Raw genomic sequence first — 57,671 nt, forward strand, 5'->3', positions numbered from 1 at the left:
CTTCGATCTTGTTATGTGATCAGAGTTATTTTATCATCTGATCCATTTTCAGGGTAACATAGTTTGTTGCTTTCCCTTTTGGAAAGAGGATTTTGTGAAAAAGCTTCAGAGCTGTGCAGGTAAAGCGGATATGTTTGTCGAACGGAGTTGAAATAAATCGATAGACAAAAAGAGCGTATTGTGCTACTCTGAAGGCACGAATTATATACAGTCAATATGGACCAGCAGAATTTCAAGAGGGAAAAACACATCATAATTGGTATTTATTTGAAGATAAAATTGATTCAGCTAAGATGATTAAATAAACAGTATTATAGATGTGCATACAGAAATGGCAGAAGGAATTCTGATCGATCTGTATGATATATCAATATATAAGATAAGTTATAAATATTAATACACAAAGGAGAGCAAGAAATGGGAAAATATTTTGGTACAGATGGTTTCCGTGGAGAAGCGGGTGTTTCGTTAACTGCAGATCATGCTTTCAAGATCGGGCGTTTTCTGGGATGGTATTATAATGAGCTGCGCAGAAGAGCGGGGGAGACGGCTGCGGCCAGGATCGTGATCGGCAAGGATACCCGACGTTCCAGCTATATGTTTGAGTATTCGCTGGTTGGCGGACTGGTGGCGTCCGGAGCGGATGCTTATCTTCTCCACGTGACAACAACGCCGTCTGTGGCTTATGTTGCCCGTACCGATGGTTTTGACTGCGGTATCATGATCTCTGCCAGCCATAATCCTTATTATGATAACGGGATCAAGCTGATCAACGGCCAGGGTGAGAAGATGGAGGAGGAGATCATCGCTCTGGTGGAGGATTATCTGGATGACCGTCTTCAGCTGTTCGGAGAGAAATGGCATGAGATTCCTTTTACAAAGGGCGGTGAGATCGGCAGGACGGTGGATTATTCGGCAGGCCGCAACCGTTACATAGGATATCTGATCTCCCTGGGAGTATATTCCTTTAAGGGAATGCAGATTGGTCTGGACTGTGCCAACGGAAGTGCATGGAATATCGCAAAGGCGGTTTTTGATGCGCTGGGAGCGAAGACTTATGTGATCAATGCTGAGCCGGATGGTACCAATATCAATAACAATGCCGGTTCCACCCATATCGAGGGTCTCCAGAAGCTTGTAGTGGAGAAGGGGCTGGATGTTGGCTTTGCCTACGATGGAGATGCGGACCGCTGTCTCTGTGTGGATGAGAAGGGAAATGTGGTCAGCGGGGATGCGATCCTTTATGTGTACGGTCGTTACATGAAGGAGCGCGGAAAGCTTCTCACCAATACGGTTGTAACTACGGTAATGTCCAATTTTGGCCTTTACAAGGCTTTTGATGCTCTTGATATCGAGTATGCGAAGACAGCAGTAGGGGATAAATATGTTTATGAATATATGATGCAGAATGGCTGCCGTATTGGTGGTGAGCAGTCCGGGCATATTATTTTTTCCAAGTATGCATCTACCGGGGATGGCATCCTTACAAGTCTGAAGATGATGGAAGTTATAATGGCAAGGAAGAAAAAGCTCAGTGAGCTTACTGCTGATCTGGCGATCTATCCCCAGGTTCTTGAGAACGTGCGTGTCCATGACAAGGCAGCAGCGCAGGCAGATGTAGATGTGCAGGCAGCAGTAGAGAGTGTGGCTGAGGCGCTTGGAGACACCGGAAGGATCCTGGTGAGAGAATCCGGTACAGAACCTCTGCTCCGTGTTATGGTAGAGGCAGAGAGTGAGGAGCTTTGCAGAAAATATGTGGACCAGGTGGTTGAGATCGTCCGTAAGAAGGGGCATGTGGCAGAGTGATGTCCTGGATGCAGACCGCAGGTGTCTGAAGAACGGAGCAGTCAGAAGAATATAAAAATGCAATAAGAGGAGAAAAAAATCATGTGTGGAATTGTAGGTTTTACAGGCAGGCATCAGGCAGCACCCATCCTTCTGGACGGGCTTTCCAAACTGGAATATAGAGGATATGATTCCGCCGGCATCGCAGTGCGTGACGGGGAAAAGGATATCGAGATCATTAAGGCGAAGGGCCGTCTGAAGGTCCTTCTGGAGAAAACAAACGCAGGTGAATCTGTTCCGGGTATGTGCGGGATCGGTCATACCCGCTGGGCAACTCACGGAGAACCATCAGAGGTCAATGCCCATCCTCATGTCAGTGATAACGGAAATGTGGCAGCTGTGCATAACGGCATTATCGAGAATTACCAGGAGCTGAAGGAGAAGCTTCTCCGCAGGGGATATTCTTTTTATTCTTCCACAGATACGGAGGTTGCTGTGAAGCTGGTGGATTATTACTACCAGAAATACGGCGGATCTCCGGTTGAGGCAGTGCGTCATGCCATGGTGCGTATCCGTGGTTCCTATGCGCTGGCAATGATGTTCCGTGATTATCCGGAAGAGATCTTTGTAGCGAGAAAAGACAGCCCTATGATCCTGGGTGTGGAGAATGGAGAATCCTATATCGCATCGGATGTTCCTGCGATCCTGAAGTATACAAGAAATGTTTATTATATCGGAAATCTGGAGCTGGCATGTGTAAAACCGGGTGAGATCACTTTTTACAATCTGGATGGCGAGAAGATCGAGAAGGAGCCTAAGATCATTGAGTGGGATGCAGAGGCAGCGGAGAAAGCCGGTTTTGAGCATTTCATGATGAAGGAGATCCATGAGCAGCCGAAAGCAGTCGCAGATACACTGAATTCCGTTATCCGGGAGGACAAGCTGGATCTGACAGAGATCGGTCTGGATGATGAGAGGATCCGCAGCATCAGCCAGGTTTATATCGTGGCCTGCGGCTCTGCTTACCATGTGGGAATGGCTGCACAGTATGTGATCGAGGATCTTGCAGGTCTTCCGGTGCGTGTGGAGCTTGCTTCGGAGTTCCGTTACCGGAAGCCACTTCTGGATCCTGACGGCCTGGCAGTGATCATCAGTCAGTCCGGTGAGACTGCGGACAGTCTGGCTGCGCTTCGGGAATGTAAGGAGAAGGGGATTCGCACGCTGGCTATTGTCAATGTGGTCGGCTCTTCCATTGCAAGAGAGGCGGATCATGTATTCTACACACTTGCAGGACCGGAGATCTCGGTTGCTACCACCAAGGCGTACAGTACACAGCTGATCGCTTCCTATGTGCTGGCATTGCAGATGGCACTGGTCCGCGGAAAGATCTCAGAGGAGCAGTGTGAGTCCTACATTAAGGAACTGAAGACACTTCCGGACAAGATCGGCAGGATCATCGAGGATAAGGAAAGGCTTCAGTGGTTTGCCTCCAAGCAGGCCAATGCAAAGGATATCTTTTTTATCGGAAGAGGGATCGATTATGCCATCAGCCTTGAGGGCAGCCTTAAGATGAAGGAGATCAGCTACATCCATTCTGAGGCATATGCAGCTGGTGAGCTGAAGCATGGCACCATTTCCCTGATCGAGGACGGCACTCTTGTGATCGGTGTCCTGACACAGCCGGAGCTTTATGAGAAAACAGTCAGCAACATGGTGGAGTGCAGGAGCCGTGGGGCGTATCTGATGGGGCTTACTACGTTTGGAAACTATAATATCGAGGATACTGCAGATTTTACGGTTTATATCCCGAAAACAGATCCGCATTTTGCAACTTCTCTGGCAGTGATCCCGCTGCAGCTTCTGGGTTACTATGTCAGTGTAAATAAAGGTCTGGATGTGGATAAGCCGAGAAATCTTGCTAAGAGTGTTACCGTGGAATAAGGATATCTGTTTCATGGAAGGAACATTTTAGAGGCAGTTCCGTGACATCGTGAGAGCATAAAAGAATCATGATATCACGGAACTGTTTTTGCATTTGGCGATTTACGATATTTCTTGCTTTTATCAGTAAAAAAGCGTAAAATGATTAGGATATTTGAATCTGTACAGAGAGTGTCCATATGTAATATTCTCTGTACCATCAAAAATGGAGGATTGCATATGAGAAAAATGGGAAAACATATCCCAGGGCTGATCGTGACGCTTGTGGTTCTGATCACAGCAATCGTATTTGCGGTCATGCTTCTGAATATGAAGGTGATCCCGACGAAGTTCATTGCAGTGATCGGACTGGTAATGCTGGTCCTGATCGTGATCGTCGGAGCGCTTGTATGGAGTACGGATGGTAAGATAAGATTTGTAGTGGGAGTGATCCTGGCAGCAGTTTTTGCAGCAGTATTCATTCTCGGAAGTATGTATGTTTATAAGACACATTCCACACTGGCAGGGATCTCCGGTGTGAACACAGAGGTTACGGAGGTCGGCATTTATGTCCGTGCAGATGATTCTGCAGATTCCATAGAGGCTACAGCAGATTATGTATATGGTGTGCTGACAGATCTTGACAGAGCCAATTCGGATAAGGCTATCCAGGAGGTGGATTCCGAGACAGGCAAGACTGTGCAGGTCCAGGAGTATGCAGGACTTACAGAGCTGGTTGACGGTCTTCTGAACGGACAGACAGGTGCGATCGTGCTGAACAGCGCATATTTAAGCGTTATTGAAGAGATGGATGGATATTCCGATATTTCTTCCAGGATCAAAGAGCTGACCGTGAAGAAGGTGGAGACGACCATTGAGCCCCAGGAGACAGAGGCGAAGGCTGAAGAGAATACCAATGACGGTTCTATATATACCATCTTTATCAGTGGTATCGACAGCCGCAGCGGCCTTGTTGCAAAGAGCCGAAGCGATTCCAATATCATTGCTACGGTAAATACAGCTACCAGACAGGTGCTTCTGGTTTCCACACCTCGTGATTATTTTGTACCGCTTTCTATTTCAGGCGGACAGAGAGATAAGCTGACACATGCAGGTATCTATGGTATCAATGTATGTATGGATACTCTGGGAATGCTTTATAATGAGGATATCAACTATTATTTCCGTATCAACTTTGCGGGATTTGAGCAGCTGATCAATGCGCTTGGCGGAGTTACTGTTTATTCTGACTATGACTTTGATTCCAAGAATGAGACAGGATATCACTTCAATCAGGGAGAGAACTACCTGAACGGTGAGCAGGCTCTGGTATTCAGCCGTGAGCGTTATGCCTTTAAAGAGGGCGATCGTCAGCGTGGCAAGAACCAGATGGCTGTGATCAAGGGTGTGATCAACAAGGCTCTTTCACCGGAGCTTCTGAAGAATTATTCTTCCGTTCTTTCCAGCATCCAGGGATGCTTTGAGACCAATATCTCCTACGAGGAGATCGCCAGACTGCTCCAGCAGCAGCTGAACAACGGCGGTGACTGGAACATCGTAAGCTATAGTGTAAATGGTACCGGTGACACACAGAAGCCGTATTCTATGAGCCAGAAGGCTTACGTTATGATTCCGGATGAGTCTACCGTTCAGAAGGCGGAGGCCATGATGAAGAAGGTTCGTGACGGAGAGACTGTTTCCCAGGAGGAGGCAGACAGTGCAACATCAGCGGCAGTAGCTACGGATAATGATGCACAGGCAGCTGCAGAGGGAAGTACAGCAGAAGCGCAGGGTGAGACTGCAGATGCCACACAGAATGGCACAGCAGATGCCCAGAGTGCAGACGGAACTGTTGCACAGCAGTAAGATAAAATTATTAAATTTTAGCATAAGAACAGCCGGGGAAGCGTAAAGCTTTCCACCGGCTGTTTTTTCATGAGAAACAGAACGAAAAAAATCCACCGGCGATCACCGATGGATTTTTTTTTACAGGATCTCTTTCAGATATCTTTCCAGGGCATCCTGCCATGTTGGAAGTGGCTGGAAGCCGTTTTTTACAAGCTTGGATTTATCCAGGCGGCTGTTGAATGGACGTACAGCCTTGGAAACGCCGTACTCTGCAGTTGTGACAGGAGATACCTCTACTTTTTCGTATTCCTTGTGGCCGAGGGCAGCAGCCTGGCGGAAGATCTCTTTAGTGAAATCATACCAGCTGATGAAGCCGCCTTCGTTGGTTGCGTGATAGTAGCCGTATTTCTCTGTCTCGACCATGTCTACCAGAAGACGGGCAAGGTCGTAGGTGTAAGTCGGAGTTCCAATCTGGTCACTGACTACGGTAAGCTTGTCATGGGTTTTTCCCAGATTTACCATGGTACGGATAAAGTTCTTGCCGTTTTTGCCGAATACCCATGCAATACGTACGATAAAGAATTTATCTACAGTGCCGGATACAGCCAGCTCACCGTCAAGCTTGGTCTGACCGTATACGTTCTGTGGAGCGTAGTCCTTGCAGTCCGGATCCCATGGTGTGGTTCCCTGGCCGTCAAAAACGTAGTCTGTGGAAATATACATCATCTTGATGCCAAGCTCCTTGCAGATGTCCGCAATGTTCTGTGTTCCTACAACATTGACAAGACGTACCTTTTCACGGTTTTCCTCGTCCTCTGCAGCGTCTACGGCTGTCCATGCGGCACAGTGTATCACTGCATCAGGCTTTACCTCACGGATGGTTTTTGCTACCGCTTCTTTATCTGTGATATCAAGCTGCACATAAGGCATGGTGGTAACAGGAGTACCATCAGCGATGCCGCTGTAGGAAGGAGCAATGTCACTTCCTACGCCTTCATGTCCACGGCCGGACAGTTCATTCATTACGTCATGGCCAAGCTGGCCGCCAACACCTGTTACGAAAAATCTCATGCTTTAACCTCCTCGCGGTTTCCATACATTTTTTCGTAGTAGTTCTGATACTCACCGGAGATGATGGTTTCCCACCATTCCTTGTTGTCAAGGTACCATTTGATGGTCTTTTTGATTCCGTCTGCGAATTTTGTTTCAGGAAGCCATCCAAGCTCGTTGTGGATCTTGGTCGGGTCGATAGCGTAGCGCATGTCATGGCCTTTACGGTCTGCTACATGTGTGATCAGGCTTTCCGGTTTGCCAAGCTCCTTGCAGATCAGTTTTACGATATCGATGTTTTTCATCTCATTATGTCCGCCTACATTGTAAACCTCGCCTACACGTCCTTTGTGGATGATCAGGTCGATGGCACGGCAGTGATCCTCAACATAGAGCCAGTCGCGGACATTTTCACCCTTTCCGTAAACCGGGAGTGGTTTGTCGTTCAGAGCGTTGGCGATCATCAGCGGGATCAGCTTTTCCGGGAAGTGATACGGGCCGTAGTTGTTGGAGCAACGGCTGATGGTCACAGGCAGGCCGTAGGTTCTGTGGTATGCGAGAACAAGAAGGTCAGCACCTGCTTTGGAGGAGCTGTACGGGCTGCTTGTATGGATCGGAGTTTCCTCTGTGAAGAAGAGGTCCGGTCTGTCAAGAGGAAGATCTCCGTAAACCTCGTCTGTGGAAACCTGATGATAACGCTGGATTCCGTATTTACGGCAGGCATCCATGAGAACAGCAGTACCCTTGATGTTGGTGTCAAGGAATACCTCCGGGTTTTCGATGGAACGGTCTACGTGGCTCTCAGCTGCGAAGTTTACCACGATGTCCGGATGCTCCTCCTCGAAAAGCTTGTAAACAGCGTCACGGTCTGTGATGCTTTCCTTTACAAAGCGGAAGTTCGGTTTGTCCATGACCGGTGCAAGAGTGGAAAGGTTTCCGGCATAGGTCAGGCAGTCCAGGCATACGATACGGTAATCCGGATGAGCCTCCATCATATGAAAAATAAAGTTGCTTCCGATAAATCCGGCGCCGCCGGTAACGATGATTGTCATAAAAAATCTCCTTTATAATAAATGATTGATCTTATGCGGATTCCGTCGAAACGGAGTCCGCAGGTAAATTCAGTGTCGGAAAATCAGATCGGCTTAGTGAAGCGCGTCCAGATATTTTCCGTCCAGAACATCCTTGAGATACTGGCCATACTGGTTTTTCTTAAGGATTTCGTAAACCTTGAGCACGTCCTCCTTTGTGATCCAGCCGTTTAAGTAAGCAATCTCCTCAAGGCATGCGATCTTGCGGTGCTGATGCTGCTCCATGGTTTTTACGAAGTTGGTTGCCTCTACAAGGCTTTCATGTGTACCGGTATCCAGCCATGTGAAGCCCTGGCCCAGAAGCTCAACGTTCAGCTGTCCCTTCTCAAGGTAGATACGGTTCAGGTCTGTGATCTCAAGCTCGCCTCTTGCGCTTGGCTTCAGATTTTTTGCGTACTCTACAACCTTGTTGTCGTAGAAGTAGAGACCGGTTACACAGTAGTTGCTTTTTGGCTTTTCCGGTTTCTCTTCAATGGAAACCGCTTTTCCGTTCTGGTCGAATTCCACGATGCCGAAACGCTCCGGATCATCTACATAGTATCCGAAAACAGTGGCACCTTTGCCTGTTTCTGCGTTGTCTACAGCAGCTTTCAGGCGCTTTTTGAGGCCATGTCCTGCGAAAATGTTGTCACCAAGGACCATACATACGGTGTCGTTGCCGATGAATTCCTCGCCGATGATAAATGCCTGAGCAAGTCCGTCCGGGCTTGGCTGTACAGCATAGGTAAGGTTGACACCGAACTGATGGCCGTCACCGAGAAGCTCCTCAAATCTCGGGGTATCCTGCGGGGTGGAGATGATCAGGATATCACGGATGCCTGCGTTCATAAGAACAGACATAGGATAGTAGATCATCGGTTTGTCAAAGATCGGCAGAAGCTGTTTGGAGGTCACCATGGTAAGCGGGTAAAGACGTGTTCCGGAGCCTCCGGCTAAAATAATTCCTTTCATATGTTTTCTCCTTTGCGTGATGATGTGCAGCATAAGTCGTGCCTGCACATAACTTTGTTACTGTAACTGTATTATAAAAGGTGACGCAAGGTCACCTTCAAGAGCTTTTTTCATATTTTTTATTTTTGGCTATTTTTCACAAAGAAATACGCCGGCATCCTTGGTAATGCGGAATCCTTTGGCAGTTTTTCTGGCGGTGTAGGCCCGGAATTCCTTGTAACGGTCCAGGATATACTGATTCTGGTTGCCGTGGCAGGAGAGGACGTAGGAGATTAGCGGCTCCGCATCCTGGACCAGAAGGCAGTCTTCATAAGAAAGCCACTGAGCCTTTGGGAAAAAAGGCGCCAGGATACTCTGGCCGTTTTCACGTCCGAACCGTTCATAAAGCCGGTCTGCGGAAAGCACGATCCGTTCATCAAAATCCTGCACCAGCTGGCTGACCTCCTGCATATGAGCCTTTCCGTAAGCACTGCAGAGAAATCTTCCGCCGGGAGCGAGGACACGGCGGACTTCCTTCAGGACGGAGGGAATATCATCGCAGTAAAAAAGCACGTGATTGGCGATCACCAGATCAAAGCTTTCGTCCTTGCAGGGGATTTTTCGGCAGTCAAAGGCCCGGAACGCAAACCGGGTATCCGAGGAACCGATGGCTCGTCTGGCATCGCGGAGCATACCGCTGGAAATATCGGAAAGTGTGATGGAGATATCCTCCGGCAGAAGGGAAAGGTTGTCGGTCCATAACGTTCCGTCCCCGCAGCCCAGCTCCAGAATACGAAGACCAGGTGAAATCTGGCACTGCTCAAAGATCCAGGGAAACCATCCCTGTTTGTTCTGGGAGTACAGGCTGTGGAGGTTGATCCTGGAGGAAATGTTGGTGGCATTCTGATACTGATTCTTGAGGCTTTTTTCCATGCCGGTTAAGTGGATCAGGTTCAGCATCTGGCTCCAGTCAATGGTGTGCTGTTCCTTTATCATCTGTGCGGTATCCTGGATCGCTTTTTCCACCAGCTGCATCTGTTCGATCCGGTCACGGACCAGACGAAGCTGGATATTCAGAGAATTCAGCATGAAATGATAATCGGAATCACCGATGGTCATTTCCCGGATGTCATCCAGGGAAAAGCCCAGGTATTTCAGAAGGAGGATCTGCTGAAGCCTTGCAAAATCCTCGTCTGTATAAAAACGTGCGCCGGATTCGGTGACGAGAGAGGGTTTCAGGATATCCTGTTTATCATAATAGCGGACAGTACGCAGAGTTACGTGTGCCATGCGTGCAAATTCGCCGGAAGAATAGTAGCCGTCTTTTTTCATAAAAAATAGAATCCTTTCTGAGGAAATAACAAACATCCTGTCATAGAGGTCATAAAAGAATTATAATTCAGATCCGGAAGCCGTACAAGAGTAAAACGTATAAGAGTAAACCGTACAGGAGAAAAACAGCATTGACAAAATTCTGCTGGTTTGTTAGTATATCGTTTCGAAAAAAAGGGAACCCCGGAATCATATTTCCGGGATAAGCGTTCGATATAAAAAGGAGTAATTTTTATGCGAAACCGTACTCTGGATATGGTAAAGGCAATCTGTGCTTATGCAGTTGTGCTTCTTCACGTCCATTTTCCGGGAAATGCCGGAATCATAGCCAATGTACTTGCCAGATTTGCAGTACCTGTGTTTTTTATGGTATCCGGATATTTTTGTTTCCGTGGCGATGATACGGAATTTATAAGAACCGGAAAAAAGATCCGGCATGTTCTGAAGCTGATGCTTGTGGCATTTCCGGTCTGCTGTCTGTGGGAGCTGATCCAGAACCACATCGACGGAGCAAGCCAGAAGGAATGGCTGGAAGCCCTGGTTTCGGGGGAACATATCCGCCAGTTTCTTCTATATAATAACAGCTCTCAGGTGAAATGGCATCTGTGGTTTCTCCCGGCACTGCTCTATTGTTATCTTCTTTTTGCCCTGGCAGCAAGATTCCGGATTTGTAAGCAGGTATATGTTCTGATACCGGTGCTTCTTCTGATCCATTTCGGAATGGAGGAATTTTCGACCTTCCTGTTCCCGGAAAAGTATTTCCGTGTTATGCAGTTTCGAAACTATCTGTTTACCGGATTTCCGTTTTTTATGTTGGGACATCTGATACACAGACATCAGGAAAAGCTGGAAGCCTGGTTTGCCGGAAAAAAAGTGCTTCTTTTGTATGGCATGGCAGCTGGCGGCGGGATCGCAAGTCTGCTGGAATACCGGTATTTTGGCAAACTGGAATTGTTTCTGGGTTCAGTATTTATGGCTGTTGGCCTTTTTCTCATTGCAATCATGGGAAAGAATCGGAAAGTGCCCGAGCTTCCGGCAGCCATCGGTCAGAAATATGCATTTTTTATTTATCTGTTCCATCTCTGTGTGGCGGATATCCTGAAGGATGTGGCTGTGGCAGCTGGAATTGAGAAAAATCTTTTATATCTGTGGATGAGACCGGTGATGGTCTGTGTTCTTGTGACTGCTGTGGCGGTAATGTATGGATATGGAATGAAGATCTGCCGGAAATAGAAGAGTTTATGGTATTTTCATATTTATGCGCTGTGATTTTGTACCAAAATATGCTAAAATATCCTTTATTGATAAGTCACAGCACCCACCCGGAGGATGCGGGGAAAGCGACTGGAATATCCCGCTTCAGGGTAAAAAATACTGAGACATGAAAGAAAAAGGAGATTTTTATGGATTTACAAAACAGAGCGGAGGCCGGCAGTGACGGACACGATGAGAGTGTACTGAATCCGGAGATGCCCAACGAAACTGATCTGACGAAGAAGGAACGCCGCCGGATCGAAAGAGAGAAACTGAAGGGAATGGGAACAGGGAAGAAGATTCAGTATATCTGGATGTATTATAAGATACATATGCTGTGCGTGCTTCTTGCCATTGGCGGAGTCTGCCTGGGAGTGAATATTTACCGGCACGCACAGATGAAGACGGTGCTTTCCATTGCGGTGGTGAATGCAGGGAATTACGACTCTGAGAAGGTGGAAGAGGATGTTCTGAAGACACTGGGAACAGAGGATAAATATGCAGAAGTCAGTGTGGCGCAGAATCTGATGACGGACGAGACAGGAGAGGATTTTGATTACTATGCCAGGATCGCATATGTGACGGAAATCCAGAGTGCTACCGTTGATATCCTGATCATGCCGAAGGAGCTCTATGAACATGAGAAAGACAGCGGAATGTATGCAGATCTCAGGGAAACGTTTGGAGATGAGGTGTTTGAGTCTCTGGGCGCTGTGGATGATCAGCATCTGGAGCTTGACGGCAGCAGTAGTGTTGCTCAGGAATTTGGACTGAGATATGATCCGGTGTGCATCTGCCTTCCGGGTAATGTGAAGAATAAGGATAATGCGTTGAAATGGATCCAGTCTGTTCTGAAATGATGGATCCATATGCTTAGCTGAGTACAGAGATAAATAAGGCCTCCGGTTCGTAACATAGGAACCGGAGGCCTTATTATATATGAATATTACAGTGTATCGTTACGTTTGATGTAGCCAGGCTCATCCGCAGGACGGATGATCTCCTTGGCATGCGTGATCTTGGCATGCTTGTCTACCACCAGATTTTCGATATGGACATTCTCACCGATGGTGCAGTCTGCAAGAACTACACAGTTCTTGATAACAGCGCCCTTTTTGATGGTACAGCCACGTCCGACAATAGAATTCTCTACCGTTCCCTCGATCATGGAACCATTGGAGATAACGGAGTTGGAAACATTGGCTGTGTCAAAATAATGAGTCGGGCAGGAGTTGTTGGTGCGTGTATAGATTGGCCAGTTATCATGGAAAAGATCCGTTGCAGTTTTGTAGTCAATCAGATCCATATTTGCATCGTGATAGCTCTTGAAATCAGTGATCGATGCAAAATATCCGCGATGGGATACACCACGTACATCCAGCTCACCGTCTCTGCAGCCGGCATTGATCACGTCTGCAAGGGTATAAAGAGAGGAGATCTCTTTTGCCTTATGGATGAGGCTGATGAAAAGCTCCTTGCTCATTACGTAGGTATCCATGAAAATGTTGCGGTTCTTTGCATTGCCGTGGTTGTGCTCAATGGAGAGAACACCCTTCTGACGGTTCAGGTTCAGGATGTGGCAGTTCAGATAGTTCTCCTTGGCATTATCAACGGAATGATAAAGCATGGTCACATCTGCACCGGATTCGATATGGGCATCGATCAGCTTGGAATAGTCGGTGGTGTAGATCATGTAATTCGGAGCGATAACAACATACGGATAATGAACTGCTTCGATGCACTCCAGATTGGAGTAGTAGTTGTCGATATCGGTGTTATAGATATCGTTGACTCCGGAATGCTCTGAAAAGAGGAGTTGGAGATTACCGCTCTTGGAGTTGATGTTGTAGTGACGTCCGGTTCCGAGATGTTCTACAAGAGAACGGGGTTTGTTCTTTACATAGACCTGAATGTACTCAATTCCGCTGTTGGTCATATTTGAGATTGGGAAGTCGATGACACGATATCTTCCGAGAAATGAAAAGGCGCCGATCGCACGGTAGTCCTGAAGCCCCTCCACATGGATATTTCTTTCTGAGGAATTCACGATTCCAAATGCTTTAAACATATTACTCAGCCCCCTTTACACGTTTTGATACAAGTTCGATGTGCTCACTGTCCTTGGAACCGACACGAGCATTGGCACCGATCACGACTCCGTCTGCAACGAGAGCACGCTGGACAACGGCACCTGCTTCAACAACAACACCCGGCATCAGGACACTGTCGATGATCTTGGCACCAGGACCGACCTTGACGCCTGTGAAAAGTACGGAGTTGGTGATCTCACCTTCTACAACACAGCCCTGAGTAATGAAAGCAGTGTTGATCACAGCTGTATCACAGATATACTGTGGAAGAGAGGTAGCATCCTCAGTGTAGATTTTCCAGGTAGGATCGTTAAGATCCAGTTCACTGTTAGGACTGAGAAGATCCATGTTTGCTTCCCAGAGGGAATCGATGGTTCCTACATCCTTCCAGTAGCCTTTGAACTTGTAGGCGTAGAGTGCTTTGTCCTGTGCAAGGAGTGTAGGGATGATGTCTTTACCGAAATCGTGATTGGAATCCGGATTTTTGATATCTGCCAGCAGGAGCTTGCGCAGAAGCTTCCAGTTGAATATGTAGATACCCATGGAGGCAAGATTGCTCTTCGGGTGTTCCGGTTTCTCCTCAAATTCCACGATGCGATCATCTTCACCGGTGTTCATGATACCGAAACGGCTGGCTTCCTTCATGGGAACCTCGATAACTGCAATAGTCGCATCTGCCTTATGCTGGATATGGTCATCAAGCATCTTTGCATAATTCATCTTATAGATGTGGTCACCGGAAAGGATCAGAAGGTATTCCGGGTTCTGTGAGTCGATGAAATCAATATTCTGAGAGATCGCATCAGCTGTTCCACGGTATACATCCAGACCGGCATCAGCCTTCTCACGTGGAGGAAGTACATAAACTCCGCTGTCCTTGGCATCAAGGCCCCAGCGGCCACCGGCTGCTACATAGCTGTTCAGTAAAACTGATTCATACTGTGTCAGTACACCTACGACATCAATGCCGCTGTTGGCACAGTTACTGAGCGGAAAATCCACGATACGGTATTTACCGCCATAACCAACGGCTGGCTTGGCAACTTTATTCGTCAACTCGTGAAGACGACTTCCTCTTCCACCGGCCAGGATCATTGCTAACATACTGTTTTGTTTCATGGCGAATCCTCACTTTCATTTCTTGTTTACTGCCAGGTGTCTTTAACCATAAAAACAATAAACTTTGTTAATATTATACACCTTTCGAAAAAGAAAATCCAGTTTTTTTGTGCAAAAAAACGTTATTTTTATATTGGGAAATTAGACGGATTTGGGAAAATTGATGGATGATCTGTCGAAAAAAAGAAACGTTTAAGAAGGTTCCGGGATGCTGAAAAAACAGTAACACTGAAAATAGCCGGATTTCGGATACATCGGCGAAGATTCTTGCGGAAAATGTGAAAGCAGTGTATTCTGTAAAAAAAGTCCGGAATACAGCGGAGAAAGGATATCGATATCAGACAGGGAGAAGACAGGATGAAAGAAGAAAGAATTTCCAACTATGTAAAACTATGTGAAGAGTGGGCACAACGCTTTTTGAAGATGGATCAGGCAGATCTGCATAAACGGGTGCCGGAACTGAAGGAAGAAAACGGGTTTCTCACGATCATTCATTTCGGAAGAAGATATGGGGTGAGTCTGGAAGACGGCAGTATCCGGAGCCTGGATGGACAGAGAGAACCGGATACTACGGAGATGCTGAATATTTATACGCTTTTGGGGTATGCGAAAGAGGGGGCTTTTATTATGGATAAGTGGGTCCCTTTTGCAGATCTCAGGAATGCAAGACCATTTGCGCCGGCGTATCAGATCGGAGAGACGGATGTGTTCAGTGCTACATTTTCCGGCCATGAAAAGGAATTGAGGGAGGCGTTTCAGAAGCTTGACGGCAGGGAACTGCCCCAGGGTGATGTGGGATATGAGATCAGGGCCTTTGACTGTATGCCTATGAGATTCTTTTTCTGGGAACGGGACGAGGAGTTTGAAGCACAGGGAAATATCCTGTTTGATTACAGTGCCACAGATTTCAATCATGTGGAGAGTGCGGTATCCATAGCAGATTCCGGAATCAAAAGGCTTGCGGAGCTTGCCGGGGTTCCGCTCAGGGGGAAATCTTTTCAGATGCGCTGATAACCGAAATATAATAAAACCAATATGAAAAATAAATAATACGAAAGATAATTGCAGTTATCAGAAAAATCGTATATAATGAAGGAATATTTAAGGATTTTGAGACAGTAACTGTCACGAAGGATCTATGAGAAATTTACGAATCCGGAGGTGATGCTCGTGGGGAAAAATGCATCGGGAATGTATGTCATAGATGAGGATTATAAGATTATCAGCTATAACCTGGCAGCACGTGAGATCTATCCGCAGCTGAAGAGGGGCGAGAAATGCTATCACTGTCTGAGAAACAGAGAAACTCCCTGTGAGATCTGTCCGGTCGTTAACGGGATCAAAGGTCCGAAGAATTATCTGGAACCGGGACGGAATATCCTGCGTTCGGTTGATGCTGTGGAGATTCCGCTGGAATCCGGCGGGACAGGACATGCCCTTGTTTTTTCGGATACAGAGACGAATGATGAGATCAGCAGCGGAATGATGGAGAATCCGATTCTTATGGGGATCATTAATGTTCTCGGAAAAAATTTTATCAATATCTACTCTGTTGACAGAGAGACTCATAAGGTCCAGGTATGCCGCTTCCAGGGGCAGAGTGGAGCTTATGGGGAGGAGGGACTTCGCAGGGATGAATCCTATGAGAAGATCATGGATATTTATATTGAGAGCAGTGTTGCGGCAGAGGACAGGATCCGGATGCATCAGATGATGGATTTTGAGAAGATATGCCAACGTCTTACAAGGATTCCCCAGTTGATGGTACATTATCGTGTACGCCGAAGCAACGGGAGGATTGAATATTTCTATGTGAAATGTGCCAGGGTAGGAACGGCTGAGGATTTTCAGACCGTGGTGTTTGCTTTTGCCAATGAGGATATGGATGTACGGTACAGTGAGATGGAGGCCATACTGGAACCAGGAGGAACAGCATCCGGAAGAAAACTTCTTATTGTAGTGAATGACGAGACGGATCGGAAAGCGCTTACAGAACATCTGGAGGGCAGTTTTGAGGTTATCTCTGCGATGAATGAAGCAGAGGGGATGAAGCGTCTGTCTGAGAATTACAAAACCCTTTCTGCAATTCTTCTTGATATGAGTGTGCCGGTATGTGATGAATTTCAGTTTCTGGAGCTGATCCGTGATGATGTGATGCTGACCTCTGTGCCTGTGATCATCATAACCGGAAGTAACCGGTTGGAGGATGAGGTGCGATGTCTGGAACTGGGAGCAGTGGATTTTGTACGGAAACCGTATAATGTCCGTATATTAAAAAGTAAGATCAACAATGTGATCAAGCTGAGAGAGTCCGTGATGGTACTCTCAGCTCTGGAATATGATGATCTTACAGGGCTTTATATCAGACAGGCCTTTTTCCATCATGCAAAGACGCTGATGCGCTTTAATACGAATCAGGATTTTCATGTGGTGGTGGCAGATATAAAGAACTTTAAATGGATCAACGGAACCTATGGAGAGAAGACCGGTGATCAGGTTCTTACCTATCTGGGAGATACGTATAGAAATCAGGTTCGCTACGGGACGGTGGGCAGATATGGAGGAGACCAGTTTGTAGCCATCATATATGGAAAGAAAGAGATCCGTATGGCAGATATGGAGAAATTTATCCACAGGGTCGAGAGCGGAGCGCCGATTCCTAATCTGGTGGTCAACTATGGGGTTTATGAGAATGTGGATAAGACACTGCCTTTTACCCTGATCTGTGACAGGGCTTTTCTGGCCATGAAGAGTATCCGGGATGACTATGAGCACCAGATCGCTTTTTATGATGATGAGATGAGACAGAGGCATATCCGTAACGGACAGATGGAGAATGCTTTCGTGGAGGCTATACGCAATGAAGAATTCGTAGTCTACCTGCAGCCGAAATACAGTGTGGAGACAGAAGAGATCGTTGGGGCGGAGGCACTGGTGCGCTGGAAGAGAGCGGAAGGAACTATGGTTTCGCCGGGAGAATTTATCCCTCTTTTTGAGAAGGATGGTCTGATCGTACGCCTTGATGAATATGTTTTCCGAAAGGTATGCAGCATCCAGGGGGAACGTATAAGATCAGGGAAAAAGATACTTCCGATTTCGGTGAATCTGTCACGTGCCAGTATCCATTACGATAATATGATCTGTCGTTATGTGAAGATCGTGGAAGAAAATGGCATTCCGTTTTCTTCTGTTCCCATTGAATTGACAGAAACTGCTGCGTTGTATAATGATCGGATCAGTAAGCTCATAGAGAAGATGGTGGATGCAGGATTCGAGCTGCATATGGATGATTTTGGCTCCGGCTATTCATCTATGACAAGCCTGAACCAGCTGCCATTCGATACTCTGAAGCTGGATAAAAGTCTGATCGATTACATAGAGAATTTTCGTGGGCAGCAGGTGATCCGTCATACCATTTCGCTGGCACACAGCCTTGGAATGAAGGTTCTTGCCGAGGGCGTGGAGAAAGCAAAACAGGTGGAGATCCTGCGAAGCCTGAGCTGCGATGAGATCCAGGGCTTTTATTATGCACGGCCTTTGCCGTGGGAAAACTTTGAAACAAAGGTTATAAGAGCAAAAGAGGCGTGTAAAAAATGAGAGATCATTTTTACACGCCCTTTTTACAGCTAATGCTTCCGGACCTGTTTTTCAATAAGATAAAGTGCAAAATACAGCAGCATGGCAATGATGCATAGGATCACAATGGACATCAGGACCCATGTAAGTCTGAATGTCTGGCTTCCGTAAATGATCAGGTATCCCAGGCCTTTTCGGGCACCGATAAATTCTCCGATGATCACGCCCACCAGGCAAAGCCCGATGTTGACCTTCATCACACTCAGGATAAGAGGAATGGAGGAGGGCAGGACGATCTTCAGAAGCTTTTCCTTTTTGTGTCCCCCCAGAGTTTCGATCAGCTTCAGCTTTTCCGGATCTGCCTGGCAGAAGCCGGAGTACAGATTGATAACGGAACCGAAGATGGCTACAGACATGCCGGCGACCACAATGGTACGTTCGTTGGCACCAAGCCATACGATCAGAAGAGGGGCCAGAGCAGATTTCGGGAGACTGTTCAGTACCACCAGGCATGGCTCCAGGATCCGTGCGATCCGTCGGGAGCACCAGAGAAGTACTGCGGTTCCTACGCCCAGGATCACAACAAAAAAGAAACTGACAAGAGTTTCTGCCAGTGTCACGGCAATATGTGCAAACAGGGACTGATCCCTGCACATGGAAAGAAAGGTCTCTGCGATCAGGGAAGGACTGCTGAAGATAAAGGAATCGATCCATCCAAGATCAGAGGATATTTCCCAAAGTCCCATAAACAGAACAAAAAGAAGTGTTCGTGCAGCCAGGATAATGTGTTTTTCTTTTTTCTGCCGTGCAAGATATTGTTTCTGCTGTCTGGAAATTTCAGGCATTTTCATTGAGCTCCTTCCATATGATGTTAAAATATTTCTTAAAATCCGGAGCATTTCTGGAGGAGAGGGGAGTGCGGTCGCTGATATCCAGATCGATATCAATGATCTTTCGTACAGTGGCAGGACGTGCAGAAAGGATCAGTACCCGGTCGGCCATACTGATGGCTTCGGAGATGTCATGAGTGACCAGGATCGCAGGCTTGCCGGAGCTTTTGAGGATTTTTCCGATATCATCACTGACATTTAAGCGTGTCTGGTAATCCAGTGCAGAAAAAGGTTCATCCAGAAGAAGGAGCTCCGGTTCCAGCACAAGGGTCCGGATCAGAGCGGCACGTTGGCGCATACCGCCGGAAAGCTGGGAAGGGCGGGCATCACGGAAACGGTCCAGACCGTAGGTCTGAAGAAGGGCTTCTGCATGTGCCAGCTTTTCAGGTGTGAGCTCTTTCCGGATCTCCAGGCCGAGAAGGATGTTTTTGTAGATGCTCCGCCATTCCAGAAGATGATCCTTCTGGAGCATATATCCTACAGCGGCACTGCCGGAGGATACCGGCCGGCCTCCCAGAGTAATGGAACCGTGTTCCGGAGTGAGCAGGCCGGCAATGAGATTCAGAAGAGTGGATTTTCCGCATCCGGAAGGTCCTACAATGGACAGGAATTCACCGGGCATCAGGTCAAAGGATATATGAGAAAGGGCGGGTGTCTCACCGGACAATGTGTGATAGGAGAGACACACGTCCCGCACTTTCAGGACAGGATTCATGGATGTTGCCTCCTTTTCGTAGATAATGGTATAATATTATCATATGTCTGAAACATGAGAAGGCCAATGGCAGAGAGCATACTTTGATGTCTGCCTGAAAACAGTCATAGAGAAAGGAATTACAAACATTGAACAAGAGAAACTACCAGAAAGAACTGGATAAACTGATTGAAAGAAACCAGAAAGAAGGGAAAACCCCCAGACTTTTTCTGCATGCCTGCTGTGCGCCATGCAGCAGCTATGTGATGGAATATCTGTCGCAGTATTTTGAGATCACGATATTTTTTTATAATCCCAATATCGCACCGGTGGAGGAATATTCACACCGCGTGGCTGAGATCCGCCGCCTGATCGGGGAGATGGAGTTTGTACATCCGGTAACGCTGGTGGAGGGACGGTATGACCCGAAGGAATTTTACGAGATGGCAAAAGGCCTGGAAGATGTTCCAGAAGGAGGAGAGAGGTGCTTTCGGTGTTACCGTCTGCGGATGGAAGAGGCGGCAAAACTGGCGAAGGAGGGCGGATATGATTATTTCACCACAACCTTAAGTATCAGTCCGCTGAAAAATGCACAGAAGATCAATGAGATTGGCGAGGAGCTGGCAGAAATCTATAAAGTGCCACATCTGACTTCGGATTTTAAGAAAAAGAATGGCTACAAGCGTTCTATTGAACTGTCTCATGAGCATGCTCTGTACCGGCAGAATTACTGCGGCTGTGTATTTTCAAAGAAAGAAGCCATGGACAGAGAACGGCTGGTTACTGAGAACCGAGTGAACAGTAACAACGGCTGAAGACAGCAAACGTATAATTATGAAAAACTTTGCATTTTTATAAAAATATGTTACACTAACACAGAAAAGTGCAGACGTCCGGGAGACGGAGCTCGTGTATGTCCGGAGAAGACAGTTCTGCCGCAAAAAAGAAAAGTGAGGAAGAATCAATATGGCACAGTTATGGGGAGGCCGTTTTACAAAAGAAACGGACAAGCTGGTTTACAATTTTAACGCATCCATTTCCTTTGATCAAAAATTTTACAGACAGGATATCCGTGGAAGCAAGGCACATGTTGCCATGCTTGCAAAACAGGGGATCCTGACAGAGGAAGAAAAGGAGCAGATCACAGAAGGACTGGACGGTATCCTTGCAGACGTGGAAGCAGGCAAGCTGGAGATCACAGCGGAGTATGAGGATATCCACAGCTTCGTGGAGGCAAACCTGATCGACCGTATCGGAGATGCCGGAAAGAAGCTTCACACAGGAAGAAGCCGTAATGACCAGGTAGCTCTGGATATGAAGCTTTATGTCCGCGACGAGATCGATGAGACAGATAAGGAGCTGAAGGACCTTCTTCTTGCCCTGCAGAAGATCATGGAAGAGAATGTTCACACCTACATGCCGGGATTTACCCACCTTCAGAAGGCACAGCCGGTAACTCTGGCACACCATGTAGGCGCATATTTTGAGATGTTCCGCAGAGACCGTGACAGACTTTTTGATATCCGTAAGAGAATGAATACCTGTCCGCTTGGAGCGGGAGCACTGGCAGGAACCACTTATCCGCTGGATCGTGCCTATACTGCAGAGCTTCTCGGCTTTGATGCACCAACCAGAAACAGTATGGATTCCGTATCTGACAGAGATTATGTCATCGAGCTTCTCAGTGCATTTTCTACGATCATGATGCATCTGAGCCGTTTTTCCGAGGAGATCATTCTGTGGAATTCCAATGAGTACCGTTTCGTTGAGATCGATGACGCATACAGCACAGGCAGCAGTATCATGCCGCAGAAGAAGAATCCGGATATCGCAGAGCTTGTCCGTGGAAAAACAGGCCGTGTTTACGGAGCGCTGACATCTATTCTCACAACCATGAAGGGAATCCCGCTTGCATACAACAAAGATATGCAGGAAGACAAGGAGCTGACCTTTGATGCCATTGACACCGTAAAGGGCTGTATCGCCCTGTTTACCGGCATGGTTTCCACTATGCAGTTCAACAAAGCCAACATGGAGGCAAGTGCAAAGAGAGGCTTTACAAACGCCACAGACGCAGCAGATTATCTGGTTAACCACGGTGTACCGTTCCGTGATGCTCATGGCATCGTCGGAAGACTGGTCCTTCTCTGTCTGGATAAGGGAATCTCTCTGGATGAGCTTCCGCTTTCCGAGTACAAAGAGATCAGTCCTGTGTTTGAGGAGGACATCTATGAAGCCATCAGTATGAAGACCTGCGTGGAAAAACGTGTGACTCTGGGAGCGCCGGGACCGGACGTGATGGAGCAGGTGATTGCTCAGAATAAAGAGTATCTTGAAAAAAATTAAGATAATGCTTGCATTTTAGGAAAAATTGGTATAGTATTTACAGAAAAGACAAATGTGTGCCATGGAGGGACACAAGATGAGGAGAGTTTTATTATGAGTGAAAAGCTTAAAGTCGGTATTTTAGGTGCAACTGGAATGGTTGGTCAGAGATTCATTTCTCTTCTGGAGAATCACCCGTGGTTTGAGGTGGTTACTGTAGCGGCAAGCCCGAGAAGCGCAGGCAAGACCTACGAGGAGGCTGTAGGCGGCAGATGGAAAATGGATACTCCGATGCCGGAGGCAGTAAAGAAGCTGGTTGTTATGGATATCCACGAGGTTGAGAAGGTTGCAGCTACGGTTGACTTTGTATTTTCCGCAGTTGATATGACTAAGGATGAGATCAAGGCGATCGAGGAAGAATATGCAAAGACAGAGACACCGGTTGTGTCCAACAACAGCGCACACCGCTGGACACCGGACGTTCCGATGGTAGTTCCGGAAATCAATCCGGAGCACTTCGAGGTTATCGAATTCCAGAAGAAACGTCTCGGAACAAAACGCGGCTTTGTAGCTGTTAAACCGAACTGCTCTATCCAGAGTTACGCTCCGGTACTTACCGCATGGAAAGAGTTCGAGCCGTATGAAGTAGTTGCCACTACATACCAGGCTATTTCCGGAGCAGGAAAAACCTTCAAGGACTGGCCGGAGATGGAGCACAACATCATTCCGTACATCGGTGGTGAGGAAGAGAAGAGTGAGAAGGAGCCGTTAAGACTCTGGGGCAAGATCGAGGACGGCGTGATCGTTCCAGCTACCACACCTGTCATCACATGCCAGTGTGTACGTGTTCCGGTCCTCAACGGACATACAGCAGCTGTATTCGTTAAATTCCGCAAGAAACCTACCAAAGAGCAGCTGATCCAGAAGCTGGTTGAGTTTAAGGGACTTCCGCAGGAGCTTGAGCTTCCAAGCGCTCCGAAGCAGTTCATCCAGTATCTTGAGGAGGACAACCGTCCGCAGGTACAGATGGATGTAAACTATGAGAATGGAATGGGAGTATCTGTAGGACGTCTTCGTGAGGATACTGTTTATGATTACAAGTTCATCGGACTTTCCCATAACACAGTAAGAGGTGCCGCAGGCGGAGCAGTTCTCTGTGCAGAAACTCTGAAAGCGAAAGGATATATCCAGGCTAAATAAGAACTGGATCCTTTACATGAAATAAAGAAAATCATCAGAAACGGGATATCGGTTTTTCCGGTGTCCTGTTTTTGCGTATGTGGAAGGAACAAAGGAGATATGCGCAGAAAAGTAATTACTACAGTTGTGACATTTTCCACAACCACGGCTGCCATGAAAATGGAAAGAACGGCCAAGGAATCTGAATTTCCGGGAAGGCTGATCCCGATCCCTTCAGAGATCAGTGCCCAGTGCGGACTGGCATGGAAATGCGTGGAGCAATCAGAGGAGGAAACAGAAAATTTCCTGAAAAAAAAGGAACTGGCCTGGGATGGCATCTATCGTGTTCTGGTATAAAACGGATATTGTTTGTTGTATGTAACAAAACGGAAATTTTTGAAAATTTTCGCATTTTTATTGTTAAATAATTAGTAAAGTGTTACAATATAACAAACAGATTTCCGGAAAGCGTGTTGCTGTGAACAAAGAAGCAGCAACAAAGTGCCACGCTTGCTAAAAATATGTGGAGGTGCTATTTATGAACAGGGAGGATGTAGAGAAACTGTCAACCGCTGCGAAGGGTAAGATAAACTTACTGAACAGCAATTTCGGAAAATACTTTATGCGGGCGATCATGGCCGGATTTTTTATTGATGTGGCGATGATCTACAGTAACGTTGTTGGAAATGTATTTTCCAAAACTTTCCCGGAATGGGGGAAATTCCTTGGAGCCATCGTGTTCTCCATTGCGGTCCTGTTGATCGTAATGGTAGGAGGAGAGCTGTTTACCGGTAACAATCTGGTAATGGCTTTTGGTGCGTATGACAAGAGCGTATCATGGAAAGATGTTGGAAAGGTCTGGGGAATCAGTTACATCGGCAATTTTGTGGGATGCCTGATCCTGGCGCTGATCTTTGTAGGTGCCGGAGCGTCCGGTACAGCAGATTATTTTGCAGGATTTATAAACGGAAAACTGAGTATTCCGGCAGGACAGATGTTTTTCCGTGCGGTACTTTGTAATTTCTTCGTCTGTCTTGCTGTTCTCTGCGGCATTAAGCTGAAGAGTGAGTCAGGCAAGTTCCTGATGATCGTGATCTGTATTTCAGGTTTCGTTGTCAGCGGATTTGAGCATTGTATTGCAAATATGGGTATTTTTACAGTTGCATTCTGTATGGTGCCAGGATTGTCTGTCGGCGCTATGCTTAAAAGCATGGTGATCGTAACACTGGGAAATATAGTTGGCGGAGCTGTGCTTCTGGCATGGCCGCTTAGAAAGATGAGTGCAGATAAATAGTATGGCAAAGGCTTTATACATAGCGGAGAAGCCCAGCGTGGCACAGGAATTTGCGAAGGCTTTGAAGATCAACGGTCAGAGAAAAGACGGATATCTGGAATCTGATGATTCTGTGGTAACCTGGTGTGTAGGACATCTGGTTACCATGAGCTATCCCGAAAAATATGATATCAAGTTTAAAAGGTGGAGTTTTGATACCCTGCCTTTTTTGCCGCGCGAATTCAAATATGAAGTGATCCCCGGGGTCAAAAAGCAGTTCGAGATCGTAAAAGGACTGCTGAACCGGCCGGATGTGGATACCATTTATGTGTGTACCGACTCCGGACGTGAGGGTGAATATATCTACCGTCTGGTAGCCCAGATGGCAGGAGTAAAGGGAAAAGTCCAGAAACGTGTGTGGATCGATTCCCAGACAGAGGAAGAGATCTTAAGAGGGATCCGTGAAGCGAAGGACATCTCGGAGTATGATAATCTGGCAGCGTCTGCGTATCTCCGCGCAAAGGAAGATTATCTTATGGGAATCAATTTTTCCAGAGTTCTGACCCTGCGCTACGGAAGCAGTGTCACCAATTATCTCCATTCCAAATATCAGGCTATTGCAGTTGGGCGTGTGATGACCTGTGTTCTTGGCATGGTGGTGCGGAGAGAACGGGAGATCCGTGTCTTTGTGAAGACACCCTTCTATCGTGTCCTTGGCAGTATTGGACTTGCAGGCGAAAATTTTGACGGTGAATGGAGAGCTGTGGAAGGCAGCCGGTATTTCCAGTCCCCGTATCTTTATAAAGAAAACGGCTTCAGGAAAAAAGAGCATGCACAGATGCTGATCGATCAGCTGATGGTGAACCAGCCCCTTTCCTGTATTGTGGAAAAGGTGGAACGAAAAAAAGAAAACAAAAATCCGCCGCTTCTTTTTAACTTGGCGGAGCTTCAGAATGTGTGCTCAAAGCTGTTTAAGATCAGTCCGGACGAGACACTCCGGATCGTACAGGAGCTTTATGAGAAGAAGCTGGTGACTTATCCGAGAACGGATGCCAGAGTTCTTTCCACGGCAGTGGCCAAGGAGATATACAAGAATATATCCGGTCTTCGAAATTATCAGCAGGCCGGTGCTGCGGCGGCAGAGGTTTTGGGGATGGAATCCTGGAAAAGCATTGCAAAGACCAGATATGTGAATGACAAGCAGATCACAGACCATTACGCGATCATTCCTACCGGTCAGGGACTGAACGCGCTGGGAAATGTGTCTCTTACCGCACAGCGTGTGTACGAGACCATTGTACGGAGATTTTTATGTATTTTTTATCCGCCGGCCGTTTATCAGAAGGTGAGTCTTGTGACGAAGCTGGACGGAGAGGCATTCTTTTCATCCTTTAAGGTTCTCAAAGAAGAAGGCTATCTGAAGATTGCCACGAATTCTTTTTCGCGGAAAAGGGCTTCAGACAGTGAGAAAAACGGAAATGGAGAGGAAGACGAGGCTTCCTGTGATACTGTGCTCCTGGAGGCGTTGCAGAAGCTGAAAAAGGGTGATATACTTCCTGTGAACGGTTTGAGTATCAAGGAGGGTGAGACTTCACCGCCCAAACGATACAATTCCGGTTCCATGATCCTTGCCATGGAAAATGCAGGACAGCTGATCGAGGATGAGGAGCTTCGAGCCCAGATCAAGGGAAGCGGGATCGGCACCAGTGCTACCCGTGCCGAGATCCTGAAGAAGCTTTTTAACATCAAATATCTGGCACTGAACAAAAAGACCCAGGTGATCACTCCAACGCTTCTTGGGGAAATGATCTTTGATGTGGTAAATTGTTCTATCCGGCAGCTTCTGAACCCGGAGCTTACGGCAAGCTGGGAAAAGGGGCTCACCTATGTGGCAGAGGGCAGCATCACGGAACAGGAATATATGGACAAGCTGGAGCATTTTGTGCGGGTACGTACCCGGCAGGTGGAGGCAAGCAATTATCAGTATAACCTGCGGCAGTTTTTTGATGCGGCCGCTGTAAACTACAGGAAGCCGGAGCGGGCTTCCGGACAGGGAGGAAAGAGATCATCATGATGAAAGATTTTACTATTAGCAATATGCTGGATCTGAATGAGACCATTGCAGCAGAGCTTTTTGAGGGAAAAACCTATCCGTGGGAGGTTCTTCCGGAGATCGGAGATTTCATTATTAAGCTGGGAAAAACACTGGATCCTTCTGAATATGAGGAGAAGGGCGAAAATGTATGGATCGCAAGATCCGCTACAGTTGCGCCGACTGCAAGTATCACCGGACCGGCTATCATTGGCAGAGACGCCGAGGTGCGCCACTGTGCATTTATCCGCGGCAAGGCTATCGTTGGTGAGGGCGCAGTTGTGGGAAATTCCACAGAGCTTAAGAATGCAGTGCTGTTTAACAAGGTTCAGGTTCCTCATTATAATTATGTTGGAGATGCTGTGCTGGGATATAAGTCCCACATGGGTGCCGGATCGATCTGTTCCAACGTAAAATCAGACAAGAAGCTGGTTGTCGTAAAAGACGGGGATGAAAAGATCGAAACCGGTCTTAAGAAATTCGGAGCGATGCTCGGAGATCATGTTGAAGTCGGATGCGGTTCTGTGCTGAATCCCGGTACTGTGATCGGACGGAATTCTAATATCTACCCGCTGTCACCGGTACGTGGATGTGTTCCTGCAGATTCCATTTATAAAAATGCAAAAGAGATCGTAAAGAAAAAATAAGAAACAGATTCTTCTGGACACGCATTTAGGCTGCACTTTTGAGAGAGTGCAGCTTTTTTTTGATGGGGTGCTGGATGCAACAGTATTGGTCGTGGAAGGATGAACCGACCGGGAGCGGGCGGGATTAAGATAAAAACAAAAGCTGTCGAAGTATGACCAGTCCTATAATATGGACTGGGTAAAACCAGTAAAAGAAATATTTTGCTGATTTTCCGCGGATGAAGCCTCTTTTTCCATTGTACAGGTTAATGGACAGAAAGGCAAAGGAGGCTCTCCATTCATAGTAAAGCCAGCAGCTTCCGAGGATTGCCTGGCCTGGCTTATCGTCTCGCATATAGTACATGATCAGCAGGAAGATATACCCCCGCCATCCATAGTCTGCTTTCAGAAAAATGGAAACAACAAGCAGTCCCAGGATGCAGAGAAGCTGCATCGAAGGTCTGGTCTGGAAATATTCGATGGCACAAAAGGCCAGATATCCGAGGAAAAGCGTAAAAAACACATTTTGTCTTTCGTAACGCAGCGTATTTGTAAACATCAGATTCCACGGAATTTCTGAGAGCAGCGCAAAAAGAAGGAGATTTCTTCCATAGAGGAACCGGCTCCGCGTATGCCGGAAGCCTTCCAGCAGGAGAAAACAGAAGATGGGAAAAGCAGCTCTTCCGATATCGCGGAAAATAAGATATACAGTATATTCTCTGCCGAAAAGTGTAAACAGGATTTTCTGTGCGGGCTGATACATACTGAGCAGCACAGCTCCGATATGATCGACCAGCATGGTGATGACCGCGATCATCTTCAGAGCGCTTCCGCTGAGAATGCGGTATTTTTCTGGAAAAACAGAATCCACAGATGCATTCATGAAAAATATACCTCCAAGGTTAAACTTGCTAATATATTATCACATACATACAGTAGTTGCCAGAAATATTTGACAGTTAGGCATGCAATACTGCCGGAATAACTACCAATATTATGCGTTTTATGGCAAAATTTTATCAAATATGACTGGACGAAACAAAGGTTTTGTGAGAAAATAGCCGTAGGGTGTTATCGAACTTTTTTTCTCAATAACATCGGTCAATCTATACTTGAAAGGAGTTTTAAAATGATTTATTCACGCGAAGTAGAAGAAATGTGTCCAGTGGCACAGGGCGTACATCATGGTGCCGCTCCGATCCCGGAAGAAGCAAAATGGGTTCAGGCAAAAGAAGTAAAGGATATCTCCGGATTTACACACGGTGTTGGCTGGTGTGCTCCGCAGCAGGGTGCTTGTAAGCTTTCCCTTAACGTTAAAGAGGGAATCATCCAGGAGGCACTTGTCGAGACAATCGGATGTTCAGGAATGACTCACTCTGCAGCTATGGCTTCTGAGATCCTTCCAGGACTTACCGTTATGGAGGCACTGAACACAGACCTTGTATGTGATGCAATCAATACAGCTATGAGAGAGCTTTTCCTTCAGATCGTTTACGGACGTTCCCAGTCTGCATTCTCCGAGGACGGACTTGCAGTAGGCGCTGGTCTTGAGGACCTTGGAAAAGGACTTCGTTCTCAGGTTGGTACAATGTATGGAACTCTGAAAAAAGGACCTCGTTACCTTGAGATGGCTGAGGGTTATGTTACAGGTATCGCTCTTGATGAGAACGATGAGATCATCGGATATCAGTTCGTAAGCCTTGGAAAAATGACTGACTTCATTAAGAAAGGTGATGACCCGAACACAGCATGGGAGAAAGCAAAAGGTCAGTACGGCCGTGTTGCAGATGCTGTTAAGATCATCGACCCAAGAAAAGAGTAATTACACTTCGTAAGGTAAAAATATCAGGAGGTTACAGGAAATGGCTTTATTTGAATCATATGAGAGACGAATTGACAAGATCAATTCTGTTTTAAACAGCTATGGAATCGCTTCTATCGAAGAAGCTGAGAAAATCACTAAAGACGCAGGACTGAACGTTTACGATCAGATCAAAGGCATTCAGCCGATCTGCTTCGAGAACGCTTGTTGGGCTTACACAGTAGGTGCAGCTATCGCGATCAAAAAAGGCTGCAGAAGAGCCGCTGACGCAGCAGCAGCTATCGGAGAAGGCCTTCAGGCTTTCTGTATCCCGGGATCCGTTGCAGACACACGTAAAGTAGGTCTTGGACATGGAAACCTTGGAAAGATGCTTCTTGAGGAAGAGACAGACTGCTTCTGCTTCCTTGCAGGACATGAGTCTTTCGCAGCAGCTGAGGGTGCGATCGGTATCGCAGAGAAAGCAAACAAGGTTCGTAAAAAACCTCTTCGTGTTATCCTGAACGGTCTTGGAAAAGATGCTGCTCAGATCATCTCCCGTATCAACGGCTTTACATATGTAGAGACAGAGTATGATCCATATAAGAACGAGGTTAAGGAAGTATTCCGTAAATCCTATTCTGAGGGACTTCGTGCAAAGGTTAACTGCTACGGCGCTAACAGCGTTCCGGAAGGTGTTGCGATCATGTGGAAAGAGGGCGTTGACGTTTCCATCACAGGAAACTCCACAAACCCGACTCGTTTCCAGCATCCGGTAGCAGGAACATACAAAAAAGAGTGCAACGAGAAAGGCAAAAAATACTTCTCCGTTGCTTCCGGCGGTGGTACAGGACGTACACTTCATCCGGACAACATGGCAGCAGGTCCTGCTTCCTACGGTATGACTGATACACTTGGACGTATGCATTCTGACGCTCAGTTCGCAGGATCTTCTTCCGTACCGGCTCACGTAGAGATGATGGGTCTTATCGGCGCTGGAAACAACCCGATGGTTGGTATGACAGTTGCTGTAGCTGTTTCCGTACAGGAAGCTGCTGACGCTGGCAAGTTCTGATTTCAGATAACGAAAAATAGTGGGAAAGGCTGTAAACCTTAGGGTTTATGGCCTTTTTCTTTTTGAATCGGAATAGAACAAAATATTTTCAAAAAGTGCGAAAAAACAGCAATAGCGAACACGTAGCTAACATTTTTGGGGAATTTATGAAATATTTTTTGGAGAAATTCATAAAATAAATCAAAGCGGCAGGGGAGATATTGAGAATATTTATGGAAGCGCTTGTGGATTATATTAAACCGGAATTGCTGATCACAGCGATCGCTTTGTATTTTATGGGGATCGCACTGAAGGAGGCTCAGGCTGTGAAGGACAAATATATTCCGCTGATACTGGGGTGTGCAGGGATCCTTATATGCGGAATTTATATTTTTGCTACCTGTTCCTGTAAAAATGCACAGGATATTGCAATGGCAGTATTTACATCCACGACACAGGGAGTCCTGGTGGCGGGGCTTTCTACATATGTGAACCAGCTGATCAAACAGCTGGAAAAAGATGAATAATGGATTTTGTAAGGTAGTTTCAGATACTTGCAGCAGCTGCAGGAATTTATGCGCCAGAAGAAAGCCGTTCAGAACAGGATGCAGGTAATTTGCGGAAATGCCATAATTGAGAGTAGGAGAAAATATATCATAAAAAGGAAGGATACATCATGCATGAGCAGATGTATCCTTCCTTTTTGAATTGGTTATTTATGCATTTTTCAGTGCCTGATCCAGATCTTTGATAATATCATCTACATTTTCGATACCAATGGAAAGACGGATCATTCCGGGAGAAACTCCTGCTTCAACCAGCTGCTCGTCGTTCATCTGACGGTGGGTATGGCTGGCTGGGTGAAGGACCATAGTGATGGAAGCAGCAACATGAGTTGCGATGGTGGCAAGCTTCAGACTGTCCATAAAACGGACTGCTGCATCACGGCCACCGGTCAGTTCAAAGGAGATAACGCCGCAGGTACGACCATCCTTCATATATTTCTGAGCCAGTGCGTGATATTTATCCTCTGGAAGTCCTGCATAATTTACATGAGAAACCTTTTCGTGTGCGTTCAGGTATTCTGCGATCTTCTGGGCATTGGAGCAATGGCGTTCAACACGCAGTGGAAGCGTTTCCAGGCCGAGGTTCAGAAGGAAGCAGTTCATCGGAGACGGAATAGAGCCCAGATCACGCATCAGCTGGGAAGTAGCCTTAGTGATGTAAGCTTTTTTTCCAAACTGCTTTGTATAGACAACACCGTGATAGGATTCATCCGGCTCTGTCAGACCGTGATATTTATGGCCATAGGCATCCCAGTCGAAGTTACCGCTGTCGACAATGGCGCCGCCTACCTGAACGGCATGCCCGTCCATATATTTGGTGGTGGAGTGGGTAACGATATCTGCACCCCACTCGAAGGGACGGCAGTTTACCGGTGTGGCAAAGGTGTTATCCACAATAAGAGGCACGCCGTTCTGGTGTGCAACGTGTGCAAATTTCTCGATGTCCAGGACGACCAGAGCCGGATTGGCGATAGTTTCTGCAAAGAGAACCTTTGTGTTCGGTTTAAATGCGGCAGCAATCTCTTCTTCTGTTGCATCGGTATCAACAAAGGTGCAGTCAATGCCAAGCTTCTTGAAGGTGACGGCAAGAAGGTTGAAGGTTCCTCCGTAAATGGTAGAAGCGGCAACAACGTGATCGCCTGCCTCACAGATATTAAATACTGCGTAGAAGTTGGCTGCCTGTCCGGAAGAAGTCAGGATCGCAGCAACACCGCCTTCCAGATCTGCGATCTTTGCAGCTACGGCATCGTTGGTCGGGTTCTGGAGACGGGTGTAAAAATATCCGTCTGCCTTCAGATCAAATAATTGGCCCATTTCGTCAGTGGTGTCATATTTGTAAGTAGTGCTCTGATAGACAGGAAGTGCACAGGGCTCGCCCTTGGATGGGGTATAGCCGGAGTGGATACATTTAGTCTCTAAATTATAGTCGCTCATAGGGATAAGTCCTTTCTGCTGTGTTTTTCGTATGAATTTAACCGAATCAGGGAAGCCTGCCTGCGTTTCAGGGATTTCTGAGAGAAGCTTTGATCCTTAAAGTTCGGTTAAATAAAGTATGAAAAATGCATTTGTGTATTTTAAATAAAACTACATATAAGTATAACTCTTTATGTGTTGAAATACAATAATATTCTACATAAACTCTACTAGGGTATAAGGGAAATGAAATATTGCGTTCTGGTGCACATAATAAAACGCTATATGATCAACGTTTATAATAAGCATAGTAAGTCATTTTATAGATGCGAAAATGTGAGTGAATGCCGAAAAAATACTGTAAAACAAACAAAATATGTGAATGAAGTAACAAATAGTGAAAACCGCATAAAAACAAAATGGAAATTTTGTACAAAAAAGATATCGCATTCACGTGCACAAAAATGGTAATAAATCCGCCGTGGCTGAATGGTCGTGGAAAAGCGGCATTGCCTGCGTTTCCATGTTTGGTTTTCCGGAAAAGATGGGTAAGCAGGCACCGGAAGCAAGAGAGCGGATTGAGAGAGAACTGCTGGGGAAATGATCGGGTGATCGCGGCAGATCAGAAAGAAAACTGCAATAAATGAGCAGCTGACAGTACGCAGAACGGTGAATAAGACTGATAAAATAATGAATGTGTGCAGAAACACGGTTTCCAGGATGAAAGTTTCATTGTGGAAACCGTGTTTTTTGATGTCTTTCTTTACAAAAAAAACTTTACACATATCAAACAACTGTCTTGTCACATGTAAAGGACTGTGGTATTATGTGTAAGATGTTTTGAAAAAAGTTACATGATAATAAAAAAAGCAGATCAGAAGCATCTGCATAATAAAGACTAGTACAGCGAAAATTAAGTTTCTGCTATATTGACGCAGCAGATGAAAAATCAGACAAGTCAATATGGCGGTTACTTAATATTCGCTGTACTAGAAAGCAAAAGCAGGAACTCAAAAAAGAAATCCTGCAGGAAAGGTGAAAGATAATGACAGTTGTAGAAGAAATCCAGAAATTAAAAAAAGAAAAAGATGCCATCATCCTTGCACACTACTACGTGCGTCCTGAAGTGCAGGATGTAGCTGACTATATAGGAGATTCCTTTTATCTCAGCAAGATCGCAGCCAGCGCGAAAGAGAAGACGATCGTGTTCTGTGGAGTAGGATTTATGGGAGAGAGCGCCAAGATCTTAAGTCCGGATAAAACTGTTCTGATGCCTGCCATGGATGCAGACTGTCCGATGGCTCATATGGCAACAGAAGAAGGCATCCGCAAGGTGCGAGAGGAATATGACGATGTGGCAGTTGTCTGTTACATTAATTCCACAGCAGCATTGAAGGAGCTTTCTGATGTATGTGTTACTTCCGCAAATGCAGTAAAGATCGTAAAAGCGCTTCCGAACAAAAACATCTTTTTTATCCCGGACAGAAATCTTGCACATTTTATTGCAGAACAGGTTCCTGAGAAGAACTTTATTTATAACGAAGGTTTCTGTATTGTCCATGAATTTATGGATCCGGAAGAAGTAAAAGCAGCAAAAGAAGCGCACCCGGATGCACTGGTTCTGGCACATCCGGAATGTCCGCAGACAGTTCTGAAACAGGCTGATTACATCGGAAGCACATCCGGAATCATTAAATATGCACAGGAAAGTGACAATAAAGAGTTTATCATCTGCACAGAATGTGGCGTTCAGTACAAGCTGGAAACTACCTGCCCGGATAAAAAATTCTACTTCACAGAAACCGTACCGGTCTGCAAAAACATGAAAAAAGTATTTCTGGAAAAAGTTCTCCACGTTCTGAAAACCGGGGAGAATGAGGTTCATGTAACAGACGAGACACGTGAAAACGCGAAGAGACCGCTGGAGCGGATGCTGGAACTGGCAAAATAAATAAAACACATTTGTATAAAAGATTTGTCTAAGTTGGATGAAAAGAGAAATCAGGACAGAGAGGCGAAAAGCAATGAGAATTAAAACAGACGTAGTGATCGTGGGAACAGGTGTTGCAGGTATGTTCAGCGCCTTGAAGCTTCCGCGGGACAAAAAGATCGTGATTATCACAAAAGAGGATATGAGGAGCAGTGATTCTTTCCTGGCCCAGGGCGGGATCTGTGTGCTCCGTGATGAAAACGATTACGACAGCTATTTTGAAGACACCATGAAGGCAGGACATTACGAAAACAGAAAAGAGTCGGTAGACATTATGATCCGAGGCTCCAGAGACATCATTAATGATCTTGTCGGATATGGCGTGGATTTCAAGATGGATGGAGATGATTTTGCCTATACAAGAGAAGGTGCACATTCCAGACCGAGGATCCTTTATCATGAGGATATCACAGGAAAAGAAATTTCCGAAAAACTGCTCCAGCAGGTCCTGAAGCTTGAAAATGTAACAATTCTGGAATATACTACCATGCGGGATATTCTTGTGGAAAATGGCAAATGTACAGGTCTGAAGGCAGTTTCCGCAGAAGCGAACAGGGCACGTCTTGAAGCTATGGAAGCCGAAGAAGCGGTGAAGACCCAGGAAGAGATCCAGCCGGGCGGAGAGATCCCGGTAGAGATTTATGCACAGGATACGATCCTGGCCAGCGGCGGGATCGGAGGAAGATATGAGCATTCCACCAACTATCCACATCTCACAGGTGACGCCCTTGATATTGCGAAAAAACATAATGTGCGTCTGGAACATCTGGATTATGTGCAGATTCATCCGACAACGCTGTACTCCAAGAGACCAGGCCGAAGATTTCTGATCTCAGAGTCGGTCCGCGGAGAAGGCGCAGTACTTTATAACAGCAAAAAAGAGCGTTTTGTCAATGAACTTCTTCCAAGAGATGTAGTAACAAATGCGATCCTGGAAGAAATGAAAAAAGAAGGAACAGACCATGTATGGCTTTCCATGGAAAATATTGATAAAGATACGATCCTGAATCATTTTCCGAATATTTATCAGAGGTGTCTGGAAGAAGGCTATGATGTGACAAAAGAATGCATCCCTGTTGTTCCTGCTCAGCATTATTTCATGGGCGGTATCTGGGTGGATTCTGACAGCAAGACCAGCATGGACCAGCTTTATGCAGTGGGAGAAACCAGCTGCAACGGTGTACATGGCGCGAACAGACTGGCAAGTAATTCCCTGCTGGAGAGCCTTGTATTTGCAAAACGTGCAGCCAAAGCAATCTCAGCAGAAAAGAAAAGTGCTGCAGGTGCGGCATAAATGCAGCCGGAATATAAATATCCGTATTATGAAAGACAGGAGCAGCCTTGCTTTGGAGAACAGGGCTACTGTGATAATTAAGAAAGAGAAGGGATTGTAAAATGAATAAGATCACAATGACACTTCAGGTAGATCACCTGATCCTGGAGGCTTTAAAGGAAGATATTTCAAGCGAAGACGTTACCACAAACTCTGTTATGAAAGAAGCAGTTCCGGGAGAGGTAGATCTGATCTGTAAAGAGGATGGAATCATTGCGGGACTGGAAATCTTCAGCCGTGTATTTACGCTTCTGGATGCTGACACAAAAGTGGAGCTGTTCTGCAAGGACGGCGATGAAGTAAAAAAAGGTCAGAAAATGGGAAAAGTTACAGGAGATATCCGGGTGCTTCTTTCCGGCGAGCGTGTGGCACTGAATTATCTTCAGAGAATGAGCGGGATCGCAACCTATACACATTCGGTTGCGTCACTTCTTGAAGGAACAGGGATCACATTGCTGGATACCAGAAAAACGACGCCGAATATGCGTATTTTTGAGAAATATGCTGTTCGTGTAGGCGGCGGACAGAACCACAGATATAATCTTTCAGACGGAGTTCTTTTGAAAGACAATCACATCGGAGCAGCAGGAAGCGTTGCGAATGCTGTAAAAATGGCGCAGGAGTACGCTCCTTTTGTCCGCAAGATCGAAGTTGAGGTAGAAACTCTTGATCAGGTAAAAGAAGCTGTTGAGGCCGGCGCAGATATCATCATGCTTGATAATATGACTCCGGAGATGATGAAAGAAGCGGTGCAGCTGATCGGCGGAAGAGCCAAAACTGAATGTTCTGGAAATGTTACAAAAGAAAACATTGCAAAGATCAGGGATGTTGGTGTAGACTATGTATCAAGTGGTGCATTAACGCATTCTGCACCGATCCTTGATATTTCGCTTAAGAATCTTCATCCGCTTTCCTGAAAAATGCAGGATTTTACAGAATACCGAGTGCTGTGACAGGAAATACCCCGAATATCAGAAAAGAAGCGTGAATTGCCGGAAGCAGAGGCATAGCAGGTGATGTCGGGCCGGGGTGGAGAGATCGCGAGAATGAAGGAGAGAGGTATCGGAACAAAAAGTACAGGCACAGCCAGGAAAGGGGAACTTAAATGACTGGTTCAGAACGCAGGACAGCGATCATGGATCAAATTAAAAACAGTGAACGGCCGGTCTCAGGAAGTGCTTTGGCCAGAACATTTCAGGTCAGCAGACAGGTGATCGTGCAGGATATTGCGCTGATACGCGCGGAGGGAAATGATGTGATCTCCACCAACAGAGGATATATTTTTACTGCTCCCCATACTGTGAGCCGGATATTCAAGGTGCATCATACAGATGCGGATCTGGAGAACGAGCTCTGCGGGATTGTGGATCTCGGCGGAAAAGTGATCAATGTAATGGTGAATCACAGAGTTTACGGGCATATCGAGGCAGAACTGAATATCAGCTCCAGGCGCCAGGTTGAGAATTTTATGGAGGATATCCGAAGCGGCAAGTCCAGTCCTCTGAAGAATATCACATCGGATTATCATTATCATAAAGTAGAAGCAGAATCCGAGGAAATCCTGGATATGATTCAGGATATGCTGAAACGACGAGGATTTCTGATCGAAGCAGAATAGCAGAAGTCAGATACAAAAAGAAAAGATATACAGAATGAGAAAATTCTGTTAATATAAAAATATAGTGATCACGAAAATAGGAGAAGGAATCCTGCATGGCAGGGTTCCTTCTTGCACCCTGCGGAAATGTGCACCTTGTGGAAATGTGCAGACAGGGAAAACAGGATGCAGATATGAGGGTGAGAAAAAATATGGCTTGATATGCATGGAGGGGGAAATGGATTATCAGAGTATGTTTACATTTATGCTGGAGATGGCAGGAACTATTGCGTTTGCTGCTTCCGGAGCTATGGTGGGGGCGCAGAGAGGAATGGATATTTTCGGGGTCTGCGTTCTTGGAGTGGTGACTGCAGTGGGCGGAGGAGCTACCAGGGATATTATCCTGGGAATCGTGCCGCCGGGAATGTTTCAGGATCCGCTGTATACCATTGTGGCAACCGTGACGTCCTGTATTGTTTTTGCAGTGATGTACTGGAAGCAGGAGCTTTTGGAAGGCGGGAACCGGCTGGTCTATGATAAGGTGATGCTGGTGATGGATACGGTTGGCCTTGGTGTGTTTACTGTCATGGGGGTTGATAAGGGGATTTCCCAGGGGTATATGGAAAGAACATTTTTTCTTGTATTTCTTGGGACTGTCACAGGAGTTGGAGGCGGCCTTATCCGTGATATGATGGCAGGAGTACCGCCATATATTTTTGTGCGCCATATTTATGCCTGTGCGTCTATTGTAGGGGCCATTGCCTGTGTTTGGATATACAGGCTGTGGGGCGGAGTGCCGGCCATGGTGATCGGAACGGTAGTAGTGATCCTGATCCGGTACCTGGCGGCACATTACCGGTGGAATCTGCCGAGACTGAGAAGAGAATAAAAAAATATGAAAGGGGCTGTCGCACTAACGTGCGGCAGCTCATTTTATATTCAACACAAAACGCCGGACTTCGAAAAGCCCGGCGCTTGTGGTATAATTAGTTTATGCTACTAAACAAAATAATACAGAGAGATTATACCTCATTTTCTCTGTATTATCAAATCAAACTTCCGCTAGATTTAGAGATTTCTATTCCATCTGATGATCCGGTTCGTCTGGTAAGTGCCTTTGTGGAGGAAATGGACCTTTCTGAACTGTATAAAACTTACGGCAGGATCAGAAAAAATCAGGCAACACCGCGTCAGATTCTGAAACTTGTTATCTATGCAGCAATGAATCGGATCTATTCAAGCCGCGATATCAGAAAAGCATGTAAACGGGATATCAACTTCATGTATCTCCTGGAAGGTATGCCGGCTCCTGACCATGCAACGATCGCGCGTTTTATCTCCCTTCACTTTTCTGTCTGTGCAAAGACGTTGCTTGCACAAATGTCAGATCTGCTCTATCTTTTGGGTGAGATTTCGGGGAAGACCATTTTTATTGATGGCACAAAGATCGAATCTGCGGCCAATAAGTATACATTTGTATGGAAAAAGGCTATTACAAAAAATCAGGCCCGGTTATACACGAAACTGTCTTCTTTTGTGGCTGAATGTGAAGAACTCTATGGAATGAAAACGGTATATCATGATAGTATATCCATACACACCTTAAAGCGGTTAAAAAAGCAGTTATGCCGCATCAAAATACAGGAAGAAATCGTGTTTGTACATGGAACCGGCCGGAGAAAAACACAGTTACAGAAATCTCTGGAACAACTGGATTGGTATCTGGAGAAACTAAAGGAATATACGAAAAAACTGTATACGCTTGGGGACAGAAACAGTTATTCCAAAACAGATCCCGATGCCACCTTCATGAGAATGAAAGAGGACGCGATGCTGAACGGACAGTTAAAGCCTGCGTATAACATTCAGCATGGAGTGGATTCAGAATACATCACATGGATTGATATCAGCCCGCGCCCCACCGATACACGTACCCTGATTCCTTTTTTGAAAGATATGGAGAGCTACCTGGGATTTAAGTATTCAGAAATTGTTGCAGATGCCGGGTACGAAAGTGAAGAAAACTATCTTTTCATTGAAAGCAACGGACAGACTGCCTACATAAAGCCACAGAACTATGAGATCTCAAAGACACGAAAATACAAAAAGGACATTAGCAGAAGGGAAAATATGGAGTATCATGCGGACAGGGACAGTTACATCTGCCGGAATGGAAGAGAACTGACTGTCACAAATGAACGGAGAAGTAAAACGACGAGTGGATATGTCAGTATAAAAACTTATTACAGATGTTCAGACTGTACTGGCTGTCCTTATAAAACAGAATGTATCAAAGGGAACAACTGCAAAACGCCTATGGAAAAACGCAATAAAGTGTTGATGGTCTCAAAGACGATGAGCCAGAAGCGTGCAGAAGATCTGGAACGGATCACGAGTGAGTATGGGACTATGCTCCGGATGAACCGAAGTATTCAGGCGGAAGGTTCTTTTGCTGATGTGAAAGAAGACATGAACTTTCGGAGATATCTGTACCGTGGAAAGGTAAATGCCTTGGCAGAAAGTATCCTTTTAGCGATGGGGCGAAATATCAATAAACTTCATTGTAAGATTCAGACAGGAAGGACGGGAAGTCACCTTTTTGCATTAAAAAAGGCATAGATTTTGATAATTGAAAATAAAACAGTTTGAAATAAGGCATGCTGAAAGGGATGCTTAGGGACGAACTGCGCTTGTAAAGAATGGCATCAAAATGGTAATCAATTTCGATGCCATTTTGGCATAAAAAGGGGCTGCCGCCCAGCAAAAATATTTGCTAATGCGACAGCCCCTTTGGGCTTTTATTTGGTTTATATTGCGTAGAAGATTTTATCTGTTCCTCTCATAAGAGAATCATGCGTCTGTATCCTGCAGAGCCAGGAAGCCTTCCTCGCCGGTACGGATCTTGACAACGTTTTCGATATCGTAAACGAAGACCTTACCATCACCGATCTGACCGGTATGAAGAACTTCTTTGGCAGTATCAATAACCTTCTGAACCGGTACAAGACTTACAACGATCTCGATCTTAACCTTCGGACGGAGGTTCATGTCGACTTCAACACCACGATAGTAGGTTGGAGCACCCTTCTGAACACCACAGCCCATAACGTTTGTGATAGTGATACCGGTTACGCCGATCTCGTTCATAGCCTGCATAAACTCATCTAGCTTGTTCTGACGTGTGATGATAACAACCTTTGTCAGTTTGTGTACGCCGTCTGCAGGAATTTCAGGAACAGATTCAGCAGGAGCAGAAGGAGCATGCTTTACAACAGGGGCTTTTACGGAAGTTCCCATTGGAGTCGGAGCCTTTGTCATGGTATCCTGTACAAAGAATCCATCGTATGCACTTGCGAGGCCATGCTCTTTCATATCCAGACCTGCGATCTCTTCCTCAGCGGAAACACGAAGTCCGATCGTGTGTTTGATCACCTGGAAGATAATTGTCATAGTAACAGCAACCCATGCGATGGTGATAACCATACCAATAAACTGAACACCGAAGCCATGGAAACCACCGCCTGTGAGAAGACCTTTCCACTCGGTACCTGCACCGTCGGAGAAAAGACCGACAGCAAGAGTTCCGAAAGCACCGTTAAGACCGTGAACGCCAACAGCACCAACCGGGTCATCAATTTTGAGAACTTTATCAACAAATTCAATACCAAATACTACAATGAATCCGGAGAGGATTCCGATGATAGCTGCAGATGTAGGAGATACGGTATCACAGCCTGCTGTGATGGCTACCAGTCCTGCAAGAGAACCGTTCAGGGACATGGAAACATCCGGTTTTTTATAGCGGATCCATGTGATCAGCATAACTGTTACAGTAGCAACAGCAGCTGCAAGGTTTGTTGTTACAAAGATCTTTCCGGCGCTTACAATGGCATCGCCTTCCATGCTGACAGTAGATGCACCGTTGAAACCGAACCAGCAGAACCAGAGAATGAATACACCAAGTGCACCAACCGTAAGGTTATGTCCCGGGATCGCTCTGGATTTACCGGATTTGGAATATTTTCCGATACGAGGTCCGAGGATGATGGCACCGATCAGTGCAGCAACACCACCAACCATGTGAACGGCACAGGAACCTGCGAAATCATGAAATCCCATCTGGCTGATAAAGCCGCCGCCCCAGATCCAGTGACCGGATACAGGATATACAACGAGACTGATCAGTAAACTGTAGATACAGTAGGAGATGAATTTAGTACGCTCTGCCATGGCACCGGATACGATGGTAGCAGAAGTAGCACAGAATACAGTCTGGAAGATGAGAAATGCCCAGAAAGGAACTCCATCCGGAAGCATTGCGTTTCCGTAGTTTGCCTCTGAGGCGATTCCGCCAATCTTGCCGAAGAAACCGTTTCCTGCACCGAACATGATGCCAAATCCAACCAGCCAGAAGACCGGTGTACCGATACAGAAGTCCATCAGGTTTTTCATGATGATATTTCCTGCGTTTTTTGCTCTTGTGAATCCTGTTTCGACCATTGCAAATCCAGCCTGCATGAAGAAGACCAGTGCTGCACCGACGAGGACCCAAGTTGTGTTTACTGAAGAATACATAGTAACACTCCCTTTCCCAATTTTTTTCTTTCCTATTATGTATAGAAAGAATTTTTGTAATACCGGACAAAAAACAGACAGAATTTATCCAGTATCAGTATAACGAAAAAGCGCAGGAGAGAGGAAATTCTCTTCCGCGCCTTTACGAAATCAAAATTAGTATATGTAAAACAGGGGATATCTGTATCGTGTGATTAATGGATGAGGAAATCGATAATGAATTATGAAGTAGAGTTCATAAGGGATATCCCCTGTATTTACCGTATGAAATTGTTATCTGATATCCGTGATCAGATGGAGAATAACAGCTCGTCGTAGGTCGGATAAGGAAGTAACTCATCCGGGATCAGAGCCTCTGCCTCATCTGCAGATTTTCTTAAAGTTTCCATGTCTTCCAGAACAGTTTCCTGATAAGCCTTGGAGCATGCAAGTACATCGTCAGAAGAAGCAAGAGCTTTTGCTGTATCTGCTTTCAGAGTTTCCAGATCTTTTGCCATGGTGTCTGCAAGTGTACTCAGTTTGGAGATCAGAGCAGCTTCACTTGCTACAGAAATATCAGCTACTACGGATTTCTTTGCAGCTGCAGTATCTGCAAGCTTTTCAACATATGTATATACAGAAGGAATTACCTGCTTCTGGATCATCTCAGCCAGAGTGTTGGACTCGATGTTGATGGTCTTGTAATAGTTCTCAAGCCAGATCTCGTAACGGGAGAAAAGCTCTTCCTTTGTAAAAATGCCATGCTTTGTAAACAGCGCAATGTTCTTCTCAGCAATGAAATGCGGAAGTGCATCCGGAGTTGTTTTCAGATTGTAGAGACCACGTTTCTCAGCTTCTTCAACCCATTCGTCTGTATATCCGTTTCCGTTAAAGATGATGCGTTTATGCTCTTCAATGGTCTTCTTAAGAAGTGCATGTACTGCGTTTTCCATTTCTTCTTCCGGAACATCCTTAAGAGCTGCGCTGAATTCTGCAAGAACCTCTGCAACAGCGGTATTCAGTACGATGTTCGGGTTTGCGACAGATGCTGCAGAACCAAGCATACGGAACTCAAATTTGTTTCCGGTAAATGCAAATGGTGAAGTACGGTTTCTGTCTGTGGTATCCTTTATGAAGTGCGGAAGTACCTTTGCTCCGATATCCAGCTGTACCGCATGCTTATTGCTGAAGAAGGTATCGTTTTCAATAGATTTCAGTACGTCTGTCAGCTCATCTCCAAGGAAGATGGATACGATCGCAGGCGGTGCCTCGTTTGCTCCAAGACGATGATCGTTTCCGGCGCTTGCAACGGATACGCGGAGAAGATCAGCATAATCGTCAACGGCTTTGATGACAGCTACCAGGAATACCAGGAACTGTGTATTTTCTGCCGGTGTTTTTCCTGGATCAAGAAGGTTTACACCTGTGTCTGTGCTCATGGACCAGTTGTTGTGTTTACCGCTTCCGTTGATTCCCTCAAATGGTTTCTCGTGAAGGAGGCAGACCATGTTGTGCTTGTCGGCAACCTTCTTCATGATCTCCATGGTCAGCTGGTTGTGGTCAACAGCAACATTTGTGGTATCAAATACAGGAGCCAGTTCGTGCTGTGCAGGAGCAACCTCGTTATGTTTTGTTTTGGCTGGAATGCCAAGTTTCCAAAGCTCTTCGTCAAGATCATGCATGTAAGCAGCAACGCGAGGCTTCAGGGCTCCGAAGTAATGATCTTCCATTTCCTGTCCTTTTGGTGCAGAAGCGCCCAGAAGAGTACGGCCGCAGAAGATCAGATCTTTTCTCTTCTTGTAAAGATCCTTGTCAACCAGGAAATATTCCTGCTCAGGTCCTACGGTTGTGTTGATGTGACGGACCTCTTTGTTTCCGAGGATGTGAAGAATACGAACCGCTTCTTTGTTCAGAACATCCATGGAACGAAGAAGAGGAGTTTTCTTATCCAGTGCCTCTCCGCTGTAGGAACAGAATGCAGTAGGAATGTAAAGAGTTTTATCTTTAATGAATGCAGGTGAAGTAGGATCCCATGCTGTATATCCTCTTGCTTCAAAAGTAGCACGAAGTCCGCCTGACGGGAAGCTGGATGCATCCGGCTCACCTTTTACCAGCTCTTTACCGGAGAAATCCATGATCACCTGTCCGTCACCTGTAGGGGAGATGAAGCTGTCATGCTTCTCAGCAGTTACGTTTGTCATCGGCTGGAACCAGTGTGTGTAATGTGTCGCACCGTTTTCAGTAGCCCATTCTTTCATTGCAACTGCTACGGAATTTGCAACGTCCAGTTCCAGATGAGTTCCGTTTTCAATTGTTTTCTTTAATGCTTTGTACATGTCCTTTGGCAGTTTGCTTCGCATCACTTTGTCATTGAATACAAGGCTGCCATACATTTCAGGGATACTCTGTGCCATATAGGTACACTCCTTTCGATTTCACTCATTCATTATAATTTTTAATTATTTTATAAGGACCGCTGCCGGAAGAACCGGGTATAAACGGACCGGAAAACAAAAAAAGCGCTTCAGATACTTGCCGTATCCAAAGCGCCTTTGCTTTATGTGTTGCAGTATACACCAAAATAAAATATTGTCAAGAGCTTTTTTGAAAAAATCTAAAAAATTGACCAGGGCGATCGGACTGTCGGAAAATAGGCAGGGTTGACAAATCTTGTCCTTTTATTATAATCTGATATCGTAGTTATACAGTCGAAAAGTCAGCAATCGCTATAAGTGATTGAGGCAAAAGAAGCTTTTTGACCAGTGACAAAGATGTACAATACGGAAAGAACAGATGGAGGGAAATATGTCAGGAGTAAAGGAAGAATGTGGCGTATTCGGGATTTATGATCTGGATGGAGGGAATATTGCACCATCTATTTATTATGGTCTTACCTCGCTGCAGCACAGGGGACAGGAGTCCTGCGGAATGGCCGTTTCAAGGACGGACGGAGAAAGAGGAAACGTACAGTTCCATAAAGATCTCGGACTGGTAAGCGAAGTTTTGCGAAAAGATGTTGTACATAATATGAATGGTGATATCGGAATCGGACATGTTCGTTATTCCACCACCGGAGAATCTGTCGCAGAGAATGCACAGCCGCTGGTACTTTCTTATATCAAGGGAAGTCTGGCACTTGCGCACAACGGAAATCTGGTTAATACAGAAGCTCTGAAATGGGAGTTGATTCAGACAGGCGCAATTTTCCATACAACTACCGACTCAGAGGTTATCGCGTTCCATATCGCAAGAGAACGTGTGCATTCTGCCACTGTAGAGGAAGCAGTACATAAAACCGTAGAGAAGATCCGCGGAGGATATGCTCTTGTGATCATGAGCCCCCGGAAGCTGATCGGTGCCCGTGATCCTTACGGACTGAAACCCCTCTGTCTTGGAAAAAGAGATAATGCCTATGTCCTTGCATCTGAAAGCTGCGCGCTGACATCTGTAGGAGCGGAATTTATCCGTGATATTGAACCGGGTGAGATCGTCACGATCACCAAGAACGGACTGAAATCCAGTAAACTGACTGAGAAGAAAAAGCATGCTCATTGTGTTTTTGAATATATTTATTTTGCAAGACTGGATAGCACCATGGATGGCGTGAAAATCTATGATGCAAGGATCCGTGGAGGAAAATCTCTTGCAAAATCCTATCCGGTAGAAGCGGACCTGGTGACCGGTGTACCGGAATCCGGACTTCCGGCAGCAAAAGGCTATTCTGAGGAATCCGGAATCCCGTTTGGCTTTGCGTTCTATAAAAACAGTTACATTGGAAGAACTTTTATCAAGCCTACACAGCAGGAGAGAGAGTCCAGTGTCCATCTGAAGCTGAGCGTTCTGGAATCCGTGGTGAAGGGGAAGAGAATCGTTCTGGTGGATGATTCCATTGTCCGCGGAACTACCATTGCCAATCTGATCCACATGCTGAAAGAAGCAGGAGCAAAAGAAGTCCATGTACGTATCAGCTCCCCGCCATTTTTACATCCCTGTTATTTTGGTACCGATGTGCCGTCCAATGACCAGCTCATCGCAGCACAGCACAGCACGGAAGAAATCCGTAAGATGATCGGTGCAGACTCCCTGGGTTATATGCAGATCGATTATCTGGAAGGCATGGCAGGTGGACTTCCGCTGTGTAAAGCATGTTTTGATGGCAATTATCCGATGGAAATACCGGCAGAAATCAAACAGGATTAATGAACTATGTGGAATTAATCTCACAGTAAAAAATAATGGATTGAAAAACGAAAATGTAAAAACTGCACAATAAATATATAAAAAACCCGGATTTTGTCATATAAAATCCGGGTTTTTATAGAAAGACTCTTAAAAACGATAAAAAACATCAACTTGACAAATCTGACAATATGAGACATAATGTGGAACAGCCAGATGAAAAAGGCCGCTGGTCTGGAATATACAGGAAAACAGCAAGACCGAAAAAAGGCCGGTTTTTTGCCGAGATAAAAGAGAGGATGATATTTATGTCTAAAAAAATTAGATTGAATGCGACAGAGGATGTTAAAGAATTTGTTAAGGCTGCAAGTAAATGTGATTTTGATGTAGATATTTCATATAACAGAATTTTAATTGATGCAAAATCTATTCTTGGAATCCTCAGCATGGATCTGACCAGAGTTCTTACAGTAACCTGTCATGGCGAGGATCATGAGTTTGATCGTTTCCTTCAGAAATATGCAGTTGCCTGACAGACAGTGCAGAGACAGACAAGATATGAAAGACATAAAAAGAAAAGGCAGACGTGACTGCAGAGACAGGAGATCAGTTTGAAATCCTCAGCAGGCGTCTGTTTTTTCTTTACATCCATTTCATAGGAAGAAATTCCGCAGACTATATGAAAAATCAGTTATTGACAAATAAAAAAAAATAGTTTATAGTAAATCATATTTTATATGAAAGATAACTGACAAAGGCGTCAGGAACGGATACCACAGGGGAATTCTCACCCCTTGAAATCTGTTCCGGACGCCTTTTTGTTGTGGAACACAAAATGGAGGAGGAAATCGAAGATGGCAGTAAAGTATGTTTTTGTAACAGGTGGAGTTGTTTCCGGTCTGGGAAAAGGAATTACCGCAGCGTCTCTTGGGCGCCTTCTGAAAGCCAGAGGGTATCAGGTGACCATGCAGAAATTTGATCCCTACATTAATATTGACCCGGGAACTATGAATCCCATTCAGCATGGAGAGGTTTTTGTAACGGATGACGGTACAGAGACTGACCTTGACCTTGGACATTATGAGCGTTTCATTGATGAAAGCCTTGACAAAAATTCCAATGTGACAACCGGTAAGATTTACTGGTCTGTTCTTCAGAAAGAGCGTCATGGTGATTTCGGCGGAGGTACCGTTCAGGTGATCCCGCATATTACCAATGAGATTAAGAGCCGTTTTTACAGAGCAAAATCCGCAGACGAAGACAGAATTGCCATCATCGAGGTTGGTGGTACAGTCGGTGATATTGAGAGCCAGCCGTTCCTGGAATCCATCCGTCAGTTCCAGCATGATGTGGGACATGACAATGCGATCCTTATCCATGTAACTCTGATCCCGTATCTCCGTGCTTCCGGAGAGATGAAGACCAAACCCACCCAGGCCAGTGTAAAAGAGCTTCAGGGAATGGGAATCCAGCCGGATGTCCTGGTATGCAGAAGTGAGTATCCTCTTACCGAGGATATCCGTGGAAAGATCGCCCTGTTCTGTAATGTACCTGTAAGCAATGTGCTTCAGAATCTGGATGTGGAATATTTATATGAAGCTCCTCTTGCAATGGAGAGAGAAAAGCTTGCAGACGTAGTACTGCAGAGCTTAAGACTGGAGAATCGCAAACCAGATCTTACAGACTGGGAAAATATGGTAGAAAATCTCCGCCACCCGGATAAAACAGTAAAGATCGCCATGGTTGGTAAATATACACAGCTTCATGATGCATACTTGAGTGTTGTGGAAGCACTGAAGCATGGCGGGATCTCTTGCCGTGCAAAGGTTGATATCACTTGGGTGGACTCCGAAGAACTCAATGAAAAAAATTTGGATCAGACTCTCCATTCTGTAGATGGAATCCTGGTTCCGGGAGGATTCGGAAACCGTGGTACAGAAGGAATGATCCTTGCGGCACAGTATGCAAGAGTTCATAAGATCCCATACCTTGGGATCTGCCTGGGAATGCAGATGGCTATTGTGGAATTTGCCCGCCATGTGCTTGGATATGAAGATGCCAACAGTATTGAGCTGGCACCGGAAACAACACATCCGGTCATTGCCCTGATGCCGGATCAGGAGGATGTGGAAGATCTTGGAGGAACTCTTCGTCTTGGAAGCTATCCGTGTGTGCTTGCAGAAGGCTCCAGATCCTATGAGCTTTTTGGAAAGAAAGAGATCCAGGAACGTCACAGACATCGTTATGAGGTAAACAACGCATTCCGTAAGGAACTGGACGAAAAGGGAATGTCCATTGTGGGAACATCCCCGGATGCTCACATTGTTGAGATGATCGAAATTGCCGGACATCCGTTCTTTGTGGGAACCCAGGGACATCCGGAATTTAAATCCAGACCAAACCATGCACATCCACTGTTCCGTGGATTTGTGCAGGCGGCAGTTGATAAAAAGACGGCAGAAGAAGCTGCAATGAAAGGATGAGAAAAATGAGAGAAGTAGCAAATCAGCAGCAGGGCCTCTACCGCCCTGAATTTGAACATGATAACTGCGGTATCGGAGCCGTTGTTAATATAAAAGGAAAGAAAACACATGATACAGTTGCCAATGCTCTTAAGATCGTAGAGAATCTTGAGCATCGTGCTGGTAAGGATGCAGAAGGAAAAACCGGTGATGGTGTCGGTATCCTTCTTCAGATCTCCCACAAATTTTTTAAGAAGGTCTGTAAAAAAGAAGGCTTTGATATCGGCGGAGAGAGAGAATACGGTGTAGCCCAGCTCTTTTTCCCACAGCAGGAGATCAAACGTGCCCAGGCAAAGAAGATGTTCGAGATCATCGTGGAAAAAGAGGGCCTGGAGCTTCTTGGATGGCGTACAGTACCGGTCTTCCCGGAGGTTCTTGGTCATAAAGCGAAAGAGTGCATGCCGTGCATTATGCAGGCATTTGTTAAAAAGCCGGAGGATGTGGAAAAAGGTCTTGCCTTTGACCGTATGCTTTACATCGCACGTCGTGAATTTGAACAGAGTAATGATAATACTTACGTAGTTTCCATGAACAGCCGTACCATCGTATACAAAGGTATGTTCCTGGTAGGACAGCTCCGTACCTTCTTTGGCGATCTTCAGAGCCAGGATTACGAGTCTGCCATTGCAGTGGTACATTCCCGTTTCAGTACCAACACGAATCCAAGCTGGGAGAGAGCACATCCGAACCGTTTCATCGTACATAACGGTGAGATCAACACAATCCGCGGAAACGCCGATAAGATGCTTGCACGTGAGGAAAACATGGAGTCTCCGTATCTGAAGGATGAGCTTCACAAGGTCCTTCCTGTAGTTAACCGCAATGGTTCTGACTCTGCAATGCTTGACAATACCCTGGAATTCCTGGTTATGAGTGGAATGGATCTTCCACTTGCAGTGATGATCACGATTCCGGAGCCATGGGCAAACAACGATACGATTTCTCAGGAGAAGAGAGATTTTTATCAGTACTATGCGACTATGATGGAGCCATGGGACGGTCCTGCGTCCATTCTGTTCTCAGATGGTGATGTGATGGGAGCAGTTCTTGACAGAAACGGTCTTCGTCCATCCAGATACTATATCACATCGGATGGCTATATGATCCTTTCCTCCGAGGTTGGTGTTCTTCCTGTGGATGAGGAGAAGATCGTATTAAAAGAACGTCTTCATCCGGGAAAAATGCTTCTGGTTGATACCGTTCAGGGTCGTGTCATTGATGATAATGAGCTCAAAGAAAAATATGCGAAAAAACAGCCTTATGGTGAGTGGCTGGACAGCAATCTGGTACAGCTTCGTGATATCAAGATCCCGAATCAGAGAGTTGTCGAATACACTCCGGAGGAGAGAGCACGCCTTCAGAAAGCTTTCGGATATACTTATGAGCAGTACCGTACTTCGATCCGAAACATGGCATTAAACGGCGCAGAAAGCATCGGAGCCATGGGACATGATACTCCCCTTGCAGTATTTTCCAAGGAACATTATCCGTTGTTCGATTATTTCAAGCAGCTTTTTGCACAGGTAACAAATCCGCCGATCGATGCGATCCGTGAGGAGATCGTTACTTCTACAAGTGTATATGTAGGTAAAGACGGAAACCTTCTGATCCAGAAGCCGGAGAACTGTCAGGTGCTGAAGATCAACAATCCGATCCTGACCAATACCGATATGCTGAAGATCAAGAATATGAAAAAGGACGGCTTCAAGGTTGTAACACTTTCTACATTATATTATAAGAGCACAAAGCTTGAACGTGCCATTGACCGTCTGTTCGTAGAGGTAGACAAAGCCTTCCGTGAGGGAGCAAACATCCTGGTCCTTTCTGACCGCGGTGTGGATGAGAACCATATGCCGATCCCGTCCCTGCTGGCGGTTTCCGCAGTACATCAGCATCTTGTAAAAACAAAGAAGAGCACTTCCCTTGCCCTGATCCTGGAGTCCGGTGAGCCGAGAGAGGTACATCATTTCGCAACACTTCTCGGATATGGCGCAAGTGCAGTCAATCCGTATCTGGCACTGGATACGATCCATGAGCTGATCGATACACATATGCTGGATAAGGACTATTACGCAGCAGTTGATGATTACAATCATGCGGTGATCAGCGGTATCGTAAAGATCGCTTCCAAGATGGGTATTTCCACTATCCAGTCCTATCAGGGATCTCAGATCTTTGAGGCAATCGGAATTTCCCAGGATGTGATCGATCGTTACTTTACAGGAACCGTAAGTCGTGTAGGCGGAATCACATTGGAAGATATCGAGGATAATGTAGAAAAACTTCATTCTGAGGCATTTGATCCCCTTGGGCTTGCCACAGATCTTACTCTGGACAGCGTAGGTGCCCATAAAATGAGAAGCCAGGGTGAGGAGCACAAATATAACCCGCGTACCATTCATCTTCTCCAGCAGTCCACAAAACAGGGCAGCTATGAGATGTTCAAGGAATATACAAAGCTGGTAGATGACGAGGGTCATGGAAACTTAAGAGGTCTTCTGGACTTTAAGTTTGCCAAGGAGCCTATTCCGATCGACCAGGTTGAGAGTGTTGAGGATATTGTAAAACGATTTAAGACAGGTGCCATGTCCTACGGTTCTATTTCACAGGAAGCACATGAGACATTGGCTATTGCCATGAACCATCTCCATGGAAAATCCAATACCGGTGAGGGTGGTGAAAGTGATGAGCGTCTGGATTCAGCAGGAACAGACAATGACCGCTGCTCTGCAATCAAACAGGTAGCTAGCGGACGTTTCGGCGTTACTAGCCGTTATCTGGTTTCCGCAAGAGAGATCCAGATCAAGATGGCACAGGGTGCAAAGCCGGGTGAGGGCGGACATCTTCCTGCAAAGAAGGTATATCCGTGGATCGCAAAAACCCGTCATTCCACACCGGGAGTCAGCCTGATCTCTCCGCCGCCACATCATGATATCTATTCTATCGAGGATCTGGCAGAATTGATCTATGACCTGAAAAACGCCAATAAATATGCGGATATTTCCGTAAAGCTGGTTTCTGAGGCGGGTGTTGGTACGGTTGCAGCCGGTGTTGCAAAGGCCGGTGCACAGACTGTTCTGATCTCCGGATATGACGGAGGTACAGGAGCAGCGCCAAGAAGCTCTATCCATAATGCAGGACTTCCATGGGAGCTTGGACTTGCAGAAACACACCAGACGCTGATCATGAACGGACTTCGTAACCGTGTACGTATCGAGACAGACGGTAAGCTGATGAGCGGCCGTGACGTTGCCATTGCAGCACTTCTCGGTGCAGAGGAATTCGGTTTTGCAACAGCGCCACTTGTAACGATGGGCTGCGTGATGATGAGAGTCTGCAATCTGGATACCTGCCCGGTAGGTGTGGCTACACAGAACCCGGAGCTGCGTAAGAGATTCCGCGGAAAACCGGAGTATGTGGAGAACTTCATGCGCTTTATTGCACAGGAGCTGAGAGAGTACATGGCACGCCTTGGTGTTGCCACCATCGATGAGATGGTAGGTCGTACAGACCTTCTTACAGTTTCTGACAGTGTGCAGGAGCCGCATAAGGGTAAGGTTGACTTAAGTGCCATCTTGAATAACCCATATGCAGGAAAGGGCAAAGTAACCTTTGATCCGAAGGCTGTATACAATTTCAATCTTGAGAAAACTCTGGATGAAAAAGTTCTGGTCAAGAAATGTGCACCGGCGATCCAGAAGGGTGAGAAAGTTTCTGTTGATGTAAATGTTACCAATACAGACCGTGCATTTGGTACCATCCTCGGATCTGAGATCACAAGAAATCATAAGGATGGACTTCCGGAGGATACGGTAACTGTAAACTGTACAGGTGCAGGCGGACAGAGCTTCGGTGCCTTTATTCCGAAAGGACTGACATTGAAACTGACCGGTGACAGCAACGACTACTTCGGAAAAGGCCTTTCCGGTGGAAAGCTGATCGTTAAGGTTCCGGAGAAGGCCGGATACAAGGCTGAAGAGAACATCATCGTCGGAAACGTGGCACTCTATGGTGCGACCAGCGGAACTGCATTTATCAACGGTGTTGCCGGTGAGCGTTTTGCAGTACGTAACTCCGGTGCGGTTGCAGTTGTTGAGGGTGTTGGCGAGCATGGCTGCGAGTACATGACAGGCGGCCGTGTGGTAGTTCTTGGAAAAACAGGAAAGAACTTTGCAGCAGGTATGAGCGGCGGTATCGCTTATGTCCTTGATGTGGATAACGTTCTTTATAAGAACCTCAATAAAGCAATGATCTCCATTGAAAAAGTGGAGAATAAATATGATAAAAAAGAGCTTCGTGATCTTATCGAGGCTCATGTGGAAGCAACAGGCTCTGAGATCGGTAAGAAGGTGCTGGCTGATTTTGATTCCTATCTGCCTCACTTCAAAAAACTCATTCCGGATGAGTACAAGAGAATGATCACATTAAGTGCAAAGCTGGAAGAAAAAGGTCTGACCAGCCAGCAGGCACAGATGGAAGCGTTCTATGAGAGCATCGGCGTGAAACATTAAGGAGGATGAGGAAATGGGAAAGCCAACTGGATTTTTAGATTATGAAAGAGAAACGGCAAAGGTTCTGCCGCCAAAGGAACGTATTCAGAATTTCAACGAATTTCGTATTCCATTAAATAAAGAAAAACAGAAACTTCAGGGAGCACGCTGCATGGCTTGCGGCGTCCCCTTCTGCCAGTCAGGTATGATGATCGGCGGAATGGCTTCCGGCTGCCCGCTGCACAACCTGGTTCCTGAGACAAATGACCTTGTGTACACAGGAAACTGGAAGCAGGCATTCCTTCGTTTAAACAAGACACACAGCTTTCCGGAGTTTACATCCAGAGTGTGTCCAGCACTTTGCGAAGCTGCATGTACCTGTAACCTGAACGGAGATCCGGTCAGCACAAAGGAGAATGAGAAAGCAATCATTGAGACAGCCTATGCAGAAGGATGGGTAAAACCGCAGATCCCGCCTGTCCGCACAGGAAAGACGATCGCAGTCATCGGAAGTGGTCCTTCCGGACTGGCAGCAGCACAGCAGCTGAACCGCCGTGGCCACAGCGTAACCGTATTTGAGAGAAACGACCGTATCGGAGGACTTCTCCGCTACGGCATTCCGAACATGAAGCTGGAGAAAAAGATCATTGACCGCAGACTGAAGCTGATGGAAGAGGAAGGCGTGAAATTTGTTACCAATATCAATGTTGGTGTTGACATCACTGCAGAACAGCTTCTGAAGGATTATGACCGTGTCCTTCTCTGCTGTGGAGCTTCTCATCCGAGAGATATCAAGGTTCCGGGAAGAGATGCCAAGGGAATTTACTTTGCAGTGGATTTCCTGAAGCAGGTAACAAAAAGTCTTCTGGATACAGATTTTGCAAAATTTCCATATGAGCTTGCAAAGGGCAAAAATGTTCTGGTCATTGGCGGTGGTGATACCGGTAATGACTGTGTGGGAACATCCATCCGTCTGGGGGCGAAATCTGTAACACAGCTTGAGATGATGCCGCAGCCTCCTGCAGCAAGAACTCCTTCCAATCCATGGCCGGAGTGGCCGAAGGTCCTGAAAACTGATTATGGCCAGGAAGAGGCTATTGCAGTATTCGGCCATGATCCTCGGATCTATCAGACAACCGTTACCGAGTTTATCAAGGACAAAAAAGGAAATGTCTGCAAGGCCAAGATCGTAAAACTGAAAAGCGTAAAGGATGAAAAGACCGGAAGATTTAATATGGTACCGGTTGAGGGCAGTGAGGAAGTGATCCCTGCAGATGTGGTCCTTATTGCAGCCGGCTTCCTTGGCAGCGAGAAATATGTGACAGATGCCTTCCGTGTAGCGCTTACACCAAGAACCAATGTGGAAACAAAACCGGAGCAGTATGCAACAAGCGTAGATCGTGTGTTCACAGCAGGTGATATGCATCGTGGACAGTCCCTTGTCGTATGGGCAATCCATGAGGGACGTGAGGCTGCGAAAGCAGTGGACGAATCACTGATGAGCTATTCATATTTACAGTAAAATAACAGATACCAGGGGCAAAAGGTCAAAAAAACTGTTCGTGTTTCCGCGATAAAGCTTTTGAACTTTTGCCCCTTTTAAAAAATGGTTGACAAAGAATTGACCGATTGCTATAATTACGTCCATGAACAAGGGTGTTCTTCAGGAGCGGAAGCTCTCTGAAGTGCACCCTTTTTCTGATTTTGAGGGTAATTATTTTGTGTGATGAGGAAATAAAGGAGAGAATACTATGGGGAATTATACCAGAGAAGAGATTCTTGCAATGGCAGAGGAGGAAGACGTAGAGTTCATCCGCCTCCAGTTTACAGATATGTTTGGAACTCTGAAAAATATTGCGATCACAGCAAGAGAGCTTCCAAGAGCCCTGGATAACCAGTGCGTTGTATATGGCTCTCATATTGCGGGCATTGTGGGAGAAAAGGAGCCGGATCTGATCCTGTATCCGGATTATAATACTTTTTCAATTCTTCCATGGCGTCCTCAGCAGGGAAAGGTTGCAAGACTGATCTGTGATATGCGCCGTGCAGACGGATCAGAGCATGAGATGAGCTCCAGATATATTCTGAAAAAAACAGCGCAGGCAGCAGAGGAGGCAGGGTATACCTGTTATGTTGACCCGGAATGCGAGTTTTTCCTGTTTCATATTGATGATAACGGAATGCCTACAACGGTTTCTCACGAAAAGGCCGGATATCTGGATGTAAGTCCGGTGGACTTAGGCGAAAATGCAAGACGTGACATGGTACTGACTCTTGAGGATATGGGATTTGAGGTGGAATCCTCTCATCATGAGACAGCACCTGCACAGCATGAGATCGCCCTTCATTACGGGGAAGCACGTGAGATGGCAGACGAAGTTATAACCTTTAAGATGGCAGTAAGAACTATAGCCAAACGTCATGGACTTCATGCGACATTTATGCCGAAGCCAAGACGGGAAGTAAACGGTTCAGCCATGCATATCCATTTTTCACTGTTTAAAAATGGAAAAAATATTTTCGTGGATCCGGAGGATCCGTCCAGATTAAGTGAAGAGGCATACTATTTTATCGGAGGTCTTCTGGCTCACAGCCGTGAGATGACTCTGATCACCAATCCGCTTGTAAATTCTTATAAGCGTCTTGTACCTGGATTTGATGCACCTACAGAGCTGACCTGGACGAGAAATAACCAGAATTCACTGGTAAGGATCCCGAGAGTCAATGGTGCTGATACCAGGATCGAGCTTCGAAGCCCGGATGCTGCATCCAACCCATACCTTGTTTTTGCGGTATGCCTGGCAGCGGGCCTGGATGGAATCCAGAAGAAGATCTATCCTACAAAAGCTTCTAACCGTTCTCTTTCCGAGTCGGATCAGAAGGAACAGGGTATCGAGAATTTACCGGAGAACCTGCGGGAAGCGATCACACTGTTTGAGGACAGCAGCTGGATGAAGGAAATCCTTGGAGAAGCTTTCTGCAAACAGTATGCGCAGGCCAAGAGAAAAGAGTGGCTGCGTTATTCTCAGGAGATTTCCGACTGGGAGATCGAGGAGTATCTGTATCGGATCTGATGAACGAGGCATAATGGGACGAAAGAGAGTGGCGGCTTATGAACACGAGTATCGTGATTGCATTACCGAAAATAGAAGATGCAAAAAAGATCCGCACAGTCCTTAACCGATATGGATTCACGGTGGCGGCAGTATGCAATTCAGGTGCCAATGCCCTTGCCAGTATCTCGGAGCTTGATGGCGGCGTTCTGCTTTGCGGTTATCATCTTCAGGATATGTACTACCGTGATCTTCTGGACTATATGCCGGATTATTTTGAAATGCTGCTTATGGCCTCCCGGGGAGTGATCAGTGAGGCACCAACCTCCGTTTTATGTGTGGGAATGCCTCTGAAGGTCGGAGATCTGGTAAATACGGTGAGCATGATGATCTTTCAGATCGAAAGGCGCTGGAAAAAAGATAAGAAAAAGCCGAAGCAGCGTTCATGGAAAGAACAGAATTATATTTCAAATGCAAAGATGCTTTTAATGGAAAGAAATCACCTGAGCGAGGATGACGCATACCGCTATATCCAGAAATGCAGTATGGATTCCGGAACCAATATGGTTGAAACGGCCCAGATGGTTCTGATGCTTTTATATGATTCTGTGTAAAAAACAACAGGGCGGACAGAAATGATCTGCTCTGAATGCCTGATATCACACCGGATCGGGAAAAATTCCGCAGGGGATTTCCTGATTCGGTGAAACTACTTTGAATTGGAGGATGAGGGAATGGAATTTATGGATGGAATCTGTAAGACTAGAGAATGTGCCTGGGATGTGCTTCTTTCCGAGAGCATGAAAGACCAGGAAGCAACAGTGGAAGGTGCAATACACAGCATCCGTAATATGGGTGACGTGGCATTTGTGATACTTCGAAAAAAAGAAGGGCTTTTTCAGACCGTATATGAAAACGACAAGACAAATGTTTCCATTCATGATCTGAAGGAGGCAATGTGTGTGCGTCTCACAGGAACTCTTCATGAGGAAGAAAGAGCGCCTCACGGAAGAGAACTCCGCATCAGCCATGTGGAGATCCTTTCCTCACCTGCAGAGCCTCTTCCGCTGGCCATCGACAAATGGAAGCTGAACACTTCCCTGGAGGCAAAGCTGAATTATCGTCCTATTGCCCTGCGTAATGTGCAGGAGCGTGCAAAATTCAAGATCCAGGAGGCTCTGGTGCGGGCATTTCGTGATTACCTCTATGAGAAGGGGTTCACCGAGATCCACACACCGAAGATCGGAGCCAGAGGTGCAGAGGGTGGTGCAAACCTGTTCAAGCTGAGTTATTTCCATAAACCGGCAGTTCTGGCACAGAGCCCGCAGTTTTATAAACAGATGATGGTAGGTGTTTTTGACCGTGTATTTGAGACCGGCCCTGTATTCCGTGCAGAGAAGCATAACACAAAACGTCATCTGAATGAATATACAAGCCTTGATTTTGAGATGGGCTATATCAACGGATTTGATGATATCATGGAGATGGAAACCGGATTTCTCCAGTATGCGGTAGAACTTCTTAAGAAAGACTACGCTCATGAGCTTTCCATTCTGAAGGTGGAGCTTCCGAAGGTGGACAAGATCCCGGCAGTACGTTTTGACAAGGCCAAAGAGCTGGTAGCTGAAAAATATAATCGTAAGATCCGCAACCCATATGATCTGGAGCCGGAGGAAGAAGCGCTGATCGGAAGATATTTCAAAGAAGAATATGATGCTGATTTTGTTTTTGTCACACATTATCCGTCTAAGAAGCGTCCGTTCTACGCAATGGATGATCCGTCAGATGAGAAATTTACATTAAGCTTTGACCTTCTGTTCAAGGGACTTGAGGTAACTACAGGCGGACAGCGTATCCATGATTATCAGATGCTGAAGGATAAGATCGCAGCCCGTGGTATGGATGAAGAGGGTATGGAGCAGTATCTGGATACCTTCAAGCATGGAATGCCGCCTCACGGAGGACTTGGAATCGGACTGGAACGTCTTACCATGCAGATCCTCGGAGAAGAAAACGTTCGTGAGACCTGTCTGTTCCCACGTGATATG

43 protein-coding genes and 1 pseudogene (1 of these 44 only partly in view) are annotated in these 57,671 nt (G+C 46.1%); 32 read left to right on the forward strand and 12 right to left on the reverse strand.

The genetic code is table 11. The annotated features are described in order from the left end of the window. Positions 1 to 417: 417 nt before the first annotated feature. The 3 genes from glmM (at position 418) to GPK58_RS08560 (ending at position 5,571) form a co-directional block, all read left to right on the forward strand. A complete protein-coding gene (glmM, locus tag GPK58_RS08550) occupies positions 418 to 1,806 on the forward strand; it encodes a phosphoglucosamine mutase (RefSeq protein WP_215638505.1) in 1,389 nt (462 codons plus the stop codon). An 81-nt stretch (positions 1,807 to 1,887) separates the two neighbouring features. Next, entirely contained in the window at positions 1,888 to 3,726 is a 1,839-nt protein-coding gene (gene glmS, locus GPK58_RS08555; RefSeq protein ID WP_215638506.1) for a glutamine--fructose-6-phosphate transaminase (isomerizing), read from the forward strand. Positions 3,727 to 3,945: 219 nt separating this feature from the next. Then, positions 3,946 to 5,571 (forward strand): LCP family glycopolymer transferase, encoded by a 1,626-nt coding sequence (locus tag GPK58_RS08560; RefSeq protein WP_215638507.1) that lies wholly within the window; start codon positions 3,946 to 3,948, stop codon positions 5,569 to 5,571. 120 nt (positions 5,572 to 5,691) lie between these two features. Here the strand turns inward: GPK58_RS08560 and rfbD are convergent, their stop codons facing one another. The 4 genes from rfbD to GPK58_RS08580 all read right to left on the reverse strand — a co-directional run bounded on the left by rfbD (position 5,692) and on the right by GPK58_RS08580 (position 9,956). Further along, the gene (gene rfbD / locus GPK58_RS08565) at positions 5,692 to 6,624 is read right to left on the reverse strand and encodes a dTDP-4-dehydrorhamnose reductase (protein ID WP_021651091.1); all 933 of its coding nucleotides are present in this window, start codon (positions 6,622 to 6,624) and stop codon (positions 5,692 to 5,694) included. Then, a complete protein-coding gene (rfbB, locus tag GPK58_RS08570; RefSeq protein WP_015525710.1) occupies positions 6,621 to 7,655 on the reverse strand; it encodes a dTDP-glucose 4,6-dehydratase in 1,035 nt (344 codons plus the stop codon). Before rfbB ends, rfbD begins: the two co-directional genes overlap by 4 nt. Before the next feature lie 93 nt (positions 7,656 to 7,748). Next, positions 7,749 to 8,645 carry a glucose-1-phosphate thymidylyltransferase RfbA gene (gene rfbA / locus GPK58_RS08575; RefSeq protein ID WP_015525711.1) on the reverse strand — a complete coding sequence of 299 codons (897 nt, stop codon included), beginning with the start codon at positions 8,643 to 8,645 and terminating at the stop codon, positions 7,749 to 7,751. A gap of 129 nt (positions 8,646 to 8,774) precedes the next feature. After that, the gene (locus tag GPK58_RS08580) at positions 8,775 to 9,956 is read right to left on the reverse strand and encodes a MerR family transcriptional regulator (RefSeq protein WP_015525712.1); all 1,182 of its coding nucleotides are present in this window, start codon (positions 9,954 to 9,956) and stop codon (positions 8,775 to 8,777) included. Between the two features lie 234 nt (positions 9,957 to 10,190). Between GPK58_RS08580 and GPK58_RS08585 the strand changes: the two genes are divergently transcribed. Together GPK58_RS08585 and GPK58_RS08590 are read left to right on the forward strand one after the other, a co-directional pair. After that, the gene (locus GPK58_RS08585; protein WP_215638508.1) at positions 10,191 to 11,189 is read left to right on the forward strand and encodes an acyltransferase; all 999 of its coding nucleotides are present in this window, start codon (positions 10,191 to 10,193) and stop codon (positions 11,187 to 11,189) included. A 170-nt stretch (positions 11,190 to 11,359) separates the two neighbouring features. Continuing rightward, entirely contained in the window at positions 11,360 to 12,070 is a 711-nt protein-coding gene (locus tag GPK58_RS08590) for a hypothetical protein (RefSeq protein WP_173739926.1), read from the forward strand. 86 nt (positions 12,071 to 12,156) lie between these two features. Here the strand turns inward: GPK58_RS08590 and glgD are convergent, their stop codons facing one another. Beyond that, entirely contained in the window at positions 12,157 to 13,278 is a 1,122-nt protein-coding gene (glgD, locus tag GPK58_RS08595) for a glucose-1-phosphate adenylyltransferase subunit GlgD (RefSeq protein WP_110102070.1), read from the reverse strand. Between the two features lies 1 nt (position 13,279). Then, a complete protein-coding gene (locus GPK58_RS08600; protein ID WP_021651100.1) occupies positions 13,280 to 14,419 on the reverse strand; it encodes a glucose-1-phosphate adenylyltransferase in 1,140 nt (379 codons plus the stop codon). A 357-nt stretch (positions 14,420 to 14,776) separates the two neighbouring features. On the opposite strand from GPK58_RS08600, the gene GPK58_RS08605 reads away from it, so the two are divergent. Continuing rightward, the gene (locus GPK58_RS08605) at positions 14,777 to 15,430 is read left to right on the forward strand and encodes a DUF3786 domain-containing protein (protein WP_015525717.1); all 654 of its coding nucleotides are present in this window, start codon (positions 14,777 to 14,779) and stop codon (positions 15,428 to 15,430) included. Positions 15,431 to 15,589: 159 nt separating this feature from the next. Continuing rightward, positions 15,590 to 18,016, forward strand: a complete 2,427-nt coding sequence (locus tag GPK58_RS08610) for a putative bifunctional diguanylate cyclase/phosphodiesterase (protein ID WP_330627231.1) — start codon at positions 15,590 to 15,592, stop codon at positions 18,014 to 18,016. Positions 18,017 to 18,045: 29 nt separating this feature from the next. Here GPK58_RS08610 and GPK58_RS08615 read toward each other — a convergent pair whose 3' ends face one another. Further along, the gene (locus GPK58_RS08615) at positions 18,046 to 18,840 is read right to left on the reverse strand and encodes an ABC transporter permease (RefSeq protein ID WP_215638545.1); all 795 of its coding nucleotides are present in this window, start codon (positions 18,838 to 18,840) and stop codon (positions 18,046 to 18,048) included. Beyond that, positions 18,833 to 19,600 carry an ABC transporter ATP-binding protein gene (locus tag GPK58_RS08620; protein WP_092069257.1) on the reverse strand — a complete coding sequence of 256 codons (768 nt, stop codon included), beginning with the start codon at positions 19,598 to 19,600 and terminating at the stop codon, positions 18,833 to 18,835. The genes GPK58_RS08615 and GPK58_RS08620 overlap by 8 nt, the downstream gene beginning before the upstream one ends. Before the next feature lie 128 nt (positions 19,601 to 19,728). Between GPK58_RS08620 and GPK58_RS08625 the strand changes: the two genes are divergently transcribed. The 7 genes from GPK58_RS08625 to GPK58_RS08655 all read left to right on the forward strand — a co-directional run bounded on the left by GPK58_RS08625 (position 19,729) and on the right by GPK58_RS08655 (position 27,095). Further along, the gene (locus GPK58_RS08625) at positions 19,729 to 20,394 is read left to right on the forward strand and encodes an epoxyqueuosine reductase QueH (protein WP_059086312.1); all 666 of its coding nucleotides are present in this window, start codon (positions 19,729 to 19,731) and stop codon (positions 20,392 to 20,394) included. A 151-nt stretch (positions 20,395 to 20,545) separates the two neighbouring features. Beyond that, positions 20,546 to 21,925: an argininosuccinate lyase gene (gene argH, locus GPK58_RS08630; protein ID WP_015525719.1), complete on the forward strand. Its 1,380-nt coding sequence runs from the start codon at positions 20,546 to 20,548 to the stop codon at positions 21,923 to 21,925. A gap of 93 nt (positions 21,926 to 22,018) precedes the next feature. Continuing rightward, positions 22,019 to 23,104, forward strand: a complete 1,086-nt coding sequence (gene asd / locus GPK58_RS08635) for an aspartate-semialdehyde dehydrogenase (RefSeq protein WP_015525720.1) — start codon at positions 22,019 to 22,021, stop codon at positions 23,102 to 23,104. A gap of 99 nt (positions 23,105 to 23,203) precedes the next feature. Beyond that, on the forward strand, positions 23,204 to 23,440 hold the full coding sequence (locus GPK58_RS08640) for a DUF3343 domain-containing protein (RefSeq protein ID WP_015525721.1): 237 nt from the start codon (positions 23,204 to 23,206) through the stop codon (positions 23,438 to 23,440). 181 nt (positions 23,441 to 23,621) lie between these two features. Then, complete coding sequence (locus GPK58_RS08645; RefSeq protein WP_015525722.1) at positions 23,622 to 24,377, forward strand: formate/nitrite transporter family protein; 756 nt, start codon at positions 23,622 to 23,624, stop codon at positions 24,375 to 24,377. Between the two features lies 1 nt (position 24,378). After that, positions 24,379 to 26,430 (forward strand): DNA topoisomerase, encoded by a 2,052-nt coding sequence (locus tag GPK58_RS08650; RefSeq protein WP_215638509.1) that lies wholly within the window; start codon positions 24,379 to 24,381, stop codon positions 26,428 to 26,430. After that, complete coding sequence (locus GPK58_RS08655) at positions 26,427 to 27,095, forward strand: transferase (protein ID WP_021651109.1); 669 nt, start codon at positions 26,427 to 26,429, stop codon at positions 27,093 to 27,095. The genes GPK58_RS08650 and GPK58_RS08655 overlap by 4 nt, the downstream gene beginning before the upstream one ends. A 124-nt stretch (positions 27,096 to 27,219) precedes the next feature. Here the strand turns inward: GPK58_RS08655 and GPK58_RS08660 are convergent, their stop codons facing one another. Beyond that, the gene (locus GPK58_RS08660) at positions 27,220 to 27,957 is read right to left on the reverse strand and encodes a TraX family protein (protein ID WP_215638510.1); all 738 of its coding nucleotides are present in this window, start codon (positions 27,955 to 27,957) and stop codon (positions 27,220 to 27,222) included. Positions 27,958 to 28,203: 246 nt separating this feature from the next. Between GPK58_RS08660 and GPK58_RS08665 the strand changes: the two genes are divergently transcribed. The 3 genes from GPK58_RS08665 (at position 28,204) to GPK58_RS08675 (ending at position 30,453) form a co-directional block, all read left to right on the forward strand. Continuing rightward, the gene (locus tag GPK58_RS08665) at positions 28,204 to 28,896 is read left to right on the forward strand and encodes an iron-sulfur cluster assembly scaffold protein (RefSeq protein ID WP_015525726.1); all 693 of its coding nucleotides are present in this window, start codon (positions 28,204 to 28,206) and stop codon (positions 28,894 to 28,896) included. 40 nt (positions 28,897 to 28,936) lie between these two features. Then, a complete protein-coding gene (locus tag GPK58_RS08670; protein WP_015525727.1) occupies positions 28,937 to 29,947 on the forward strand; it encodes a GGGtGRT protein in 1,011 nt (336 codons plus the stop codon). A 212-nt stretch (positions 29,948 to 30,159) separates the two neighbouring features. Beyond that, positions 30,160 to 30,453 (forward strand): phage holin family protein, encoded by a 294-nt coding sequence (locus GPK58_RS08675; RefSeq protein WP_015525728.1) that lies wholly within the window; start codon positions 30,160 to 30,162, stop codon positions 30,451 to 30,453. Positions 30,454 to 30,642: 189 nt separating this feature from the next. Here the strand turns inward: GPK58_RS08675 and GPK58_RS08680 are convergent, their stop codons facing one another. After that, complete coding sequence (locus GPK58_RS08680; RefSeq protein ID WP_118752456.1) at positions 30,643 to 31,926, reverse strand: O-acetylhomoserine aminocarboxypropyltransferase/cysteine synthase family protein; 1,284 nt, start codon at positions 31,924 to 31,926, stop codon at positions 30,643 to 30,645. Between the two features lie 487 nt (positions 31,927 to 32,413). Between GPK58_RS08680 and GPK58_RS13425 the strand changes: the two are divergent. From GPK58_RS13425 to GPK58_RS08710, 7 genes and pseudogenes are all read left to right on the forward strand, one after another. Beyond that, positions 32,414 to 32,509, forward strand: a pseudogene (locus GPK58_RS13425) (sugar phosphate isomerase/epimerase); the annotation flags it as partial. Between the two features lie 441 nt (positions 32,510 to 32,950). Next, entirely contained in the window at positions 32,951 to 33,856 is a 906-nt protein-coding gene (gene nadA / locus GPK58_RS08685; RefSeq protein ID WP_215638511.1) for a quinolinate synthase NadA, read from the forward strand. A 73-nt stretch (positions 33,857 to 33,929) separates the two neighbouring features. Further along, the gene (locus tag GPK58_RS08690) at positions 33,930 to 35,189 is read left to right on the forward strand and encodes an FAD-binding protein (RefSeq protein ID WP_215638512.1); all 1,260 of its coding nucleotides are present in this window, start codon (positions 33,930 to 33,932) and stop codon (positions 35,187 to 35,189) included. Positions 35,190 to 35,290: 101 nt separating this feature from the next. Further along, positions 35,291 to 36,145 carry a carboxylating nicotinate-nucleotide diphosphorylase gene (gene nadC, locus GPK58_RS08695; protein WP_021651122.1) on the forward strand — a complete coding sequence of 285 codons (855 nt, stop codon included), beginning with the start codon at positions 35,291 to 35,293 and terminating at the stop codon, positions 36,143 to 36,145. A 188-nt stretch (positions 36,146 to 36,333) separates the two neighbouring features. Continuing rightward, entirely contained in the window at positions 36,334 to 36,846 is a 513-nt protein-coding gene (locus tag GPK58_RS08700) for a transcription repressor NadR (RefSeq protein ID WP_021651124.1), read from the forward strand. Positions 36,847 to 37,063: 217 nt separating this feature from the next. Then, positions 37,064 to 37,714 (forward strand): trimeric intracellular cation channel family protein, encoded by a 651-nt coding sequence (locus GPK58_RS08705; protein WP_022426741.1) that lies wholly within the window; start codon positions 37,064 to 37,066, stop codon positions 37,712 to 37,714. A 104-nt stretch (positions 37,715 to 37,818) separates the two neighbouring features. Further along, on the forward strand, positions 37,819 to 39,444 hold the full coding sequence (locus GPK58_RS08710) for an IS1182 family transposase (RefSeq protein WP_215638513.1): 1,626 nt from the start codon (positions 37,819 to 37,821) through the stop codon (positions 39,442 to 39,444). Between the two features lie 231 nt (positions 39,445 to 39,675). Here the strand turns inward: GPK58_RS08710 and GPK58_RS08715 are convergent, their stop codons facing one another. Next, positions 39,676 to 41,400 carry an ammonium transporter gene (locus tag GPK58_RS08715; protein WP_022426742.1) on the reverse strand — a complete coding sequence of 575 codons (1,725 nt, stop codon included), beginning with the start codon at positions 41,398 to 41,400 and terminating at the stop codon, positions 39,676 to 39,678. A 290-nt stretch (positions 41,401 to 41,690) separates the two neighbouring features. Continuing rightward, positions 41,691 to 43,793 carry a glutamine synthetase III family protein gene (locus tag GPK58_RS08720; protein WP_215638514.1) on the reverse strand — a complete coding sequence of 701 codons (2,103 nt, stop codon included), beginning with the start codon at positions 43,791 to 43,793 and terminating at the stop codon, positions 41,691 to 41,693. Positions 43,794 to 44,184: 391 nt separating this feature from the next. Between GPK58_RS08720 and purF the strand changes: the two genes are divergently transcribed. The 8 genes from purF to aspS all read left to right on the forward strand — a co-directional run. Continuing rightward, a complete protein-coding gene (gene purF, locus GPK58_RS08725) occupies positions 44,185 to 45,579 on the forward strand; it encodes an amidophosphoribosyltransferase (RefSeq protein ID WP_015525743.1) in 1,395 nt (464 codons plus the stop codon). A gap of 278 nt (positions 45,580 to 45,857) precedes the next feature. Next, complete coding sequence (locus tag GPK58_RS08730) at positions 45,858 to 46,091, forward strand: HPr family phosphocarrier protein (RefSeq protein WP_431833604.1); 234 nt, start codon at positions 45,858 to 45,860, stop codon at positions 46,089 to 46,091. Positions 46,092 to 46,412: 321 nt separating this feature from the next. After that, positions 46,413 to 48,041 carry a CTP synthase gene (locus tag GPK58_RS08735; RefSeq protein ID WP_022426745.1) on the forward strand — a complete coding sequence of 543 codons (1,629 nt, stop codon included), beginning with the start codon at positions 46,413 to 46,415 and terminating at the stop codon, positions 48,039 to 48,041. Beyond that, positions 48,038 to 52,591: a glutamate synthase large subunit gene (gene gltB / locus GPK58_RS08740; RefSeq protein ID WP_215638515.1), complete on the forward strand. Its 4,554-nt coding sequence runs from the start codon at positions 48,038 to 48,040 to the stop codon at positions 52,589 to 52,591. Before GPK58_RS08735 ends, gltB begins: the two co-directional genes overlap by 4 nt. Before the next feature lie 13 nt (positions 52,592 to 52,604). Then, positions 52,605 to 54,092: a glutamate synthase subunit beta gene (locus tag GPK58_RS08745; protein ID WP_173759092.1), complete on the forward strand. Its 1,488-nt coding sequence runs from the start codon at positions 52,605 to 52,607 to the stop codon at positions 54,090 to 54,092. 229 nt (positions 54,093 to 54,321) lie between these two features. Then, a complete protein-coding gene (gene glnA, locus GPK58_RS08750; RefSeq protein ID WP_173776039.1) occupies positions 54,322 to 55,644 on the forward strand; it encodes a type I glutamate--ammonia ligase in 1,323 nt (440 codons plus the stop codon). A gap of 38 nt (positions 55,645 to 55,682) precedes the next feature. Further along, positions 55,683 to 56,237, forward strand: coding sequence for an ANTAR domain-containing response regulator (locus tag GPK58_RS08755; RefSeq protein ID WP_215638516.1), 555 nt, complete (start codon positions 55,683 to 55,685; stop codon positions 56,235 to 56,237). A 120-nt stretch (positions 56,238 to 56,357) separates the two neighbouring features. Beyond that, a protein-coding gene (gene aspS, locus GPK58_RS08760) for an aspartate--tRNA(Asn) ligase (protein ID WP_215638517.1) crosses the window boundary here: on the forward strand, positions 56,358 to 57,671 show its 5' portion. It continues 18 nt past the right edge of the window; the window shows 1,314 of its 1,332 coding nt (coding positions 1-1,314); the start codon lies at positions 56,358 to 56,360; its stop codon lies beyond the right edge, outside the window.

The sequence above is a fragment of the Blautia sp. MCC270 genome (assembly GCF_018785605.1).
GTDB lineage: Bacteria > Bacillota > Clostridia > Lachnospirales > Lachnospiraceae > Blautia_A > Blautia_A fusiformis.

Coding starts and splice junctions, on each gene's coding strand:
- glmM (WP_215638505.1), top strand. CDS start 418: ATGGGAAAATATTTTGGTACAGATGGTTTCCGTGGAGAAGCGGGTGTT.
- glmS (WP_215638506.1), top strand. CDS start 1,888: ATGTGTGGAATTGTAGGTTTTACAGGCAGGCATCAGGCAGCACCCATC.
- GPK58_RS08560 (WP_215638507.1), top strand. CDS start 3,946: ATGAGAAAAATGGGAAAACATATCCCAGGGCTGATCGTGACGCTTGTG.
- rfbD (WP_021651091.1), bottom strand. CDS start 6,624: ATGAGATTTTTCGTAACAGGTGTTGGCGGCCAGCTTGGCCATGACGTA.
- rfbB (WP_015525710.1), bottom strand. CDS start 7,655: ATGACAATCATCGTTACCGGCGGCGCCGGATTTATCGGAAGCAACTTT.
- rfbA (WP_015525711.1), bottom strand. CDS start 8,645: ATGAAAGGAATTATTTTAGCCGGAGGCTCCGGAACACGTCTTTACCCG.
- GPK58_RS08580 (WP_015525712.1), bottom strand. CDS start 9,956: ATGAAAAAAGACGGCTACTATTCTTCCGGCGAATTTGCACGCATGGCA.
- GPK58_RS08585 (WP_215638508.1), top strand. CDS start 10,191: ATGCGAAACCGTACTCTGGATATGGTAAAGGCAATCTGTGCTTATGCA.
- GPK58_RS08590 (WP_173739926.1), top strand. CDS start 11,360: ATGGATTTACAAAACAGAGCGGAGGCCGGCAGTGACGGACACGATGAG.
- glgD (WP_110102070.1), bottom strand. CDS start 13,278: ATGTTTAAAGCATTTGGAATCGTGAATTCCTCAGAAAGAAATATCCAT.
- GPK58_RS08600 (WP_021651100.1), bottom strand. CDS start 14,419: ATGAAACAAAACAGTATGTTAGCAATGATCCTGGCCGGTGGAAGAGGA.
- GPK58_RS08605 (WP_015525717.1), top strand. CDS start 14,777: ATGAAAGAAGAAAGAATTTCCAACTATGTAAAACTATGTGAAGAGTGG.
- GPK58_RS08615 (WP_215638545.1), bottom strand. CDS start 18,840: ATGCCTGAAATTTCCAGACAGCAGAAACAATATCTTGCACGGCAGAAA.
- GPK58_RS08620 (WP_092069257.1), bottom strand. CDS start 19,600: ATGAATCCTGTCCTGAAAGTGCGGGACGTGTGTCTCTCCTATCACACA.
- argH (WP_015525719.1), top strand. CDS start 20,546: ATGGCACAGTTATGGGGAGGCCGTTTTACAAAAGAAACGGACAAGCTG.
- asd (WP_015525720.1), top strand. CDS start 22,019: ATGAGTGAAAAGCTTAAAGTCGGTATTTTAGGTGCAACTGGAATGGTT.
- GPK58_RS08640 (WP_015525721.1), top strand. CDS start 23,204: ATGCGCAGAAAAGTAATTACTACAGTTGTGACATTTTCCACAACCACG.
- GPK58_RS08645 (WP_015525722.1), top strand. CDS start 23,622: ATGAACAGGGAGGATGTAGAGAAACTGTCAACCGCTGCGAAGGGTAAG.
- GPK58_RS08650 (WP_215638509.1), top strand. CDS start 24,379: ATGGCAAAGGCTTTATACATAGCGGAGAAGCCCAGCGTGGCACAGGAA.
- GPK58_RS08655 (WP_021651109.1), top strand. CDS start 26,427: ATGATGAAAGATTTTACTATTAGCAATATGCTGGATCTGAATGAGACC.
- GPK58_RS08660 (WP_215638510.1), bottom strand. CDS start 27,957: ATGAATGCATCTGTGGATTCTGTTTTTCCAGAAAAATACCGCATTCTC.
- GPK58_RS08665 (WP_015525726.1), top strand. CDS start 28,204: ATGATTTATTCACGCGAAGTAGAAGAAATGTGTCCAGTGGCACAGGGC.
- GPK58_RS08670 (WP_015525727.1), top strand. CDS start 28,937: ATGGCTTTATTTGAATCATATGAGAGACGAATTGACAAGATCAATTCT.
- GPK58_RS08675 (WP_015525728.1), top strand. CDS start 30,160: ATGGAAGCGCTTGTGGATTATATTAAACCGGAATTGCTGATCACAGCG.
- GPK58_RS08680 (WP_118752456.1), bottom strand. CDS start 31,926: ATGAGCGACTATAATTTAGAGACTAAATGTATCCACTCCGGCTATACC.
- nadA (WP_215638511.1), top strand. CDS start 32,951: ATGACAGTTGTAGAAGAAATCCAGAAATTAAAAAAAGAAAAAGATGCC.
- GPK58_RS08690 (WP_215638512.1), top strand. CDS start 33,930: ATGAGAATTAAAACAGACGTAGTGATCGTGGGAACAGGTGTTGCAGGT.
- nadC (WP_021651122.1), top strand. CDS start 35,291: ATGAATAAGATCACAATGACACTTCAGGTAGATCACCTGATCCTGGAG.
- GPK58_RS08700 (WP_021651124.1), top strand. CDS start 36,334: ATGACTGGTTCAGAACGCAGGACAGCGATCATGGATCAAATTAAAAAC.
- GPK58_RS08705 (WP_022426741.1), top strand. CDS start 37,064: ATGGATTATCAGAGTATGTTTACATTTATGCTGGAGATGGCAGGAACT.
- GPK58_RS08710 (WP_215638513.1), top strand. CDS start 37,819: ATGCTACTAAACAAAATAATACAGAGAGATTATACCTCATTTTCTCTG.
- GPK58_RS08715 (WP_022426742.1), bottom strand. CDS start 41,400: ATGTATTCTTCAGTAAACACAACTTGGGTCCTCGTCGGTGCAGCACTG.
- GPK58_RS08720 (WP_215638514.1), bottom strand. CDS start 43,793: ATGGCACAGAGTATCCCTGAAATGTATGGCAGCCTTGTATTCAATGAC.
- purF (WP_015525743.1), top strand. CDS start 44,185: ATGTCAGGAGTAAAGGAAGAATGTGGCGTATTCGGGATTTATGATCTG.
- GPK58_RS08730 (WP_431833604.1), top strand. CDS start 45,858: ATGATATTTATGTCTAAAAAAATTAGATTGAATGCGACAGAGGATGTT.
- GPK58_RS08735 (WP_022426745.1), top strand. CDS start 46,413: ATGGCAGTAAAGTATGTTTTTGTAACAGGTGGAGTTGTTTCCGGTCTG.
- gltB (WP_215638515.1), top strand. CDS start 48,038: ATGAGAAAAATGAGAGAAGTAGCAAATCAGCAGCAGGGCCTCTACCGC.
- GPK58_RS08745 (WP_173759092.1), top strand. CDS start 52,605: ATGGGAAAGCCAACTGGATTTTTAGATTATGAAAGAGAAACGGCAAAG.
- glnA (WP_173776039.1), top strand. CDS start 54,322: ATGGGGAATTATACCAGAGAAGAGATTCTTGCAATGGCAGAGGAGGAA.
- GPK58_RS08755 (WP_215638516.1), top strand. CDS start 55,683: ATGAACACGAGTATCGTGATTGCATTACCGAAAATAGAAGATGCAAAA.